Annotated in this window: 52 protein-coding genes and 5 tRNA genes (1 of these 57 only partly in view); 42 read left to right on the plus strand and 15 right to left on the minus strand. The window is 71.8% G+C overall.

Going from position 1 to position 56,976, the window contains the following annotated elements:
- Both ACWD6P_RS14950 and ACWD6P_RS14955 read right to left on the minus strand, forming a co-directional pair.
- Positions 1-276: roadblock/LC7 domain-containing protein (locus ACWD6P_RS14950; RefSeq protein WP_451444578.1), on the minus strand; the 276-nt coding region annotated here is incomplete at its 3' end.
- Positions 277-285: 9 nt separating this feature from the next.
- Complete coding sequence (locus ACWD6P_RS14955; RefSeq protein WP_451444500.1) at positions 286-3,921, minus strand: nitrate- and nitrite sensing domain-containing protein; 3,636 nt, start codon at positions 3,919-3,921, stop codon at positions 286-288.
- 592 nt (positions 3,922-4,513) lie between these two features.
- Here ACWD6P_RS14955 and ACWD6P_RS14960 point away from each other — a divergent pair.
- The 9 genes from ACWD6P_RS14960 to ACWD6P_RS15000 all read left to right on the plus strand — a co-directional run bounded on the left by ACWD6P_RS14960 (position 4,514) and on the right by ACWD6P_RS15000 (position 8,440).
- Complete coding sequence (locus ACWD6P_RS14960; RefSeq protein ID WP_451444501.1) at positions 4,514-4,702, plus strand: hypothetical protein; 189 nt, start codon at positions 4,514-4,516, stop codon at positions 4,700-4,702.
- A 101-nt stretch (positions 4,703-4,803) separates the two neighbouring features.
- On the plus strand, positions 4,804-5,565 hold the full coding sequence (locus ACWD6P_RS14965) for a fumarylacetoacetate hydrolase family protein (RefSeq protein ID WP_451444502.1): 762 nt from the start codon (positions 4,804-4,806) through the stop codon (positions 5,563-5,565).
- Positions 5,558-7,042: a glutamate--tRNA ligase gene (gene gltX, locus ACWD6P_RS14970; RefSeq protein WP_451444503.1), complete on the plus strand. Its 1,485-nt coding sequence runs from the start codon at positions 5,558-5,560 to the stop codon at positions 7,040-7,042. The genes ACWD6P_RS14965 and gltX overlap by 8 nt, the downstream gene beginning before the upstream one ends.
- A gap of 81 nt (positions 7,043-7,123) precedes the next feature.
- Positions 7,124-7,849 carry an HAD family hydrolase gene (locus tag ACWD6P_RS14975; protein ID WP_451444504.1) on the plus strand — a complete coding sequence of 242 codons (726 nt, stop codon included), beginning with the start codon at positions 7,124-7,126 and terminating at the stop codon, positions 7,847-7,849.
- A gap of 88 nt (positions 7,850-7,937) precedes the next feature.
- Positions 7,938-8,009: transfer RNA gene (locus tag ACWD6P_RS14980), tRNA-Gln, on the plus strand.
- Between the two features lie 21 nt (positions 8,010-8,030).
- Positions 8,031-8,103 (plus strand) — tRNA-Glu (locus ACWD6P_RS14985).
- Positions 8,104-8,165: 62 nt separating this feature from the next.
- Positions 8,166-8,238: transfer RNA gene (locus ACWD6P_RS14990), tRNA-Glu, on the plus strand.
- 16 nt (positions 8,239-8,254) lie between these two features.
- Positions 8,255-8,326: transfer RNA gene (locus tag ACWD6P_RS14995), tRNA-Gln, on the plus strand.
- A 41-nt stretch (positions 8,327-8,367) separates the two neighbouring features.
- A tRNA-Glu gene (locus tag ACWD6P_RS15000) sits at positions 8,368-8,440 on the plus strand.
- Positions 8,441-8,484: 44 nt separating this feature from the next.
- On the opposite strand, the gene ACWD6P_RS15005 is transcribed toward ACWD6P_RS15000, so the two are convergent.
- Positions 8,485-9,132, minus strand: a complete 648-nt coding sequence (locus ACWD6P_RS15005; protein ID WP_451444505.1) for a MerR family transcriptional regulator — start codon at positions 9,130-9,132, stop codon at positions 8,485-8,487.
- Between the two features lie 120 nt (positions 9,133-9,252).
- Here ACWD6P_RS15005 and ACWD6P_RS15010 point away from each other — a divergent pair, with 120 nt between their 5' ends.
- Positions 9,253-9,732, plus strand: coding sequence for a DUF4188 domain-containing protein (locus tag ACWD6P_RS15010; RefSeq protein WP_451444506.1), 480 nt, complete (start codon positions 9,253-9,255; stop codon positions 9,730-9,732).
- 91 nt (positions 9,733-9,823) lie between these two features.
- Here the strand turns inward: ACWD6P_RS15010 and ndgR are convergent, their stop codons facing one another.
- Positions 9,824-10,540, minus strand: a complete 717-nt coding sequence (gene ndgR, locus ACWD6P_RS15015; protein WP_030414225.1) for an IclR family transcriptional regulator NdgR — start codon at positions 10,538-10,540, stop codon at positions 9,824-9,826.
- 174 nt (positions 10,541-10,714) lie between these two features.
- Between ndgR and leuC the strand changes: the two genes are divergently transcribed.
- The 5 genes from leuC to ACWD6P_RS15040 all read left to right on the plus strand — a co-directional run bounded on the left by leuC (position 10,715) and on the right by ACWD6P_RS15040 (position 14,204).
- Entirely contained in the window at positions 10,715-12,145 is a 1,431-nt protein-coding gene (gene leuC / locus ACWD6P_RS15020; protein ID WP_451444507.1) for a 3-isopropylmalate dehydratase large subunit, read from the plus strand.
- Between the two features lie 3 nt (positions 12,146-12,148).
- On the plus strand, positions 12,149-12,742 hold the full coding sequence (gene leuD / locus ACWD6P_RS15025; protein ID WP_451444508.1) for a 3-isopropylmalate dehydratase small subunit: 594 nt from the start codon (positions 12,149-12,151) through the stop codon (positions 12,740-12,742).
- Positions 12,743-12,878: 136 nt separating this feature from the next.
- Positions 12,879-13,124, plus strand: a complete 246-nt coding sequence (locus ACWD6P_RS15030; protein WP_358456528.1) for an SCO5555 family protein — start codon at positions 12,879-12,881, stop codon at positions 13,122-13,124.
- A gap of 125 nt (positions 13,125-13,249) precedes the next feature.
- Positions 13,250-13,912, plus strand: a complete 663-nt coding sequence (locus ACWD6P_RS15035) for an HU family DNA-binding protein (protein ID WP_451444509.1) — start codon at positions 13,250-13,252, stop codon at positions 13,910-13,912.
- 88 nt (positions 13,913-14,000) lie between these two features.
- Positions 14,001-14,204, plus strand: coding sequence for a hypothetical protein (locus tag ACWD6P_RS15040; protein WP_451444510.1), 204 nt, complete (start codon positions 14,001-14,003; stop codon positions 14,202-14,204).
- Here the strand turns inward: ACWD6P_RS15040 and cofC are convergent.
- On the minus strand, positions 14,185-14,868 hold the full coding sequence (cofC, locus tag ACWD6P_RS15045) for a 2-phospho-L-lactate guanylyltransferase (protein WP_451444511.1): 684 nt from the start codon (positions 14,866-14,868) through the stop codon (positions 14,185-14,187). The two genes, ACWD6P_RS15040 and cofC, sit on opposite strands and share 20 nt — an antisense overlap.
- A gap of 143 nt (positions 14,869-15,011) precedes the next feature.
- On the opposite strand from cofC, the gene ACWD6P_RS15050 reads away from it, so the two are divergent.
- From ACWD6P_RS15050 to ACWD6P_RS15060, 3 genes are all read left to right on the plus strand, one after another.
- Positions 15,012-15,878: a lysophospholipid acyltransferase family protein gene (locus tag ACWD6P_RS15050; protein WP_451444512.1), complete on the plus strand. Its 867-nt coding sequence runs from the start codon at positions 15,012-15,014 to the stop codon at positions 15,876-15,878.
- Positions 15,875-16,876 (plus strand): NAD(P)H-dependent glycerol-3-phosphate dehydrogenase, encoded by a 1,002-nt coding sequence (locus tag ACWD6P_RS15055; RefSeq protein WP_451444513.1) that lies wholly within the window; start codon positions 15,875-15,877, stop codon positions 16,874-16,876. The genes ACWD6P_RS15050 and ACWD6P_RS15055 overlap by 4 nt, the downstream gene beginning before the upstream one ends.
- Positions 16,877-16,984: 108 nt before the next feature.
- A complete protein-coding gene (locus ACWD6P_RS15060) occupies positions 16,985-18,121 on the plus strand; it encodes a D-alanine--D-alanine ligase family protein (protein WP_451444514.1) in 1,137 nt (378 codons plus the stop codon).
- Here ACWD6P_RS15060 and ACWD6P_RS15065 read toward each other — a convergent pair.
- Both ACWD6P_RS15065 and ACWD6P_RS15070 read right to left on the minus strand, forming a co-directional pair.
- Positions 18,118-18,609 (minus strand): DUF3515 domain-containing protein, encoded by a 492-nt coding sequence (locus ACWD6P_RS15065; protein WP_451444515.1) that lies wholly within the window; start codon positions 18,607-18,609, stop codon positions 18,118-18,120. The genes ACWD6P_RS15060 and ACWD6P_RS15065 overlap by 4 nt on opposite strands.
- A gap of 9 nt (positions 18,610-18,618) precedes the next feature.
- Positions 18,619-18,852 carry an Lrp/AsnC family transcriptional regulator gene (locus ACWD6P_RS15070; protein ID WP_030414214.1) on the minus strand — a complete coding sequence of 78 codons (234 nt, stop codon included), beginning with the start codon at positions 18,850-18,852 and terminating at the stop codon, positions 18,619-18,621.
- Positions 18,853-19,010: 158 nt separating this feature from the next.
- Here ACWD6P_RS15070 and ACWD6P_RS15075 point away from each other — a divergent pair, with 158 nt between their 5' ends.
- Together ACWD6P_RS15075 and thiD are read left to right on the plus strand one after the other, a co-directional pair.
- Positions 19,011-19,979 carry a thiamine-phosphate kinase gene (locus ACWD6P_RS15075; RefSeq protein ID WP_451444516.1) on the plus strand — a complete coding sequence of 323 codons (969 nt, stop codon included), beginning with the start codon at positions 19,011-19,013 and terminating at the stop codon, positions 19,977-19,979.
- 10 nt (positions 19,980-19,989) lie between these two features.
- A complete protein-coding gene (gene thiD, locus ACWD6P_RS15080) occupies positions 19,990-20,820 on the plus strand; it encodes a bifunctional hydroxymethylpyrimidine kinase/phosphomethylpyrimidine kinase (protein ID WP_451444517.1) in 831 nt (276 codons plus the stop codon).
- A 104-nt stretch (positions 20,821-20,924) separates the two neighbouring features.
- Here the strand turns inward: thiD and rpmB are convergent, their stop codons facing one another.
- Positions 20,925-21,110, minus strand: coding sequence for a 50S ribosomal protein L28 (gene rpmB, locus ACWD6P_RS15085; RefSeq protein WP_006602870.1), 186 nt, complete (start codon positions 21,108-21,110; stop codon positions 20,925-20,927).
- Between the two features lie 233 nt (positions 21,111-21,343).
- Here rpmB and ACWD6P_RS15090 point away from each other — a divergent pair, with 233 nt between their 5' ends.
- The 10 genes from ACWD6P_RS15090 (at position 21,344) to ACWD6P_RS15135 (ending at position 31,740) form a co-directional block, all read left to right on the plus strand.
- Complete coding sequence (locus tag ACWD6P_RS15090) at positions 21,344-23,002, plus strand: DAK2 domain-containing protein (protein ID WP_451444518.1); 1,659 nt, start codon at positions 21,344-21,346, stop codon at positions 23,000-23,002.
- 57 nt (positions 23,003-23,059) lie between these two features.
- Positions 23,060-26,038, plus strand: coding sequence for a helicase-related protein (locus ACWD6P_RS15095; protein WP_451444519.1), 2,979 nt, complete (start codon positions 23,060-23,062; stop codon positions 26,036-26,038).
- A gap of 230 nt (positions 26,039-26,268) precedes the next feature.
- Entirely contained in the window at positions 26,269-26,868 is a 600-nt protein-coding gene (gene rsmD / locus ACWD6P_RS15100) for a 16S rRNA (guanine(966)-N(2))-methyltransferase RsmD (RefSeq protein ID WP_451444520.1), read from the plus strand.
- Between the two features lie 26 nt (positions 26,869-26,894).
- A complete protein-coding gene (gene coaD / locus ACWD6P_RS15105) occupies positions 26,895-27,377 on the plus strand; it encodes a pantetheine-phosphate adenylyltransferase (protein ID WP_451444579.1) in 483 nt (160 codons plus the stop codon).
- 128 nt (positions 27,378-27,505) lie between these two features.
- Positions 27,506-28,624 carry an ATP synthase F0 subunit B gene (locus ACWD6P_RS15110; protein WP_451444521.1) on the plus strand — a complete coding sequence of 373 codons (1,119 nt, stop codon included), beginning with the start codon at positions 27,506-27,508 and terminating at the stop codon, positions 28,622-28,624.
- A 134-nt stretch (positions 28,625-28,758) separates the two neighbouring features.
- A complete protein-coding gene (locus ACWD6P_RS15115) occupies positions 28,759-29,421 on the plus strand; it encodes a YceD family protein (protein WP_451444522.1) in 663 nt (220 codons plus the stop codon).
- A 2-nt stretch (positions 29,422-29,423) separates the two neighbouring features.
- Positions 29,424-29,597 (plus strand): 50S ribosomal protein L32, encoded by a 174-nt coding sequence (rpmF, locus tag ACWD6P_RS15120; protein WP_028802425.1) that lies wholly within the window; start codon positions 29,424-29,426, stop codon positions 29,595-29,597.
- Positions 29,598-29,616: 19 nt separating this feature from the next.
- Positions 29,617-30,435, plus strand: a complete 819-nt coding sequence (gene rnc, locus ACWD6P_RS15125; protein ID WP_451444523.1) for a ribonuclease III — start codon at positions 29,617-29,619, stop codon at positions 30,433-30,435.
- A 78-nt stretch (positions 30,436-30,513) separates the two neighbouring features.
- On the plus strand, positions 30,514-31,461 hold the full coding sequence (gene mutM / locus ACWD6P_RS15130; RefSeq protein WP_451444524.1) for a bifunctional DNA-formamidopyrimidine glycosylase/DNA-(apurinic or apyrimidinic site) lyase: 948 nt from the start codon (positions 30,514-30,516) through the stop codon (positions 31,459-31,461).
- Positions 31,462-31,515: 54 nt separating this feature from the next.
- A complete protein-coding gene (locus ACWD6P_RS15135) occupies positions 31,516-31,740 on the plus strand; it encodes a hypothetical protein (protein ID WP_451444525.1) in 225 nt (74 codons plus the stop codon).
- A 122-nt stretch (positions 31,741-31,862) separates the two neighbouring features.
- Here the strand turns inward: ACWD6P_RS15135 and ACWD6P_RS15140 are convergent, their stop codons facing one another.
- Positions 31,863-32,798 carry a CAP domain-containing protein gene (locus ACWD6P_RS15140; protein ID WP_451444526.1) on the minus strand — a complete coding sequence of 312 codons (936 nt, stop codon included), beginning with the start codon at positions 32,796-32,798 and terminating at the stop codon, positions 31,863-31,865.
- 178 nt (positions 32,799-32,976) lie between these two features.
- Between ACWD6P_RS15140 and ACWD6P_RS15145 the strand changes: the two genes are divergently transcribed.
- From ACWD6P_RS15145 to ACWD6P_RS15160, 4 genes are all read left to right on the plus strand, one after another.
- Positions 32,977-33,258, plus strand: coding sequence for an acylphosphatase (locus ACWD6P_RS15145; RefSeq protein ID WP_362922016.1), 282 nt, complete (start codon positions 32,977-32,979; stop codon positions 33,256-33,258).
- Between the two features lie 382 nt (positions 33,259-33,640).
- Entirely contained in the window at positions 33,641-33,844 is a 204-nt protein-coding gene (locus ACWD6P_RS15150; RefSeq protein ID WP_006602857.1) for a hypothetical protein, read from the plus strand.
- Between the two features lie 303 nt (positions 33,845-34,147).
- Positions 34,148-37,909 (plus strand): chromosome segregation SMC family protein, encoded by a 3,762-nt coding sequence (locus ACWD6P_RS15155; protein ID WP_451444527.1) that lies wholly within the window; start codon positions 34,148-34,150, stop codon positions 37,907-37,909.
- 289 nt (positions 37,910-38,198) lie between these two features.
- On the plus strand, positions 38,199-39,617 hold the full coding sequence (locus tag ACWD6P_RS15160; protein WP_451444528.1) for a sugar porter family MFS transporter: 1,419 nt from the start codon (positions 38,199-38,201) through the stop codon (positions 39,615-39,617).
- 85 nt (positions 39,618-39,702) lie between these two features.
- Here the strand turns inward: ACWD6P_RS15160 and ACWD6P_RS15165 are convergent, their stop codons facing one another.
- Positions 39,703-40,722, minus strand: coding sequence for a GlxA family transcriptional regulator (locus tag ACWD6P_RS15165; protein ID WP_451444529.1), 1,020 nt, complete (start codon positions 40,720-40,722; stop codon positions 39,703-39,705).
- Positions 40,723-40,793: 71 nt separating this feature from the next.
- Between ACWD6P_RS15165 and ACWD6P_RS15170 the strand changes: the two genes are divergently transcribed.
- Positions 40,794-41,156, plus strand: coding sequence for a cupin domain-containing protein (locus ACWD6P_RS15170; protein ID WP_451444530.1), 363 nt, complete (start codon positions 40,794-40,796; stop codon positions 41,154-41,156).
- On the opposite strand, the gene ACWD6P_RS15175 is transcribed toward ACWD6P_RS15170, so the two are convergent.
- The 3 genes from ACWD6P_RS15175 to ACWD6P_RS15185 form a co-directional block, all read right to left on the minus strand.
- Positions 41,141-42,175, minus strand: a complete 1,035-nt coding sequence (locus tag ACWD6P_RS15175) for an LLM class flavin-dependent oxidoreductase (RefSeq protein ID WP_451444531.1) — start codon at positions 42,173-42,175, stop codon at positions 41,141-41,143. The two genes, ACWD6P_RS15170 and ACWD6P_RS15175, sit on opposite strands and share 16 nt — an antisense overlap.
- Positions 42,176-42,293: 118 nt before the next feature.
- Positions 42,294-43,775 (minus strand): purine-cytosine permease family protein, encoded by a 1,482-nt coding sequence (locus ACWD6P_RS15180; RefSeq protein ID WP_451444532.1) that lies wholly within the window; start codon positions 43,773-43,775, stop codon positions 42,294-42,296.
- Between the two features lie 223 nt (positions 43,776-43,998).
- Positions 43,999-45,231 carry an NAD(P)/FAD-dependent oxidoreductase gene (locus tag ACWD6P_RS15185; protein WP_451444533.1) on the minus strand — a complete coding sequence of 411 codons (1,233 nt, stop codon included), beginning with the start codon at positions 45,229-45,231 and terminating at the stop codon, positions 43,999-44,001.
- Between the two features lie 146 nt (positions 45,232-45,377).
- Here ACWD6P_RS15185 and ftsY point away from each other — a divergent pair, with 146 nt between their 5' ends.
- Together ftsY and ACWD6P_RS15195 are read left to right on the plus strand one after the other, a co-directional pair.
- Complete coding sequence (gene ftsY / locus ACWD6P_RS15190; protein WP_451444534.1) at positions 45,378-46,607, plus strand: signal recognition particle-docking protein FtsY; 1,230 nt, start codon at positions 45,378-45,380, stop codon at positions 46,605-46,607.
- A gap of 108 nt (positions 46,608-46,715) precedes the next feature.
- Complete coding sequence (locus ACWD6P_RS15195) at positions 46,716-47,642, plus strand: alpha/beta fold hydrolase (protein WP_451444535.1); 927 nt, start codon at positions 46,716-46,718, stop codon at positions 47,640-47,642.
- On the opposite strand, the gene ACWD6P_RS15200 is transcribed toward ACWD6P_RS15195, so the two are convergent.
- Positions 47,615-48,283 carry a bifunctional DNA primase/polymerase gene (locus tag ACWD6P_RS15200; RefSeq protein WP_451444536.1) on the minus strand — a complete coding sequence of 223 codons (669 nt, stop codon included), beginning with the start codon at positions 48,281-48,283 and terminating at the stop codon, positions 47,615-47,617. The two genes, ACWD6P_RS15195 and ACWD6P_RS15200, sit on opposite strands and share 28 nt — an antisense overlap.
- Before the next feature lie 532 nt (positions 48,284-48,815).
- Here ACWD6P_RS15200 and nsdA point away from each other — a divergent pair.
- From nsdA to ffh, 5 genes are all read left to right on the plus strand, one after another.
- Positions 48,816-50,291, plus strand: coding sequence for a transcriptional repressor NsdA (gene nsdA / locus ACWD6P_RS15205; protein WP_451444537.1), 1,476 nt, complete (start codon positions 48,816-48,818; stop codon positions 50,289-50,291).
- Positions 50,292-50,579: 288 nt separating this feature from the next.
- Positions 50,580-51,920 (plus strand): ammonium transporter, encoded by a 1,341-nt coding sequence (locus ACWD6P_RS15210; protein WP_451444538.1) that lies wholly within the window; start codon positions 50,580-50,582, stop codon positions 51,918-51,920.
- Complete coding sequence (locus tag ACWD6P_RS15215; protein ID WP_451444539.1) at positions 51,917-52,255, plus strand: P-II family nitrogen regulator; 339 nt, start codon at positions 51,917-51,919, stop codon at positions 52,253-52,255. Before ACWD6P_RS15210 ends, ACWD6P_RS15215 begins: the two co-directional genes overlap by 4 nt.
- A 465-nt stretch (positions 52,256-52,720) precedes the next feature.
- Entirely contained in the window at positions 52,721-55,117 is a 2,397-nt protein-coding gene (locus tag ACWD6P_RS15220) for a [protein-PII] uridylyltransferase (RefSeq protein WP_451444580.1), read from the plus strand.
- Positions 55,118-55,271: 154 nt separating this feature from the next.
- Positions 55,272-56,822 (plus strand): signal recognition particle protein, encoded by a 1,551-nt coding sequence (gene ffh / locus ACWD6P_RS15225; protein WP_451444540.1) that lies wholly within the window; start codon positions 55,272-55,274, stop codon positions 56,820-56,822.
- 93 nt (positions 56,823-56,915) lie between these two features.
- Here ffh and ACWD6P_RS15230 read toward each other — a convergent pair whose 3' ends face one another.
- Positions 56,916-56,976, minus strand: the 3' end of a protein-coding gene (locus tag ACWD6P_RS15230; RefSeq protein ID WP_451444541.1) for a methyltransferase domain-containing protein. It continues 794 nt past the right edge of the window; the window shows 61 of its 855 coding nt (coding positions 795-855); its start codon lies off the right edge, out of view; it ends in the stop codon at positions 56,916-56,918.

A 56,976-nucleotide genomic window follows, 5' to 3' on the forward strand; every position in this document is an offset into this window, starting at 1 on the left:
TCCGTCCGAGACGGACATGATGAAGAGGAACCCTCGTTCCATCTCCACCACGGTCTGGTTGACGCTCCCGCCCTCGAAGATGCGGGAGGCGCCGGCGGTCAGCGAGGTCAGCCCGGAGGCCACCGCCGCCAGTTGATCGGCACGGTCGCGCGGGAAGCCCTCGGACATGGCGAGGAGCAGCCCGTCCGCGGAGACCACCACCGTGTGCGACACCCCGGGGGTGTTGTCCACGAAGTTGGTGATCAACCAGTTCAGATTCTGCGCCGCCTGGCTCATCGGACTCAACTAACGCTCCTGCTGGTGTGTGGGGTCGACAGTGCCGTGGGTGCCGGTGGTCGACGTCCCGGCCTGCCGGCCCTGCTGGATACCCCGACGGAGGTTGGTCAGCCGGCCCCGCACGTCGCTGGGCGCGCGCGAGACCTGAGGACCGCTCTGGGGAGACTGCTGCTGTTGCGCGGTGCCCGCGACGAGGTTCGCACGCGGGACCCGGCGCGGCAGCCCGGAGGTGGTGACACCGCCCGAGGCGGGCTGGCGGATCTGCTCCGCCTGCCGCCAGGTCTCGTCGTTCGGCGAGGTACGCCACTGGGTGGCGGCGTCGGCCTGCGCTCCGTTGTGCACACCGTTGACCGGCGCGTCGCTGCGGGCACCGCCGTCCTGCGCGGCTTCCTGCGCGGCACCGCGGCGCGGCAGCGGCGGCGCTTCGGCGGCGTCCGTGCCCTGCGGCGGCACACCGGCAGCGGCGGCCGCCGGCGTACCGAACCAGTTGGACTCGATGGTGTCGAAGATCGGCGTACGGCCGTCCCCGGGACCGGCGTCCGCTCCGCCGAGCACATCGGCGTCCGGAGCACCGCGGCCCTGCGGCTGCTGCGCCGGGAACCGGCCGGTGCCCTGCGGCTCGTCGGCGTACGGAGCCGGCTCGGCGTCCGGCTGCCGGAGCTGACGGGCGTCGAGCTGCCCGGTCTCGTACGGGTCGGCCTCGGGCTGCTGGAACTGCCCGGTGTCGTGCTGCCCGGTGTCGTGCCGACCAGTTGCGTACTGACCCGTCTCGAACTGACCCGTCTCGGACGGGCCCGTCTCGAACTGGCCCGTGTCGCTGTCCGGGCGGGCGAACCGGCCGGTGCCGGCGCCGCCGTCGGCGGCCGGCGGCGGGCCGTTGAAGTCGGGGCGGGCGAACGCGGTGGTGTCAGCGGGGCCGCCGCTCGGTGCGGGCCGCTCGAAGCTGCCGGTGCTCTCCGGCTCCTCGTGGCCGCGCGGCTGGTCCGGCACCTCGCGGGACGCCAGCGGCCAGTCGTCGGAGCCGCTGCGCTCACGGCGCGCACCCCAGCTCGTACCACCGGGCTGCTGACCGCCGCGGCCGCTCTGACCGCCCCGGCCGCCCTGACCGCCCTGGCCACCGGCCGGCGAGCCGCCGCCCGTGAGCTCGGCCGCGGGGCCGCGCGGCGGAAGCTGCGGACGCTCCTCGCGGCGGGGCGCGCCGGTCGGCGGCGCCACGGTGGCCGCCGGGCCGCCGTCGGCGCCGCGGGTGGGCAGCGGGCGCGCACCGCCGGGACGGCCGGCGGCCGGACCCGCGGCGTTCGGGGAACCCGCGCCGGGAGCGTTCGTACGGCCGCCGGGCGCCGGCGAGCCGAACCCGCCGCCCGCACCGCCGGGACCGCCACGCGAGGGCAGTGCGGGGCGTGCGCCGGCCGACGGACCCGAACCGACCTGACCGCGCGGCTGGAGCCCCGCGAGCCGGCTGGAGGGCGCACCGCCGACCTCGCCGGCACCGCTCTTGGCGTTGCTGGGCGCCGGCTTCTTGCCGCCCTGGGCGAGGTCGACCGGCAGCATGACCAGCGCGGTGGTGCCGCCGGAGTCGGAGGGCCGCAGCTGGATGCGGATGCCGTGCCGCAGCGACAGCCGGCCGACCACGAACAGACCCATCCGCCGGGACACCGAGACGTCCACGGTCGGCGGGCTGGCCAGCCGCTCGTTGATCGCCGACAGGTCCTCGGGGGACAGGCCGATACCGGTGTCGTGGATCTCGACCAGCACCCGGCCGTCGGGCAGCGCGTGACCGGTGACCTTGACCTTGGTCTGCGGCGAGGAGAACGAGGTGGCGTTCTCCAGCAGCTCGGCGAGCAGGTGCACGAGGTCGTTGACGACCCGGCCGGCCACCTCGGTCTGCGGAACGGCGTTGAGCTCGATCCGCTCGTACTGCTCCACCTCGGAGGCCGCGGCACGCAGCACGTCGACCAGCGGGACCGGCCGCGTCCACCGGCGCCCCGGCTCCTCACCGGCGAGGACCAGGAGGTTCTCACCGTTACGGCGCATGCGGGTGGCGAGGTGGTCGAGCTTGAAGAGCGAGGACAGCTGGTCCGGGTCGGCCTCGCGGGACTCCAGCTCGGAGATCAGCGACAGCTGGCGCTGGATCAGGCCCTGGCTGCGGCGCGAGAGGTTGGTGAACATCGCGTTGACGTTGCCCCGCAGCAGCGCCTGCTCGGAGGCGAGGCGGACCGCCTCGCGGTGCACGTCGTCGAAGGCCGCGGCCACCCGGCCGATCTCGTCCCGGCTGTGCACACCGACCGACTCGACGGAGGTGTCCACGTCCTGCGGGTCGGACTCCGACAGCTGCTTGACCAGCTCGGGCAGCCGGTCCTGGGCGACCTTCTGCGCGGTGTCCTGCAGCCGGCGCAGCGAGCGGACCATGGACCGCGCCACGACGAACGCGCCGACCAGCGAGACGCCGAGGACGAGCAGGATCACCGCACCATTGATGATCGCGTCCTGCGTGGCCTCGTTGCGCAGCTCGCGGGACTTCTGCTCCATCTCGGACAGCAGCGTGGTCTCGATCCGCGACATCTCGTCGATCTTGACGGTGTCGGAGTCGTACCAGTCGAGGTAGCGGTAGTCCTGGCTGCGGATGCCGGAGCCGCTGGCGAAGGCGCGGTGCGCGAAGGCGACCGCGGCCTTGATCTCGTCGTTGTTGCCGTCCAGACCGCGGGTGAGCGCGCCGGCGTTGTTGGCGTAGATCTGCTGGAAGCGGTCGCGCGCCGCCTTCTCGCTGTCCTCCGCGTTACGGCCTGCCAGCCGGTCGTTGGAGGAGAGCTCCGGGCCGCCCTTGTGGGCGAGGCCGGAACTGACCAGGGCGCGCTGGATCGACGCGTACTCCTTGGCCGACGAGAACGCGGCCAGCGCACGGGTCGAGCGGATCATCTCCGGGTTGCTGGTCGCCTGCGCCATGTCCTGGGAGAGCGACAGCAGCGAGTTGATCAGCTGGTTGTAGCTGGTGATGGTCCGCGCGGCGTTGCCCTCGTCCTTGTAGGCGTTGGCCCGGATCTCGTTGAGGGTGTTGAGCTGGCGGGTGATCTCCAGAACGGTCGCCCGGACACCGGCCATCGTGGCGTCCTGGCCCCGGATGTCGTCGGTGGCCTGGTTGAACGACAGCTTGGCGCGGTCGGTCGACTCGCGGGGCGCGACGACGTTCGCGTCGTCCTTGGCGTTGCCGGTGCCGGCCAGCGGACCGGCCGACTTGTCCCGCTCCACCTGCAACGCGTCGGCGAGCTCGGTCGCCTGCCGGGTCATCTCGGTGAGCAGCTGCATCTTGTCCAGCTGGTCGATGTTCTCCAGCTGGGTGCCGATACGCATGCCGCCCAGCGTGGTCGCGGCGACGACGGGCAGCGCGAGCAGGGAGACCAGGCGGGTGCTGATCCGCCAGTTGCGCAGCGCTATTCGCGAGCCGGGCCCGGTGGGGCCGTTCGGGGCCTTGGACCGGCCGCTGTCCGCGGCGTCGCCGCCCGGCGCCTGGCCGCCCCCGTCGGCGGGCAGTGTGCCCCCGGCGGAACCGTTGCTCTGGGCGCGCTGGGGCGAGGAGCCGCGGTCGGTTCCGCCGCGGAGCTCCGGGTCCGCCGCAGCGCTGCCATCCCTCTTGAAACGTCCCTGCACTAGCGTCGCAACCTCTGGACCAGGCGTCCCACCTCAGCAGGACGGTGTCGAGTCGTATGGGAGACCGCTGAGTCCCCCCAATGGCGGTCGTGATGACCGGCGGGCTGCCCCCTCTGGCCGAGAGAGCGGCACCACCGCGCGGCGCCACTTTGCGCCCTGCGCGCCGGCTGAAACGTGCGGCGGTCCGTGGAATTCCAGCACAGTGCCGGATCTCCAACAAGAGCGGTGCCGGCCGCTGTGACATGGATGACGCAATGTAGGGAGTGCGTCACGACTCGTAGAGACTCCTGTGGTAGATAACGGACTTTTGCCCGCGAGTCGTTCGCCTCCGCCGGCTGTCCCAGGTGCGGTGATCGGGAGCGGAACGTTCGCTTCAATCCGCCATTGTCCGATTCGCCCAAGGATGTTGATCAAGGGAAATGCGGCATTTGTCGCACAGTTCGTGAGCAAACTCACAGGAAGATCGTTGAGTTCCCCGCCGCACGGCAGGGAATAGCGCGCATAGCCTGTCGCTTTACACAGTTGCCGGAAACGACAAGATGGGTTTCCGCAACCCCTATTCCGACCTTTGACAATCGCGAGGCATGAAGCAGTGAAGACGACGATGATGTTCCGCAACATAGCCAATCCGCGGCGCACCACCCTGGCCCACCTCACGGACGCCGACGAGCTCGGCGCCGCCCCCGAGGTACCGGAGCACACCGTCGAGCTGCCCCAGCAGACCGCCAACCCCCGCCGCACCGTCCTGATGGACGCGCCCGGGCAGGGTGCCCCGGCGTAATCGCGCCGCGGCCGGGCCATGGCAGGCGGCGCGTCCCGAAACGGGGGCGATAGCCTGGAGTGTCAACTCCGGCCAGTGATCAATGAGGGGCAGCGGCACCCGTGCGCATCGCCAGATTCTCCATCGACGGCAACGTCGGCTTCGGCGTCCTCGAAGGCGACGAACTCGACGTCATCAAGGGGCATCCCTTCGCGGAATTCGAGCGCTCGGGGCAGAAGGTCCCCCTCGCCAAGGTCCGGCTGCTGCCGCCCGTGCTGCCCAACAAGGTCGTGGCCATCGGCCGCAACTACGCCGAGCACGCCGCCGAGCTGGGCAGCGAGGTCCCGGACGTGCCGGTCGCCTTCTTCAAGCCGTCCACCTCGGTGATCGGCCCCGGCGACCCCATCGCGTACCCCTCCTTCTCCCAGGAGGTGCACCACGAAGCGGAGCTCGCCGTGGTCATCGGCCGGATGTGCCGCGAGGTGCCCCGCGAGCGCGTCAAGGACGTCATCCTCGGCTACACCTGCGCCAACGACGTCACCGCGCGCGACGTCCAGCGGCGCGAGGACCAGTGGGCCAGGGCCAAGGGCTTCGACAGCTCCTGCCCGCTCGGCCCCTGGGTCGAGACGGAGCTCGACCCGAGCGATCTGACCATCCAGTGCACGGTCAACGGCGAGCAGCGCCAGCTCGGCCGCACCAGTGACATGGTCCGCCCGATCGAGGACCTGATCGTCCACATCACCGAGGCGATGACGCTGCTCCCCGGCGACGTCGTCCTCACGGGCACCCCGGCCGGGGTCGGCCCCCTCAACGTCGGCGACGAGGTCGCCGTCACCATCGAAGGCATCGGCACTCTCACCAACAAGGTGATCAAGCGTGGCTAACGCGACCCCCGTCCGCGTCCGTTTCTGTCCCTCCCCGACCGGTAACCCCCATGTCGGCCTGATCCGTACCGCCCTGTTCAACTGGGCCTACGCACGCCACAACAAGGGCACCCTGGTCTTCCGCATCGAGGACACCGACGCGGCCCGCGACTCCGAGGAGTCCTACAACCAGCTGCTGGACTCGTTCCACTGGCTCGGCTTCGACTGGGACGAGGGCCCCGAGGTCGGCGGCCCGCACGCGCCGTACCGCCAGTCCCAGCGGATGGACCTCTACAAGGACATCGCCGACAAGCTCCTCGCCGCCGGGTACGCCTACCCCTGCTACTGCACCACCGAGGAGCTCGACGAGCGCCGCGACGCCGCCCGCAAGGCCGGCCGGCCCTCCGGCTACGACGGCAAGTGCCGCGAGGTGAGCGCCGAGCAGAAGGCCGCCTACGAGGCCGAGGGCCGCAGCTCCATCATCCGCTTCCGGATGCCCGACGAGCCGATCACCTTCACCGACCTGGTGCGCGGCGAGCTGACCTTCACCCCGGAGAACGTCCCGGACTACGGCATCGTCCGCGCCAACGGCGCCCCGCTGTACACCCTGGTCAACCCCGTCGACGACGCCCTGATGGGGATCACCCACGTGCTGCGCGGCGAGGACCTGCTCTCCTCCACCCCCCGCCAGATCGCCCTCTACCGGGCGCTGATCGAGCTGGGCGTGGCGAAGGAGATCCCGGCCTTCGGCCACCTCCCGTACGTCATGGGCGAGGGCAACAAGAAGCTCTCCAAGCGCGACCCGCAGGCCTCCCTCAACCTCTACCGCGACCGCGGCTTCCTCCCCGAGGGCCTGCTCAACTACCTTGCGCTGCTCGGCTGGTCCTTCTCGGCCGACCAGGACATCTTCTCGGTCTCCGACCTGATCGAGAAGTTCGACATCGCGGACGTCAACGCCAACCCGGCCCGCTTCGACCTGAAGAAGGCCGAGGCGATCAACGCCGACCACATCCGGCAGCTGGACGTCCAGGACTTCGTCAAGGCCTGCGCGCCCTGGCTGAAGGCCCCCTTCGCCAACTGGGAGCCCGAGGACTTCGACGAGGCCGCCTGGCAGGCCATCGCCCCGCACGCGCAGACCCGCCTCACCGTCCTGTCCGACATCACCGCCAACGTCGACTTCCTCTTCCGCAAGGAGCCGGTCGAGGACGAGGCGTCATGGACGAAGGCGATGGGCAAGGGCGACCCGGTCGCCCTCCTGACCACCGCCCGCGCCAAGCTGGCGGCCGCCGACTGGACCGCGGGCCCCGAGCCCCTCAAGGAGGCCGTCCTGGCCGCCGGCGAGGAGCACGGCCTCAAGCTGGGCAAGGCCCAGGCCCCCGTCCGGGTGGCGGTCACCGGCCGCACGGTCGGCCTGCCCCTCTTCGAGTCCCTCGAGGTCCTCGGCAAGGAGCGCACGCTCGCCCGCATCGACGCGGCGCTGGCCAAGCTGGCCGGCTGACCCGTACGCGCCCCACGGGCCCGGACGCCGCACGGCGTCCGGGCCCGTGGCGCACCCGGACCGCTCCGCTAGATTGCCGCCATGCCCATCCGCGCCGTCCTGTGGGACATCGACGACACCCTCTTCGACTACACCGGGTCCGACCGCACCGGCGCGCTGCGCCACCTGAGGGCGGAGGGGCTGCTGGCCGCGTACGGCGGCGAGGAGGCGGCGCTGGCCCGCTGGCGCGACGCCATGGAGACCGAGTTCGCCCGCTTCCTCGCGGGCGAGGTGGGGTTTCTCGACCACCGCAGGGGACGCGCCCGGACGTTTCTGGGCACCGAGCTGACCGACGACGAGGCAGACGCCTGGTTCGCCCGGTACAGAGCGCACTACGAAGCGTCCTGGGTGCTCTTCCCGGACTCGGCGCCCGCCCTGGAGGCGCTGGCGCCGCTGGTCCGCCAGGCGGTGCTGTCCAATTCCTCCACCGCCAACCAGGAGCGCAAGCTGGCCGCGCTGGGCATCCGCGAACGCTTCGAGGCGGTGCTGTGCGCCGACGAGCTGGGGCACGCCAAGCCCGCCCCGGAGGCGTTCACGGGCGCCTGCGAGGTGCTCGGCCTCCCGCCCGGCGAGGTCGTCTACGTCGGCGACCGGCTCGACATCGACGCACTGGGCGCCCGGGACGCCGGGCTGACCGCCGTATGGCTGGACCGTACGGGCACCGGAGAGGGGCTGCCACCGGGCGTGCGGCGCATCGCGAGCCTGGCGGAGCTCCCCGAGCTGTTGCGCGGAGTTATCGGTTTTGGAGCCCCGTCCACGATCGGGTAATGTTCTTCCTGCGCCGCCCGAGAGGGCCGAAAGGTCCGGCCGGAAGGCGCGGATCAAATCAAGCCCCCCGCGGGGGGTTGCGCTTTGATGGCCTATGGTGTAATTGGCAGCACGACTGATTCTGGTTCAGTTAGTCTAGGTTCGAGTCCTGGTAGGCCAGCTCGCAGAGCTCATCTGCAAAGCCCCCGTTGTGTAGCGGCCTAGCACGCTGCCCTCTCAAGGCAGTAGCGCCGGTTCGAATCCGGTCGGGGGTACAGATCCTTCCCAGGGAGACAGTCCGGGTCGCACCCGCTGCCTCTCATGCAGGATCGCTAGGGCCCCCGTTGTGTAGCGGCCTAGCACGCCGCCCTCTCAAGGCGGTAGCGCCGGTTCGAATCCGGTCGGGGGTACTGGTCTAAACCACCATGGGCTATGGTGTAATTGGCAGCACGAGTGATTCTGGTTCATTTAGTCTAGGTTCGAGTCCTGGTAGCCCAGCGCAGCGTGTCCTCGTGACAAGCTCAACTGCAGGAAAACTTGCCCCCGTTGTGTAGCGGCCTAGCACGCCGCCCTCTCAAGGCGGTAGCGCCGGTTCGAATCCGGTCGGGGGTACAGAGAAGAAGGCCCCCCGCGTCGAGCGGGGGGCCTTCTCGCGTTCAACCGCCGGTGCCGAAGCGCCGGTTGGACTCCTCCGCCTCCGCCAGGCGGCGCAGGCTCAGCAGCACGGGCTCGTACAGCACCGTCAAGGCCACGGCCGCCTCCACCTGCTCCTCCGGCGTCGGGAACTCCTCGACCAGATCCAGGTCGAAGACGGCCAGCTGCTCCGCCTGGCGGGCGTACGGCAGCAGATGCGCGGTGTCGCAGGCGTAGCCGAGGCGGTGCAGCGCCGCGATGGCGGTGACGAGCATGCCGAAGGGGCGGGAGGCGTCCGTGACGTCGCGGCTGAAGCGCCAGTCGAGGAGTTTCAGCAGCTCGGTGGCGGTGCGCCGGGCGGCGGCGGTCGCGGGGTCCGCCTCGTCCGCCTCCGGGCCGTGGGGGAGTGCCTGGACGGCCGCGCCGAGCCGGTGGTGGTGATTGAGCGAGTCGTCCTCGATGGCGGTCAGCACGTCGCGGGCGGTGGTCACCGGGATCCGGCCGACCTGGATCAGGGCCCGTACCAGCCGCAGCCGGCGCAGATGCTCCTCGCCGTACTCGGACTGGGTGGCGGTGATCCGGCGGCCCGGCGGCAGCAGCCCCTCGCGCAGGTAGTACTTGATCGTGGGGGTGGAGACCCCGCTGCGTTCGCTCAGCTCCGCCAGTCGCACCGCGCTTGCGCCCTTCCTCGTCGGTTTCCCGTGTTCCGGGTTCCCCTTGCGCCCCATGTTGGAGAGTGGCACTATCCAAGCATGGATAGTGAGGCTATCCAACGTGTCCAGGGGGTTGTCATGAGCGGTAAGCCGGTACAGGGACGGATGACGGCGGACGGCGACGGGGAGGTGGTGGTCTTCCTCATCGGGATGCGGGTCAACAGCTGGTGGGCGGTGCGCAGTTGGCTGCCGGTGTTCCTGGCGATGCCGCGGATGCTCAAGGAGCTGCAGAAGGAGAAGGGGCGGGGGCTGCTCGGGATCCGGCCCCTGCCGGGCCTGCGGTGCTTCGGCATGCTGCAGTACTGGGAGTCGACGGAGAAGCTGCTGGCCTACGCCGGTGACCAGGGCGGTGAGCACCGGCCGGCCTGGGCGGCGTACAACCGGCGGGCGCGGGCGGGCCGCGACAGGGTCGGCATCTGGCACGAGACCTATGCCGTCCCGGCGGGCTCGTACGAGAGCATCTACGCCAACATGCCGCCCGTCGGCCTGGGGGCGGTCCGCGGAGTGGTGCCGGTCGGGCGCCGCGGGGAGCGGGCGGCGGCGCGGCTGGCGGCCTGACCTGCGGGGAGCAGGCCCCGCGCAGTGATTCCGGCCTGCGAAGACGCCCCGGCCCCGTACGGACGATCCGTACGGGGCCGGGGTGCCGCCGTCAGCCGTTGCGCCGCAGGCCCTCGGAGAGGCGGGCGGCGGCGTCGATGACCGCCTGGGCGTGCATCCGGCCCGGGTGGCGGGTCAGCCGCTCGATCGGTCCGGAGACCGAGACGGCGGCCACCACGCGGTTGGAGGGGCCGCGTACGGGGGCGGAGACGGACGCCACGCCCGGCTCGCGCTCGCCGATCGACTGGGCCCAGCCGCGGCGCCGTACGCCGGACAGGGCGGTGGCCGTGAAGCGGGCGCCCTGCAGGCCGCGGTGCAGCCGCTCGGGCTCCTCCCAGGCCATCAGGATCTGGGCGGCCGAGCCCGCCTTCATGGGGAGTGTGGAACCGACCGGGACGGTGTCCCGCAGTCCGGACAGCCGTTCCGCCGCCGCCACGCAGATACGCATATCGCCCTGCCGGCGATAGAGCTGGGCGCTCTCGCCCGTCACATCGCGCAGGTGGGTGAGCACCGGTCCGGCCGTGGCCAGCAGGCGGTCCTCGCCGGCCGCCGCGGCCAGCTCGGAGAGCCGCGGGCCCAGGATGAACCGGCCCTGCATGTCCCTCGCCACCATCCGGTGGTGTTCCAGAGCCACGGCCAGCCGGTGGGCCGTGGGTCGTGCAAGCCCTGTCGCCGCGACCAGCCCGGCGAGGGTGGCCGGACCGGACTCCAGGGCACTCAAAACCAGAGCTGCCTTGTCGAGAACGCCGACGCCGCTAGAGTTGTCCATGCAACGATACTTGCGTCTCACACTGTGAAACGCAAGTTCAATTTTCCAGGGAAGTCGTCAGGCTGTAGGTGTGGCCCTCGACCAGGGCCCGGCGTCGCGCCCGCCAAGGGGATTTCCGTGGGCACCGCGCATGGACGAGCAAGGCCGGCACAGCGGCCGGCCGGAGGGAAAGCGATGGGACGGACACTCGCGGAGAAGGTCTGGGACGACCATGTCGTCCGGCGCGCGGAAGGCGAGCCCGACCTCCTCTTCATCGATCTGCACCTGCTGCACGAGGTCACCAGCCCGCAGGCGTTCGACGGCCTCCGCAAGGCCGGCCGCCAGGTGCGCCGCACGGACCTGACCATCGCCACCGAGGACCACAACACTCCGACCCTCGACATCGACAAGCCGATCGCCGACCCGGTCTCGCGCACCCAGCTGGAGACGCTGCGCAAGAACTGCGCCGAGTTCGGTGTCCGGCTGCACCCGCTGGGCGACGTCGAGCAGGGTGTTGTCCACGTCGTGGGACCGCAGTTGGGACTGACCCAGCCCGGCACCACCGTGGTCTGCGGTGACAGCCACACCTCCACCCACGGAGCCTTCGGCGCCCTGGCGTTCGGCATCGGCACCAGCCAGGTCGAGCACGTCCTGGCCACCCAGACGCTGCCGCTGGCCCCCTTCAAGACCATGGCGATCACCGTCGACGGCGAGCTGCCCGAGGGCGTCACCGCCAAGGACCTGATCCTGGCGATCATCGCCAAGATCGGCACCGGCGGCGGTCAGGGCTACGTCCTGGAGTACCGCGGCTCGGCCATCGAGAAGCTGTCGATGGAAGCCCGGATGACCATCTGCAACATGTCGATCGAGGCGGGTGCGCGGGCGGGCATGATCGCCCCCGACCAGACCACCTTCGACTACCTCCAGGGCCGTGATCACGCCCCCGAGGGCGGGGACTGGGACGCCGCGGTCGCGTACTGGAAGACCCTGCGCACCGACGACGACGCGGTCTTCGACGCCGAGGTGCGCATCGACGCCGCCGAGCTGTCGCCGTTCGTCACCTGGGGCACCAACCCCGGCCAGGGCGCGCCGCTTTCGGCGAGCGTCCCCGACCCGGCTTCGTACGAGGACGCCTCGGAGCGGTTCGCCGCCGAAAAGGCCCTGGAATACATGGGGTTGACGGCGGGTCAGCCGCTGCGCGAGATCACCGTGGACACCGTCTTCGTAGGTTCGTGCACCAACGGCCGCATCGAGGACCTGCGCTCCGCGGCCGCGATCCTGGACGGCCGCAAGGTCGCCGACGGGGTGCGGATGCTGATCGTTCCCGGCTCGGTCCGGGTCTCCCTGGAGGCCGTCGCCGAGGGGCTGGACAAGGTGTTCACCGCGGCGGGCGCCGAATGGCGGCACGCGGGCTGCTCGATGTGTCTGGGCATGAACCCCGACCAGCTGGCGCCCGGTGAGCGCTCCGCGTCCACCTCCAACCGCAACTTCGAGGGCCGCCAGGGCAAGGGCGGTCGTACGCACCTGGTCTCGCCGCAGGTCGCCGCCGCGACGGCGGTTCTCGGCCATCTGGCCTCACCGGCCGACCTGTCCGACGCCGACGTCGCCACGCCCGCGGGAGTCTGAACCATGGAAGCTTTCACCACCCACACCGGCCGGGCCGTCCCGCTGCGCCGCAGCAACGTCGACACCGACCAGATCATCCCGGCCCACTGGCTGAAGAAGGTCACCCGTGACGGGTTCGAGGACGGGCTGTTCGAGGCCTGGCGCAAGGACCCGGAGTTCGTCCTCAACCAGCCGCAGTACAAGGGCGCCACGGTGCTGGTCGCCGGGCCCGACTTCGGCACCGGATCCTCGCGTGAGCACGCCGTCTGGGCGCTGCAGAACTACGGCTTCAAGGCCGTCATCTCCTCGCGCTTCGCGGACATCTTCCGCGGCAACTCCCTCAAGAACGGCCTGCTGACGGTGGTCCTTCCGCAGGAGACCGTGGACCGGCTGCAGACGCTGCTGGAGGCCGACCCGGCCGCCGAGGTGACCGTCGACCTGGTGGACCGGCAGGTCCGCGCGGAGGGTGTCACCGCCGACTTCGAGCTGGACGAGAACGCTCGTTGGCGTCTGCTGGAGGGGCTGGACGACATCAGCCTCACCCTTCGGGAGGAGTCGTCCATCGTGGCGTACGAGGCGAACCGGCCGTCGTTCAAGCCGCGTACGATGGAGGTCTGACCTCGGGTTTTATGGCTCAAAGCCATATTGCGTACGATGCGCCCCCTGTGCAGTTGGCAGGGGGCGCATCTGCTTGTCCAGGCGGCCGTTGAGGCCCCGTGAAGCGACAACTCGCCGCAGATGGCACAATTAGCGCATGGAACGCGACGACCAACTCAAGCTCTACGGTCTCGTCGCCGACCGGCTCAAGGACGCACACGCAAGAGTGCGGACACTGCAAGTCCCGGAGGGCGTACGGATGGCGCTGACCCGGAAGCTGCTCGTCATCACGGCCGCGGCTAAACACGATCTTGCGGACGCGGCAAGGCGTCTGGAGTGGTTCATGGAAGACCTCGACGAAGGTCGTTATCCCGAAGATGTGCACGCCGACGGAAGTCCGTGAAGGTCGAGTTCGTTGCGGCACAAGGGTGATTAGCCCGTTTCGTGTTTGATTTGCGGTATATATCTGCCTAACGTGCGAAAAAGCTTGGAAACTTTCGTTCCAGCAATGTCTCCGAAGGGGAAGACGTGAACAAGGCGCAGCTCGTAGAAGCCATTGCCGACAAGCTCGGCGGCCGCCAGAACGCCGCGGACGCCGTCGACGCAGTTCTGGACGCAATCGTCCGTGCAGTTGTCTCCGGCGACCGAGTTTCGGTCACCGGATTCGGCTCGTTCGAGAAGGTCGACCGTCCGGCCCGCTACGCCCGTAACCCGCAGACGGGTGAGCGCGTCCGGGTCAAGAAGACCTCGGTTCCGCGATTCCGCGCCGGTCAGGGCTTCAAGGACCTGGTGAGCGGCTCGAAGAAGCTCCCCAAGGGCGGCGAGGTCGCCGTCAAGAAGGCCCCCAAGGGCAGCCTGACCGGCGGTGCGGCCATCAAGAAGGCCGCCGCGAAGAAGGCCACCGCCAAGAAGGCCGCCGCGAAGAAGGCGACCACCGCCAAGAAGGCCGCGGCGAAGAAGACCACCACGGCGAAGAAGGTCACCGCCAAGAAGACGACGGCGAAGAAGACCACCGCCAAGAAGGCCGCCACCGCCAAGAAGGCGGCCCCGGCCAAGAAGGCCACCACCGCCAAGAAGGCCACGGCGAAGAAGACCGCCCCCGCCAAGAAGGCGACGGCGAAGAAGGCGCCCGCCAAGAAGACCACCGCCCGCAAGACCACGGCGAAGAAGACCACCGCCCGCAAGCGGTGAGCAGCAGCGGCGACGCCATGCGTCGGGCCGGTCTCCCTCCGGGGAGCCCGGCCCGCGCTGCGTTCGGGCGCCGTCTAGGCTCTCTGCCATGCAGGCCACCGCGTATACGTACGACTCCGAGACCCGTTCCGGCAGTGTGCTGCTGGACGACGGCACCCCGCTGCCCTTCGACGCGGCGGCCTTCGACGCCGGCGGGCTGCTGCTGCTGCGGCCCGGTCAGCGGGTCCGGATCGAGGTCAGCGGGGAAGGCGACGCCCGGCACATCGACCTGATCACGCTCCAGACGCTCTGACCCGCGGCTCGGCGCGCGGTGCCTGGAGCGCCGTGTGCGGGCCCACGCCCAGCGCCAGCGCGGCCAGCAGATCCTCTGCGGTGTCCACGTCCCGGCGTACCGAAGGCACGTCCGGCACGACGATCTCCCGCGCCCCGGATGCCAGGTGACGGGCCCGCGACGCACCGCCGAATGCCGGCTCCAATTCCACTCCGGAAGTCGCCGTCAGAAGTGTTGTCCCGATATCCGACGCATCCGCGAGAAATGCACGGGGAAATAGCGAAGCGGAATGGAGCACCAGTTCCAGCTCGGCCGCGCGCAGTGCCGGAAGGTCGGCGTTCAGCGCGGCGACCGCCGCACCCGGGCGACGCGCCCGGACCACGCTCGCTCCATGGGCCAGCGCCGCGTTGAGGCCGCGCGCCGGTGTGTCGGGCACGATCCGCGCCCCCAGGGCCGCCAGGCGCTCCCCGGCCACCGGATCGTCCGTGACAACCGCCACATCCCGCACGTACCCGCAGGCCAGCGCCGCTGCCACGGTGTCCAGGGCGAACGCGAGGGCGAGGCGGGGCCGGACTTCCTCACCGGCCGCCCCCGAGAGCCTGCTCTTGGCCCGCACCAGCGGTTTCAGCGGTACGACCAGGCTCCAGGCCGCCTCTGCTGCGCCATCTGCTCCGTCTCTTCGCATCGGCGCCATTCTCACCTGCTGCCGCCGCTCTCCGGGAGCGCCGGGGTTACGGTGTCCTCGACAGAGCGGGTACCTGGGGCGACACTTGTGCGGCTGCCGGCCGCCCGCAGCAGCTTCGCAGGTCCCACAAGGAGGGTGTCCCAGTGTCCCGCCGCAGAATCGGCTTCTGGTACCGCTTGGCCGCGGTCATCTGCAAACCGCCGCTCTTGGTTCTGTTCAAGCGGGACTGGCGGGGAATGGAGCACATTCCGGCCGACGGCGGTTTTATCACCGCGGTCAACCACAACTCGTATCTTGATCCGCTCTCGTATGCGCACTATCAGTACAACACCGGGCGGGTCCCCCGATTCCTCGCCAAGGCCGGACTCTTCAAGAGCGGCTTTGTCGGCCTGATGATGCGCGGCACCGGACAGATCCCCGTCTACCGGGAAACCACCGACGCGGCCACCGCGTTCCGCGCCGCCGTCACCGCCATCCACAAGGGCGAATGCGTCGCCTTCTACCCCGAGGGCACCCTCACCCGCGACCCGGAGCTGTGGCCCATGCAGGGCAAGACCGGTGCGGCGCGGGTGGCGTTGCTGACGAAGGCGCCGGTCATCCCCGTCGCGCAGTGGGGCGCCAACGACGCGATGCCGCCCTACGCCAAGGAGAAGAAGGTCCAGCTCTTCCCGCGCAAGACCCTGCGGGTCAAGGCCGGACCGCCGGTCGACCTGAGCGCGTACTACGACCAGGAGCCGACCGCCGAGGTGCTGCGCGCCGTCACCGACCGCATCATGTCCGCGATCACCGAGCAGCTCGCCGAGCTCCGCGGCGAGGCGGCGCCGGCCGAACCGTACGACTGGCGCAAGGCGATCGCCCAGGAGCGCCGCGCCGCCCGGGAAGCCGCCAAGGCCGACCGGGCCGCCGCGGCCGCCCGCACCGCCGCCGAGCCGGCCGTCGCCACCGAAGGCGCCGTCGCCCCGCAGCAGGCCCGAAGCACCCAGCAGGCACAGGAGGATGAAGGCAAGTGACGCGCTGCGCCGTCTACGGCACGGGGTCCTGGGGCACCGCATTCGCGATGGTGCTGGCCGACGCGGGATGCGAGGTGACCCTGTGGGGGCGCCGCGCCGCCCTGGTCGACGCCATCAACAGCGGCCGCACCAACCCCGACTACCTGCCGGGGGTCGAGCTCCCCGCGTCCGTACGGGCCACCACCGACCCCGCACAGGCGGCACACGACGCGGAGTTCACCGTGCTGGCCGTCCCGTCCCAGACGCTGCGCGGCAATCTCGCCGAATGGGCGCCCCTGCTGCCCGCCGACACGATCCTCGTCTCCCTGATGAAGGGCGTCGAACTGGGTACGGCCAAGCGCATGAGCGAGGTCATCGAGGAGGTCGCCAAGGCCCCCGCGGAGCGCGTCGCCGTGCTGACCGGTCCCAACCTCGCCAAGGAGGTCGCGGCGCGGCAGCCCGCCGCCGCGGTCATCGCCTGCACCGACGAGTCGGTCGCCCGGCGTCTGCAGACCGCCTGCCACACCTCGTACTTCCGCCCGTACACCAACACCGACGTGGTGGGCTGCGAACTGGGCGGCGCGGTCAAGAACGTCATCGCGCTGGCCGTCGGCATCGCCACCGGCATGGGCCTGGGCGACAACGCCAAGGCGTCCCTGATCACCCGCGGACTCGCCGAGACCACCCGGCTCGGCCTGGCCATGGGCGCCGACGCGCACACCTTCGCGGGCCTGGCCGGCATGGGCGACCTCGTCGCCACCTGCTCCTCGCCGCTGTCGCGCAACAACACCTTCGGCACCAACCTCGGCCGCGGGATGACGCTTCAGGAGACCATCGCGGTCACCAAGCAGACCGCCGAGGGCGTCAAGTCCTGCGAATCCGTACTGGATCTGGCCCGCCGGCACGGCGTCGACATGCCGCTCACCGAGACGGTCGTGGACATCGTCCACGAGGGCAAGCCCCCGATGGTGGCCCTCAAGGAACTGATGTCACGCAGCGCGAAGTCCGAGCGCCACTAGCACCCCGAGGCGTGGTGGGCCAAGGTGGGGGCCGTTGCCGGTTGCGGCGGTACTACCCGGCGCCGCAACACTGACGCACGCTCTACCAGCAGGTACCCTCAACGCGATATGAGCAGCCAGACCTCCTCCCACAAGCCCCGCGTCGCCGTCGTGTTCGGCGGCCGCAGCTCCGAGCACGCCATCTCCGTACTCACCGCCGGAGCCGTGCTGCGCGCCATCGACCGCGAGAAGTACGACGTGCTGCCCATCGGCATCACCACCGACGGCCGCTGGGCGCTGACCGCCGACGACCCCGACCGGATGGCCATCACGGACCAGCGGCTGCCCAGCGTGGCCGAGCTCGCCGGGTCGGCCGAGGGCGCGGTGCAGCTGTCCGTCGACCCGACCAACCGCGAGGTCGTCTACAGCGAGCCGGGCTCGGTGCCCAAGGCGCTCGGCGAGGTCGACGTGGTCTTCCCCGTCCTGCACGGCCCCTACGGCGAGGACGGCACCCTGCAGGGCCTCCTGGAGCTCTCCGGTGTGCCCTACGTCGGCTCGGGCGTGCTCGCCTCCGCCGTCGGCCAGGACAAGGACTACATGAAGCGGGTGTTCACCTCCTTCGGGCTGCCGGTCGGCCCGTACGAGGTCATCCGCCCGCGGGAGTGGGACAACGACCCCGCGGCGGCCCGCAAGAAGATCGTGGACTTCGCCGCCGAGCACGGCTGGCCGCTCTTCGTGAAGCCCGCCCGGGCCGGCTCGTCCATGGGCATCAGCAAGGTCGACGACCTCGCCGGCCTGGACGAGGCGATCGAGGAGGCCCGCCGGCACGACCCCAAGATCCTGGTGGAGTCGCTGCTGCGCGGCCGGGAGATCGAATGCGGGGTGCTGGAGTTCGAGGACGGCCCGCGGGCCAGCGTCCCGGCCGAGATCCCGCCGGTCACCGCGCACGACTTCTACGACTTCGAGGCCAAGTACATCGACTCGGCCACCGGGATCGTGCCCGCCCCGCTGACCGCCGAGGAGACCGCCAAGGTCCGGGAACTGGCCGTCGCGGCCTTCGAGGCGGCCTCCTGCGAGGGCCTGGTGCGCGCGGACTTCTTCCTGCAGGAGAACGGCGAGTTCGTGATCAACGAGATCAACACGCTCCCCGGGTTCACGCCCATCTCCATGTACCCGCGGATGTGGCAGGAGAGCGGCGTGAGCTACCCGGAGCTGATCGACCGGCTCCTCCAGGCCGCGCTGCAGCGCTCGACGGGGCTGCGCTAGACGCCCTTCGGGACGGTCTTGCGCACGGCGCCCGCGAGGTCGGTGAGGACATCGACCTCGGGGGCGTACTTCCCCGGGACGGTCACCTCGACATAGGCCTTGCGCAGCACGGTCGTGAAGCGGTAGCCGTCGTCCTGCTTCTCGAAGAGCCATTCGACGCCGTTGACTTCCGCCGCGTCGGCCTGGGGGTTGTAATGTTCACTCCCGTACGTCAGGACGTCGGGCTTCGGCACCCCGCAGCGCAGTTTCACGGCAGGATCGCCCCATATGGCAGTGAAGTCGGAGACGGGCTCGGCGCCACGCCGCTTCAGCCCGTCCAGGGTCCGCGGCAGTTCCCTGTGGAGCGCCCGGCAGTGCCGCGCCGCCTCACCCTGGGGTGAGGGGGCGGCCACGTCCCCGGAGGACGAACAGCCCACCGCGGCGAACAGCACGGTGAGCAGCGGCGGGGCCAGGTACCGGCGACGTGCACAGATCACCCGGCCGAGCATACGGGGGAGCTACAGATGAACGACCGGACAGGTGAGGGTGCGGGTGATGCCCTCCACTTGCTGGACCTTCGCGACCACCATCCGTCCCAGCTCGTCGACGGTGTCGGCCTGGGCGCGCACGATGACGTCGTAGGGACCGGTCACGTCCTCGGCCTGCAGCACACCAGGGATCTTCGAGATCACTTCCGCTACCGCCGAGGCCTTGCCGACCTCGGTCTGGATCAGGATGTAGGCCTGTACCACGGAACCTCCAGGGCGGCTACGAGGATCATGTGGGAAGAAGGGACGCCACGGTACCGCGTCACCGTGCGGAGCGGGGAGACCCGCGCGGTGAACATGGGAAGTGGGGCGCAGCCGTCAGCCACGTACGGACCGTCCGTACACATGGGAAGGGCAACAGCATGAAGGGCACCGTGGGTGAGCTGGGGGAGTTCGGGCTGATCAGGGAGCTCACCTCCCGGCTCACCTCCACTCCGGCGGTACGGATCGGGCCGGGTGACGACGCCGCGGTGGTCACCGCGCCGGACCGGAGGGTGGTCGCCAGCACCGACATCCTCCTGGAGGGCCGGCACTTCAGGCGCGACTGGTCCACGGCCTACGACGTCGGCCGCAAGGCCGCCGCCCAGAACCTCGCCGACATCGCGGCGATGGGCGCGGTGCCCACCGCGATCCTGCTCGGCCTGGTCGTCCCCGCCGAGCTCCCCGCGACCTGGCCGACCGAGCTGATGGACGGGCTGCGCGACGAGTGCCAGGTGGCCGGCGCCGCGGTCGTCGGCGGGGACGTCGTACGCGGCGACACCATCACCGTCGCCATCACCGCGCTCGGCGACCTGCGCAACCAGGAGCCGGTCACCCGGGCCGGCGCCCAGCCCGGCGACGTGGTCGCGGTGACCGGCTGGCTGGGCTGGTCCGCCGCCGGGCACGCCGTCCTGACCCGCGGCTTCCGCTCGCCGCGCGCCTTCGTGGAGGCGCACCGCCGCCCCGAGCCGCCGTACCACGCGGGCCCGGCGGCCGCCGGACTCGGCGCCACCGCCATGACCGACGTCAGCGACGGGCTCGTCGCCGACCTGGGGCACATCGCCGAGGCCAGCAAGGTCCGGATCGATCTGCGGTCCGCCGCCATCGACATCCCCTCGCAGATGTCCGACATCGGCACGGCGGTCGGCGTGGACCCGATGCAGTGGGTGCTCAACGGCGGTGAGGACCACGCGATCGTGGCCACCTTCCCGCCGGACGTGAAGCTGCCCGCCCGGTGGAAGGTCATCGGCGAGGTGCTCAACCCGTCCGCGCTGCCGCAGGTGACGGTGGACGGCGCCCCCTGGGCGAAGGCCGGCTGGGACCACTTCGGGGACAACGGGCACGCCGAGTAGATTCGGCGGTATGCGCACACCTCCACGCGTCCTGACCGTCGCCGGGTCCGACTCCGGCGGCGGCGCGGGTATCCAGGCCGACCTGAAGACGATGCTGGCGCTCGGCACCCACGGCATGAGCGTGCTGACCGCCGTCACCGCCCAGAACTCCCTGGGCGTGCAGGGGGCGTGGGAGCTGCCCGCCGAGGCCGTGCGGGCCCAGTTCCGCAGCGTCGTCGACGACATCGGCGTCCAGGCGGTCAAGACCGGCATGCTCTCCTCGGCGGAGCTCGTCGAGACCGTCGCCGAGCTGCTCGCCGGACTGCCCGTCCCGGTCGTCGTCGACCCCGTGGGGGTCTCCAAACACGGCGACGCGCTGCTCGCCGCCTCCGCACTGGACGCGGTGCGCACCAAGCTGCTGCCGACGGCCACCGTCGCCACCCCCAACCTGGACGAGGTCGCCCAGCTCACCGGCGTACAGGTCCGGGAGGAGGCCGATATGCGCCGGGCGGCCGCCGCCGTCCTGGACTTCGGGCCGCGCTGGGCGCTCATCAAGGGCGGCCACCTGCCCGCCGCGCGCGGCCGCGGGGCCGGCGGCGCCGGGGACGAGGCCGTCGACCTGCTCACCGACGGGACCGAGGAGCACTGGCTGCGCGCCCCGCGCCACGACAACCGGCACACGCACGGCACCGGCTGCACCCTCGCCAGCGCCCTCGCCGCACAGCTCGCCAAGGGGGACACCGTCCCGCAGGCCGCCGCGGCCGCCAAGGAGTACGTCACCGGGGCCCTCGCGGCCGGCTTCCGGCTGGGCGCGGGCATCGGCCCCGTCGACCACGGCTGGCGGCTGCGCGGGGAGCACTGACCGCGCTCCGGACCGACCGCGCTCCGGGAAAGGCGAAAGCCGGTCCACCACCAGGGTGGACCGGCTTCCCAAGCAACCGGTTGGGCTGCGCTACGGCTAAGGCGTCAGCGCGAGACCTTGCCGGCCTTGATGCACGAGGTGCAGGCGTTCAGCTTCTTCGGCGTGCGCCCGATCACTGCACGCACCGTCTGGATGTTGGGGTTCCAACGACGGTTGGTACGGCGATGCGAGTGCGAGACACTCTTGCCGAAGCCCGGCCCCTTGCCGCAGACGTCGCAGTTGGCAGCCACGGGTCACTCCAAAGACTTCAGATGCACTTACGGTGAAATCCCGACGAGCCGAGTGCATTGCCCGACCGGCACCGTCAGGAGAGGAAATGGCCCGATTCGCATCGGGCAACCGGAGCAGCATACAACGACCGCTCCCGTAGAACGAAACTATCACGCACCCCCGGGCCCCCGCCCCGGCCTCCCCACCCGAGCGCGGCTACTGTGCGGTGCATCCCGCGACCCAGGAGGACGACGTGCCCTACCCGCTCGACGCCGCCGCGGTCCGCTCCTGGTGCGGGCTGGCCCTGGAGGCGCTCGGCCGGGAGCGCGAGCGGATCGACGCGATCAACGTCTACCCGGTGGCCGACGGCGACACCGGCACCAATCTCTATCTGACGCTCGAATCGGCCGCCCGCGCGGTCGAGGCCGCCTTCGACGGGCACGCCTCGGCCGGTACCGCCCCCGCACTCGCCGACGCCATCGGTGCCATGGCGCACGGCGCCCTCATAGGGGCGCGCGGGAACTCCGGCACGATCGTGGCGCAGCTGCTGCGCGGGATGACCGAGGTGCTGGCGGCCGCGGGCGGCGGCCCCGACGGCTCCGCCGACGCGCTGCGGCGGGCCCTGCGCCGGGCCGCCGCATCGACGTACGAGGCCGTCGCGCACCCCGTGGAGGGCACTGTGCTGACCGTCGCGACCGCGGCGGCCGACGCCGCGGAGCGGGCCGCGGGCGAGGCGGGCGGTGCGGCCGAGGTCGCCCGCGCCGCCCACGAGGGCGCCCGCAGCGCCCTGCGGGCGACCCCGGGGCAGCTCGCGGTCCTCGGCCGGGCGGGCGTCGTGGACGCCGGCGGCTGCGGACTCGTCGCACTGCTGGGCGCGCTCGCCGACGCGCTGGGCGGGAAGGTCTCGGCGGCCCCGGTCGCCGTACGGGCCGACGCCCCGCTCCCCGAGGCCGCCGGCTGCGAGGCCGCGGTCCGCACGGCCGCGGAGGGCTGCGGGGAACCGGACGGACCGGCCTTCGAGGTGATCTACCTGCTGGAGGCCGGCGACGCCGCCGTGGCGCGGCTGCGGACCCGGCTCGACGGCCTCGGGGACTCCCTGGTGGTGGTCGGCGGGGACGGCCTGTGGAACGTCCACGTCCATGTCGACGACGCGGGCGCCGCGGTGGAGGCCGGCATCGAGGCGGGCCGCCCGTACCGGATCCGCATCACCCACTTCGGCGCCGGCACCCGCGCCAAGGAGCCGGCGATCGCGGCCCGTGCCGTGGTCGCCGTGGTGCCGGGCGCCGGGCTCGCCGGACTGTGCGCGGAAGCCGGGGCCACGCCGGTGTCCGTACGCCCCGGGGAGCCGCCGGCCAGCGGCGAGCTGGTGCAGGCGATCCGGCAGGCGCACGCCCGCGAGGTGATGCTGCTGCCCAACGACCCCGAACTGCGGCACACCGCGGCCGCCGCCGCCGAACAGGCCCGCACCGAAGGCGTACGGGTCGCGCTGATCCCCACCCGCTCCGCGGTCCAGGGCCTGGCGGCGCTGGCCGTGCACGAGCCGGGCCGCAGCTTCGACGAGGACGTGGTCGCGATGACCTCGGCCGCGGGCGCCACCCGCTACGCCGAGCTGGCCCTCGCCGAGCGGCAGTCGTGGACGATGGCAGGGGTCTGCCAGGCCGGGGACGTCCTGGGACTGATCGACGGCGATGTCGCCGTGATCGGCTCGGACCTGACCCGCACCGCGATGACGGTCCTGGACCGCATGCTGTCGGCGGGCGGAGAGCTGGTGACCCTGGTCCTCGGCGCCACGGCGCCCGGCTCCCTCGGCGAGCGGCTGGAGCGGCACGTCCGCGAGAAGCACCTCGCCGTGGACACCGTCGTCTACGAGGGCGGCCAGCACGCCGCGCCGCTGCTCATCGGCGTGGAGTGAGCGCCCCGTGCCGGTGGGTGAACCGCGATTGTCAGTGGCGTGGTGTGCAATAGACGCGTGGCTGCGCTCGACGAACCCCTGAAGAAAATCCTCGGCGGTACCACCGCGAAGGTGCTGGCCGAGCATCTCGACCTGCACACGGTCGGCGATCTGCTGCACCACTATCCGCGCCGTTACGCCGAGCGCGGCGAGCTGACCCGCCTCGCGGACCTCCCGCTGGACGAACATGTCACGGTCGTCGCGCAGGTCGCGGATTCCCGGGTGCTGAAATTCAACGCCGGCCGGGGACAGCGGCTCGAAGTGACGCTCACGGACGGCAGCGGCCGGCTCCAGCTGGTCTTCTTCGGAAAGGGCATCCACAAGCCGCACAAGGAGCTGGTGCCGGGCCGCCGGGCGATGTTCGCCGGCAAGGTCTCCGTCTTCAACCGCAAACTGCAGCTCGCCCACCCCGAATACGAGCTCCTCGACCGCGCCGACGGCGACGGGTCCGACGCGGTCAGCGCCTTCGCCAGCCAGCTGATGCCGATCTATCCGGCCTGCCAGCAGATGGCGTCCTGGAAGATCGCCAAGGCGGTCGACGCGGTGCTGCCCAGTGCCCCGGACGCCGTCGACCCGCTGCCCGAGGCGCTGCGCGAGGGCCGTTCGCTGGTCCCCCTCACCGAGGCGCTGCTCAAGATCCACCGCCCCGGGAGCAAGGCCGACATCGCCGCTGCGCGGGACCGGCTGAAGTGGGACGAGGCGTTCGTGATGCAGGTCGCGCTCGCCCGGCGCCGCCTCGCCGACACCCAACTCCCCGCCGTGGCCAGGAAGTCGGTCAAGGACGGCATCCTCGACGCCTTCGACGCCAAGCTGCCCTTCACGCTCACCGACGGCCAGCAGAAGGTCAGCCGGGAGATCTTCGACGACCTGGCGACCGAACACCCCATGCACCGCCTCCTCCAGGGCGAGGTGGGCTCCGGCAAGGCACAGCCGCTGGACGCCCTGGTGCTCACCCCGCGCGGCTTTCGCCCCATGGGGGAGATGGCCGTCGGCACGGAGGTGGTGGTGCCCAGCGGCGAGCTCGCCGTCGTGGACGGCGTCTTCCCCCAGGGGGAGCGCGAGGTGTGGCGGCTGGTGCTGTCGGACGGCAGCGCCGTCGAGTGCGATGACGAGCATCTGTGGATCGTCGCCGCCCGCGGGACGGGGGAGCGGGTGCTGACGACGCGCGAGCTGCGCGGCGATCTGCTGGGCGCCGACGGGCGCCCCAAGTGGTCCGTCCCGGGGATCGTGCCGGTGGATCTGGAGGGCGGCGGGCAGCGGCCGCTGGATCCGTACGAGCTGGGGAAGGCGCTGGCGGACAACGGGGGCCGGGTTCCGGACGCCTATCGCCACGCGCCGCTCAAGGACCGGCTGGCCGTGGTGCAGGGGCTGAGGGACGCCGGGGGTGCGTCCGCGGGTGGCGCGCAGGTGTTCCGTGCGGCGCCCGGCCCGCTGGCGGGCGATCTGGCGTGGCTGGTGCGCTCGCTGGGCGGCCGTGCCCAGCTCCTTCCCGTACGGGACGGTGCGTACGACGTCCACATGGCGCTCCCGGACGCGGCGTCCGGCGGCGGGGTGGGCCTGCGCCGCACCATCCACGCCATCGAGCACATCGGCCGCAAACCCGTCCAGTGCATCAGCGTCGCGCACCCCGACCACGCCTATGTGACCGACCACTTCACCGTCACGCACAACACCATGGTCGCGCTGCGCGCCATGCTCGGCGTGGTCGACAGCGGCGGCCAGGCCGCGATGCTCGCGCCGACCGAGGTGCTCGCCCAGCAGCACCACCGCTCGATCACCGAGATGATGGGCGAGCTGGCCGAGGGCGGGATGCTGGGCGGGGCCGAACAGGGCACCAAGGTGGTGCTGCTGACCGGCTCCATGGGGGCCGCGGCCCGCCGCCAGGCGCTGCTCGACCTGGTCACCGGCGAGGCCGGGATCGTCGTCGGCACCCATGCCCTGATCGAGGACAAGGTGCAGTTCCACGACCTGGGGCTGGTGGTCGTCGACGAACAGCACCGCTTCGGTGTCGAGCAGCGCGACGCGCTGCGCGGCAAGGGCAAACAGCCGCCGCACCTCCTGGTCATGACCGCGACGCCCATTCCGCGCACGGTCGCCATGACGGTCTTCGGCGATCTGGAGACCTCCGTCCTGGACCAACTCCCCGCCGGGCGCTCGCCGATCGCCAGCCATGTGGTGCCCGCCAAGGACAAGCCGCACTTCCTGGCGCGCGCCTGGGAGCGGGTCCGCGAGGAGGTGGCCGCCGGGCACCAGGGCTATGTGGTGTGCCCGCGGATCGGCGACGACGAGGACGAGACGGCGCCCAAGGGGGCCAAGAAGGGCGCGTCCGGCTCCAAGGGGACGGCGGCAAAGGCGAGTTCACCGGAGGACGTGGCGGAGAAGCGCCCGCCGCTCGCGGTCCTCGACATCGCCGACCAGCTCACGAAGGGCCCGCTCGCCGGCCTGCGGGTGGCGGTGCTGCACGGCCGGATGGCGCCGGACGACAAGGACGAGGTGATGCGGTCCTTCGCGGCCGGCGAGCTGGACGTCCTGGTCGCCACGACGGTCATCGAGGTGGGGGTGAACGTCCCGAACGCCACCGCCATGGTGATCATGGATGCGGACCGCTTCGGCGTCTCCCAGCTGCACCAGCTGCGCGGCCGGGTCGGCCGGGGATCGGCGCCCGGCCTGTGTCTGCTGGTCAGCGAGATGCCCGAGGCGAGCCCCGCCCGCGCCCGGCTCGCCGCCGTGGCCGGCACCCTCGACGGCTTCGAGCTCTCCCGTATCGACCTGGAGCAGCGGCGCGAGGGCGACGTCCTCGGGCAGGCGCAGTCCGGCGTCCGCTCCTCGCTGCGGATGCTCACGGTCATCGACGACGAGGAGATCATCGCGGCCGCCCGTGAGGAGGCCACGACGCTGGTCACCGCCGATCCGGAGCTGGCCGGCTATCCGGAGCTGAGGATCGCGCTGTCCGCCCTGCTGGACGAGGAGCGGGAGCAGTATCTGGACAAGGGCTGAGGGCCCAGGGGGCGGGGGAGCACGGGACGGCTGGGCAGGCGGCGGGCCCGTCGCCGGGCGGGGGAGGCCGCCCGCGCGCAGCCCGGGCGTGGGGGAGATCACTGGCGCGGGCGCCTGCCGGGCCCTTCCGCCGGGCGCCCGCCGCCGGCCGACGGAATATCGTGGAGGGCGGAGCCCGACGGGCTCCCCCTTCACCCACACCGACCACGCACCACGTAAGGACGGGGCCCATGACCCGCGTGATCGCCGGTACGGCCGGCGGCCGCCGCCTGGCCGTGCCACCGGGCAACGGCACCCGCCCGACGTCCGACCGGGCGCGCGAGGGCATGTTCTCCACCTGGGAGTCGCTCGACGGGCCGCTGGACGGCGCCCGGGTGCTCGATCTCTACGGCGGTTCCGGGGCGGTCGGCCTGGAGGCCCTCTCCCGCGGCGCCGCGCACGTCCTGCTGGTCGAGGCCGACGCCCGCGCCGTACGCACCATCCGCGACAACGTCCGCACGGTGGGCCTGCCCGGCGCCGAGGTCCGCGCCGGAAAGGCCGAGCAGACCGCCGCCGCACCGGCCCCGGGCGACCCGTACGACATCGTCTTCCTGGACCCGCCCTACGCGGTGACCGACCAGGACCTGTGCGAGATCCTGCTCACACTCCGTGGTCAGGGGTGGCTGACGGACGACGCACTCGTCACCGTGGAACGGAGCACCAGAGGCGGCACGTTCCCATGGCCGGACGGTTTTGAAGCGATCAGGGCCCGTCGCTACGGCGAGGGGACGCTTTGGTACGGTCGCGCCGCTTCGACGTCCGCCGAATCGACGTCAGCAAGCGTGTCATGACCGGATCGGAGAGCGAGGAACCCGAGTTGCGCCGCGCCGTCTGTCCGGGGTCGTTCGACCCCATCACCAACGGGCACCTGGACATCATCGCCCGTGCCTCCAAGCTGTACGACGTCGTCCACGTCGCCGTCATGATCAACCAGTCCAAGAAGGGGCTGTTCACGGTCGACGAGCGGATCGACCTGATCCGCCGGGCCACCGCCGAGTACGGCAACGTCGAGGTCGAGTCCTTCCACGGCCTGCTCGTCGACTTCTGCAAGCAGCGCGACATCCCCGCGATCGTCAAGGGCCTGCGCGCCGTCAGCGACTTCGACTACGAGCTGCAGATGGCCCAGATGAACAACGGCCTCTCGGGCGTGGAGACGCTCTTCGTCCCCACCAACCCCACCTACAGCTTCCTGTCCTCCAGCCTGGTCAAGGAGGTCGCCGCCTGGGGCGGCGACGTCTCCCACCTCGTCCCGCCGTTCGTCCTCGAAGCCCTCACCGACCGGCTGCGCAAGAAGGACTGACCCCGGTCCCCGGCGCACCGGCCGGGACGTCGACTGACGGAGCGTCAGTTGGTGTCGGGCCGCGGGCCCGTGGACGTACAGTCGACCCGTTCCGTCGTTCCAACCCCTCAGAGAGTGGCGAGTCCAAGGTGGACGTGCAGAAGAAGCTCGACGACATCGTCGCGACCGTCGGCGGCGCCCGGTCCATGCCCATGTCGGCATCGTGCGTGGTCAACCGCGCCGAGCTGCTCGCCATGCTGGAGGAGGTACGCGCGGCGCTGCCCGGCTCCCTCGCACAGGCGCAGGAGCTGCTCGGCGGGCGCGAGCAGATGGTCGAGGAGGCGCGCGCCGAGGCGGAGCGGATCATCGAGTCCGCACACGCCCAGCGCGGTTCGCTGATCTCCGACACCGAGGTCGCCCGGCAGTCCCAGGACGAGGCGGACCGGATCCTCGCGGAGGCCCGCCGGGAGGCGGAGGAGATCCGCGCCGAGGCCGACGACTACGTCGACAGCAAGCTCGCCAACTTCGAGGTCGTGCTCACCAAGACCATCGGATCCGTCGACCGCGGCCGCGAGAAGCTGCTCGGCCTCGGCTCCGGCCTCGACGACCAGGGGTACCCCGACGAGGACGGCACTGAGGCGCCCGAGCGCAGCGCCGACCCGGAGACCCTCAAGCAGCGCGCCGACATGTATGTGGACGCCAAGTTCGGGGCGTTCCAGGCCGTGCTGACCAAGACGCTGGAGGCGGTCGGCCGGGGCCGCGACAAGCTCCAGGGCGCGCGGGCGATCGACGAGCTGGGCGTGCATCTGGCGGCCCAGGGCGACGACCCGCACGCCGCCCGGCCGCAGGCCGACGCCGAGTACCTGGCCGGTCTGGCGGGCATCGGCGCCGACCAGGACCCGCAGACGCCCCAGATGCCACAGGTCCAGCCCCAGCAGCCCCAGGAGCACCAGCAGCCGCTCCAGCCCCAGCAGGGCTACTACGCGGACCCGGCGGCCTACCAGCAGCAGGACGTCTACGGCTATCAGCAGCCGCAGCAGGACCCGTACGCCCAGCAGCACCAGGACCCGTACGGCTACGACTGGCAGCAGCAGGCCCAGCAGCAGGGCTACGACCCGAACGCCTACCTCCAGCAGCAGGTGCCCCAGCAGGCGCAGCACGGCCAGCACGGCCACGCACAGGCCGGCGCGCTGGACGAGACCAGCCTCTTCGACACCAGCATGATCAACCTCGATCAGCTGCGGCAGTACGAGGAGGGCCGCCAGTAGGCGGCCCCGCAGCCGGGACCGGAGCGACCGGGAGCGGATTGGGCCTATCGGGGCCCGTCCAGTATCCTGGCTCTTCGGTCGCGCGTATGATCCGCGATCTCGGCTGCCCGGATTTCACCAAGGGAATTCGGGCGGTGCAAAAACCCCGGAGAAAGCAGGAAGCCATCAACGCCCGCCTCGACCACCGCTCCCCTCTCGTGTTCGACACACGTGAGCTGGGCCGGCGTCCCGGTGCGCTCAAGAGGGTCTCCCGCTCCGTCGAGGCCCCCCGGGACCTCGGCAACGAGGTGATCGGCGTGCCCGAGGGCGCACCGGTCGAGCTTGAGCTCCGCCTGGAGTCGGTCATGGACGGGGTGCTTGTCACAGGTACCGCCCGTGCAACCGTCGCGGGGGAGTGCGTAAGGTGTCTGGAGCCGCTGGAGCGAGAGCTCGACAGCGACTTCCAGGAGATGTTCGCCTACCCCGACGCCGACGCCAGGGTCCATGACAAGGACGCCGGCGACGACGCCGAGGACGAGGAGGACACCCTCTTCCTCGAGGACGACCTGTTCGACCTCGAACCCGTGCTGCGTGACGCGGTGGTGCTTGCACTGCCGATGCAGCCGGTGTGCCAGGACGACTGCCCGGGCCTGTGCTCCGATTGCGGAGCGCGGCTGGCGGACGACCCGGACCACCACCACGACGCCGTCGACATCCGTTGGGCGGCACTGCAGGGACTCGCCGGGACCGTCAAGGACGGCGAGAAGGACAACATGGGCGGCGCCGAAGCGGGCGTCGACGAGAAGCAGGAGAAGTAGCCGTGGCTGTTCCGAAGCGGAAGATGTCGCGCAGCAACACGCGCCACCGCCGGTCGCAGTGGAAGGCTGCGGTCCCCACCCTGGTGGCGTGCGAGCGCTGCCACGAGCCGAAGCAGCAGCACATCGCGTGCCCCGCTTGCGGCACCTACAACAAGCGCCAGGTCCTCGAGGTCTGAGCGGCTGGTGACAGGCTCTATGTCAGACGCCAACTCGACTTCCCGCACTCGCGGGGATGAACCGACTCCGGCGGACACGGCCTCGTCCCACACGCTTCTGGAAGGGCGGCTCGGGTACAAGCTCGAGTCCGCCCTTCTGGTGCGTGCGCTGACGCACCGCTCGTACGCATACGAGAACGGCGGTCTGCCCACCAACGAGCGGCTCGAATTCCTCGGGGATTCGGTGCTCGGCCTGGTGGTCACCGACACGCTGTACCGCATCCACCCCGACCTGCCCGAGGGCCAGCTGGCCAAGCTGCGGGCCGCGGTGGTCAACTCGCGTGCGCTCGCCGAGGTGGGCCGCGGCCTCGACCTCGGCGCCTTCATCCGCCTCGGACGGGGCGAAGAGGGCACGGGCGGCCGGGACAAGGCATCCATTCTCGCCGACACCCTCGAAGCGGTGATCGGCGCGGTCTATCTCGACCAGGGCCTCGACGCGGCCGGCGAGCTGGTGCACCGGCTCTTCGACCCGCTCATCGAGAAGTCCTCCAGCCTGGGCGCGGGCCTGGACTGGAAGACCAGCCTCCAGGAACTCACCGCGACCGAAGGCCTCGGAGTCCCGGAGTACCTGGTCACCGAGACCGGTCCGGACCACGAGAAGACCTTTACTGCTGCCGCCCGCGTCGGTGGTGTCTCGTACGGCACCGGCACCGGCCGCAGCAAGAAGGAGGCCGAGCAGCAGGCGGCCGAGTCCGCATGGCGCGCGATCCGCGCCGCGGCGGACGAGGCGGCAAAGGCGGCTTCGGCCGCCGAGAGCTCGGCTCCGGCCGCCGGCGACGCCTCGTCGTCGGCACACTGAATCACCGTTTCTGACCCCGTCCGCGGCGACCGCACGTCGCCCCGGACGGGGTCAGAAGTCTTTCGCGAGGAGTGCTCCGTGCCCGAGCTGCCCGAGGTCGAGGTCGTCCGCCGTGGACTGGAGCGCTGGGTCACCGGGCGCACGATCGACGCCGTCGAGGTGCGCCACCCGCGCGCGATCCGCCGGCACACGGCCGGTGCCGCCGACTTCGCGGCCCGGCTCACCGGACTGCGCATAGGCACGGCCCGGCGGCGCGGAAAGTACCTGTGGCTGCCGGTGACCGGAGGCGGCCCGGCCGCGCAGAGTGCCGCCGAGGGCATCGCCCCCCTCGTCACGCCGTCCGTCACCCACGGCCTGGCGATCCTCGCCCACCTCGGCATGAGCGGCCAGCTGCTGGTCCAGCCGCAGGGCGCCCCCGACGAGAAGCACCTGCGCATCCGCATCCGCTTCGACGACGCCCTCGGCACCGAGCTCCGCTTCGTCGACCAGCGCACCTTCGGCGGCCTGTCGCTGCACGACACCGTCCCCGGCGACGCCGAGCACCTCCCCGACGTCATCGCCCACATCGCCCGCGACCCGCTCGACCCGGCCTTCGACGACGCCGCCTTCCACGACGCGCTGCGCCGCCGCCGGACCACCATCAAGCGAGCCCTGCTCGACCAGACGCTGATCAGCGGCGTCGGCAACATCTACGCCGACGAGGCGCTGTGGCGCAGCAGGCTCCACTACGAGCGGCCGACCGCCGGCTTCACCCGCCCGCGCACCGCCGAGCTGCTCGGCCACGTACGGGACGTGATGAACGCCGCGCTCGCCGTCGGCGGCACCAGCTTCGACAGCCTCTATGTGAACGTCAACGGCGAGTCCGGCTACTTCGACCGCTCCCTGGACGCCTACGGCCGGGAGGACGAGCCCTGCCGCCGCTGCGGCACCCCCATCCGCCGCCGCCCCTGGATGAACCGTTCCAGCTACTTCTGCCCCCGCTGCCAGCGACCGCCGCGGCCGCGCCCGAACGTAGCAGTCGGATAACTCCTGCCCGCCGCGGATGTACCGCGGCGGACACCGCAGGTAAGTTCAGCGCCCATGACAGAGGACGCCGCGAGCATCGACCGGCAGCAGCTCATGGAAGAGGCGCTTGAGGAGTTCGCGTCGCGCAGCGACGAACAGCTGGACTGGATCCTCGGGATCGTCAGGCACCGCCTCGGCGCCGCCCGGCGGATGGGCGTGACCGTACCGGAGGAGCTGGCCGGCAGGGTCGCCCGGCTCTCCGCGAAGCGCGGCTGGCCGGTCGACCAGACGCAGCCCTGAGCCGGAGAGACACGGATGACCGGGCCGCCGCCCCTGTCCTTACCCCGCCCCGCGGGGACGGCCGTTCGAGGGACGCTCCGGACGGGCAGCTGAGGAAGCCGGCGGTCCGGGGCGAAGCCACCTCAGAAGCCGAAGTCCTGGGTCCACCACGGGCCGCCCGGCCCGAAGTGGGCGCCGACGCCGAGGGTCTTGTACTCGCAGTTGAGGATGTTGGCGCGGTGCCCGGGGCTGTCCATCCAGGAGTCCATGACGGACTGGGCGTTGGCCTGGCCGCGGGCTATGTTCTCGCCGCCGAGGTTGGTGACGCCCTTGTCGCGGGCGCGGTCCCAGGGCGTGTCGCCGTCCGGGTCGGTGTGGTCGAAGAAACCGCGCGCGGCCATGTCGTCACTGAATTCCTGTGCGAGACCGGCCAGTTCCCTGTCCGCGGTCACGGGGGAGCAGCCGGCCTGGGCGCGCTCCTGGTTGACCAGGGCCAGGACCTGGGCCTCCGCGGACGACGGGGCGTCCGGAGTCTTCGACGGGGTCGCGGTGCGCTCGGGCGCGGCCGAGGACGGCCGGACGCTGGGCTCGGCGGGGCGGTGCGAACCGGTCTCTTCGGCGGGGGACTTGCTGGGCCGCTGGGGCGAGGGGGACGTGGAGGGCGTCATGGGGGAGGAGGGGCGGTCGGTGCGCGGGACGGCGGGGCGGCTGCCGCCGCGGCTCGCCTGGTCCTCGGCGCGGTCGGACGGGTCCGCCGAGAGCCCGCCCATCGGCGTGGTGGCCTCCGGCAGGGCGTCGGCCCGGACCCGCTCGCCCCGACCGTCACCCGCATCGCCGTCGAACTGGCCGCCGCCGGGGATCAGTCCGGAGGCGACCGCCACGGCTCCCATCGCCACCGCCGCGGAGGCCCCGAGCAGTCCGGTGCGCACCGGCACCGGGCCGCGGCCGCGCGCCGCGCGGTGCGAACGGTGCCGTGCCGTCGCGGCGGGCGCGCCGGGCCGTGCGGCTGGCGGTGCGTCAACAGGCCCCGCACCGGGGGCTTCGGGCGCGTGGGGAGCAGAGCGTCGATGGCGGCCCATCCGCTGTCTTCCTTCCCCGGTGCAAGCACCGGCTCCACTGGAGCGGCTACCGCCGCACAGCCTTCCTCGGCGTCAAGATGACTCACCCGAACGGGTGAGCCTCGCTGTCGGGGGACTGTACGCCATGGCACAAGGGGCCGACGCGCCCGTTGAGCAATTGGCCGGTTAACGTGCACACATGAACGAGGATGTCCGTGTGACCGCGTGGGTGCGTGGTCAGGTCCAAGGCGTCGGGTTCCGCTGGTTCACCCGTGCGAACGCCCTTCGCATCGGTGAACTCGCCGGATTCGCGGTGAATCTCGGCGACGGCCGCGTCCAGGTGGTCGCGGAGGGGCCGAAGGACCGGTGCGACCAGTTGCTGGAGTGGCTGCGGACCGGAGACACGCCCGGGCGGGTCGACGGAGTCACTGAGATCTGGGCCACGCCGCGGGGCGGTTACGACGGCTTCGAGATCCGCTGACCGGGCCCTCGGGCCCCTCCGGAACGGCCCTCGCGGGCGATCTTTCCGGTGCGTCTTTGTCAGCTGCTTACGGGAGATAAGGCCTGGTGGTTGCCAACTCGGCCGACCCGTGCAAGGCTGCCGCTGTACGGATGATCTCTACGCCCCCGCGGGACCTTTCTGGGGAGTCGGCGCAGCGCCCTCGCGGCCGCGCACTCTCAGGTGCCCGAGGATACGGGGCGTGATCGTGTTGACCGTCAAACCGTTTGGTGAGACTCTGGAATCCCCGCGCACCTTAGCTGTTTGGCATTGAGTACACCAGAGAATGACAAGCACCGCGGGTGCGAATCCCTCACGACCCACACCGCTTCGGTCGGTCACTCATTGTGGAGGACCATCCATCATGGCAAAGGCGCTTCTCGGTTACGTCGGCGGCTCCGACCCCCGAGTCCTCTCCGAGATGCGACGGCTTCAGCAGCGCGTCCAAGACCTTGAATCCGAGCTTATCCGGATGCAGGCCGAAAACGACATGCTGTCCGCTGCCGCACGTCGCGACGACTCGATGCTCGACATCGACGTACCCCAGGCGGAGCCCGCGCTCACCTGACCCCAACCCCAGGGCCGGCAGGGCTGCTCGCCAGCCGCTTGAGGCACCGCTCTCTTCAAGATCTGCAAGGGACGCTTCGGCGTCCCTTCGTCGTTTCCCGGCTCGTCTTTTCCGGTATGAAATGCGAAACCGCGCGGCCACTTCAGCCGTGCCGCCGCTTCCTTACCGCATGATGTGCCCTGCGCTTTCCTCGATGAAACCGAAAATGAACGGCGCGGTATACCCGGGGGCCGTACGCGACCGGGGGCCGGACCCGGAATGTTGGGGCGGCCCGCCGAGGGGCGGCCGGTAGAGTCCAACGGCGTGCATCTCAAGAGTCTGACCCTGCGAGGCTTCAAGTCCTTCGCCTCCGCCACGACACTCCGGTTCGAGCCGGGTATCACCTGTGTCGTGGGTCCCAATGGTTCCGGCAAGTCCAATGTCGTGGACGCGCTGTCCTGGGTCATGGGCGAGCAGGGAGCCAAGTCGCTGCGCGGCGGGAAGATGGAGGACGTCATCTTCGCCGGGACGACCGGGCGCCCGCCGCTCGGCCGCGCCGAGGTCTCGCTGACCATCGACAACTCCGACGGTGCACTGCCGATCGAGTACGCCGAAGTCACCATCACCCGGATCATGTTCCGCAATGGCGGAAGCGAGTACCAGATCAACGGGGATACCTGCCGGCTGCTCGATATCCAGGAATTGCTCTCCGATTCCGGTATCGGCCGGGAGATGCACGTCATCGTCGGACAGGGGCAGCTCGACTCCGTACTGCACGCCGATCCGATGGGCCGCCGGGCGTTCATCGAGGAGGCGGCCGGCGTGCTCAAGCACCGCAAGCGCAAGGAGAAGGCGCTGCGGAAACTGGAGGCGATGAAGGCCAACCTCGCCCGTGTCCAGGACCTGACCGATGAGCTGCGCCGCCAGCTCAAGCCGTTGGGCCGGCAGGCCGCGGTGGCCCGGCGCGCCGCCGTCATCCAGGCCGATCTGCGCGACGCCCGGCTGCGGCTGCTCGCCGACGACCTCGTCACCCTGCGCGCGGCGCTGCGGGCCGAGATCGCGGACGAGGCGGCCCTCAAGGAGCGCAAGCAGGCCGCCGAGGAGCGGCTGCGCACCGCCCAGCAGCGGGAGGCGGCGCTGGAGGAGGAGGTGCGTACGCTCACCCCGCGGGTGCAGCGGGCCCAGCAGACCTGGTACGAGCTGTCGCAGCTCGCGGAGCGGGTGCGCGGCACGATCTCGCTGGCCGAGGCGCGGGTCAAGAGCGCCACGGCGGCCCCGCCGGAGGAGCGGCGCGGGCGCGACCCCGAGGACATGGAGCGCGAGGCGGCCCGGATCCGCGAGCAGGAGGCGGAGTTGACCGCCGCGCTGGACGCCGCGAGCCGGGCGCTGGAGGACACCGTCGAGCACCGCGCCGGGCTGGAGCGGCAGTTGGCGGACGAGGAGCGGCGGCTGCGGGACGTGGCGCGGGCCATCGCCGACCGGCGCGAGGGGCTGGCCCGGCTGAGCGGGCAGGTGACCGCCGCCCGCGGGCGGGCCGCCTCCGCGCAGGCCGAGATCGGGCGGCTCGCCGAGGCCCGGGACGGCGCCCGGGAGCGGGCGGCCGCCGCCCAGGAGGAGTACGAGCAGCTCAAGGCCGAGGTCGACGGGCTGGACGCGGACGACGAGGAGAGCGCGGCGGCACATGACGCGGCCCGCCGGGAGCTGGCCGAGGCGGAGGCCGCGCTGAGCGCCGCCAGGGAGGCGCTGACCGCGGCCGAGCGCAGGCGCGCCGCGACCGCCGCCCGGCATGACGCGCTCGCCCTCGGGCTGCGCCGCAAGGACGGTACGGGGGCCCTGCTGGCCGCGGCCGAGCAGCTCGGCGGGCTGCTCGGCCCGGCGGCGGAGCTGCTGACCGTCACCCCCGGCTTCGAGGTCCCGGTCGCGGCCGCCCTCGGCGCGGCCGCGGACGCCGTCGCCGTCACCGGCCCGGCCACCGCGGCCGAAGCCATCCGGCTGCTGCGCAAGCAGGACGCGGGGCGGGCGGCGATGGTGCTGGCGGACGGCGGCAGCCCGAGCGGGACGGCCCAGGGGCTGGTTCCCGGGCCCGCGCGGGCCGTGGAGGAGGGAGCGAGCGCGCAAGCCGTCGAGCCGGTGGGGGTCTCGGTGGGAGGCGGGGCCGAAAGGGCCGATGAGCCGCGTGGCGCCGGTGGTGCTGGTGGTGCCAGCGGTGGCGGTGGTGCCAGTGGTGCCGGTGGTGCCTCCGAGGTCGCCGTACACCGCGTCCCCGGACCGCGCTCCGCGCCCGTACCGGCCGGTGAACTGGTCCGGGGGCCGGCGGAGTTGACCGCCGCGGTCGCCCGGCTGCTGCGGGACGTCGTGGTGGTCGGGACGCTGGAGGACGCCGAGGATCTGGTGGCCGCGCGGCCGGAGCTGACGGCCGTGACCGGCGAGGGCGATCTGCTCGGGGCGCACTTCGCGCAGGGCGGTTCCGCCGGCGCGCCGAGTCTGCTGGAGGTGCAGGCGTCGGTCGACGAGGCGGCGGCGGAGCTGGAGGAGCTGGCGGCGCGCTGCGCGGAGCTGGCCGAGGCGCAGCGGGCGGCGGCGGAGCGCCGTACGGGGTGTGCCGCGCTGGTCGAGGAGCTGGCGGAGCGGCGGCGGGCGGCGGACCGGGAGAAGTCGAAGGTCGCCGGGGACCTGGGGCGGCTCGGCGGGCAGGCGCGGGCGGCCGCGGGCGAGGCCGAGCGCTCCGCGGCGGCGGCCGCCAGGGCCGAGGAGGCGCTGGCGCGGGCCACCGAGGAGGCCGAGGAGCTCGCCGAGCGGCTCGCGGTGGCCCAGGAGGAGCCGGGGGTCGGCGACGAGGAGCCCGACACCTCCGTACGCGACCGGCTCGCGGCCGACGGGGCCAATGCGCGGCAGACCGAGATGGAGGCCCGGCTCCAGGCCCGTACGCACGAGGAGCGGGTCAAGGCGCTGGCCGGACGGGCCGATGCGCTGGACCGGGGGGCGCGGGCCGAGCGCGAGGCGCGGGCGCGGGCCGAACGGCGGCGCGCCCGGCTGCGCCATGAGGCGGAGGTGGCCGGGGCGGTCGCCTCCGGGGCCCGGCAGCTGCTGGCGCATGTCGAGGTGTCGGTCGTGCGCGCCGAGGAGGAGCGGGGGGCCGCGGAGCGGGCCAAGGCCGAGCGGGAGCAGACGCTGGTGGCCGAGCGCAAGGTGGCCCGGGAGCTCAAGTCCGAGCTGGACAAGCTGACCGACTCGGTGCACCGCGGCGAGGTGCTGGGCGCGGAGAAGCGGCTGCGGATCGAGCAGCTGGAGACCAGGGCGCTGGAGGAGCTGGGGGTGGAGCCGGCCGCGCTGACGGCGGAGTACGGCCCCGATCAGCCCGTACCGCCGTCGCCGCCGGCGGAGGGCGAGACCCTGCCGGACGATCCGGAGCACCCCCGCAACCAGCCGGTGGCCTACGTACGGGCCGAGCAGGAGAAGCGGCTCAGGGCGGCCGAGCGGGCGTATCAGCAGCTCGGGAAGGTGAACCCGCTGGCGCTGGAGGAGTTCGCGGCCCTGGAGGAACGGCATCAGTTCCTGAGCGAACAGCTTGAAGACTTGAAGAAGACCCGGGCCGATCTGCTGCAGGTGATCAAGGAGGTCGACGAGCGGGTGGAGCAGGTCTTCACCGAGGCGTACCACGACACCGCGCGGGAGTTCGAGGGCGTCTTCTCCCGGCTCTTCCCGGGCGGTGAGGGGCGGCTGGTGCTGACCGATCCGGACGACATGCTGGCGACCGGGGTGGACGTCGAGGCGCGCCCGCCGGGCAAGAAGGTCAAGCGGCTGTCGCTGCTGTCGGGCGGTGAGCGGTCGCTGACGGCGGTGGCGCTGCTGGTGTCGATCTTTAAGGCCCGGCCCAGCCCGTTCTATGTGATGGACGAGGTCGAGGCGGCGCTGGACGACACCAATCTGCAGCGGCTGATCCGGATCATGGAGGAGCTGCAGGAGAGTTCCCAGCTGATCGTGATCACGCATCAGAAGCGGACGATGGAGGTCGCGGACGCGCTCTACGGGGTATCGATGCAAGGGGACGGCGTGTCGAAGGTGATCAGCCAGCGGCTGCACTGACCGCAGGAGATCGCTCCGCTATGTCCGTATTGGTCGCGTTTTATTCCGGCCGTCGGCACCGGAATTGATCGCGCGGAGTGTCCGACGCCGCGTCAGTTCACAACTTGAACGAACGCCCACTCGGCAACCCGCGAAACAAATTTATTACGCGGTATTGACTTCGAAACTTGAAGGCATAGTCTCTGCAACGTTGCTTTTACCTTCAAGTGGTGGCTGCCCCCAAGCTATGCACCACTGGAAGGGCCAGCCCCCTACGCCCGGCAGCGCAGCCGGGCCACTGGAGTTCACGTTGACCAGCACCGCGCAGCCGACGGTCCCGGAAGGCCGCAAGGCCCACCCGGACCACCTCGGCCATGTCATCTTCATCACCGCGGCTGCCGCGATGGGCGGCTTTCTCTTCGGCTACGACAGTTCCGTCATCAACGGCGCCGTCGAGGCGATCCGCAGCCGCTACGACGTCGGGTCCGCCGTCCTCGCCCAGGTGATCGCCATCGCGCTGATCGGCTGCGCCATCGGTGCCGCCACCGCCGGCCGGATCGCGGACCGGATCGGCCGCATCCGTGTGATGCAGATCGCCGCGGTGCTCTTCACCGTCAGCGCCGTCGGTTCGGCGCTGCCCTTCTCCCTCTGGGACCTGGCCTTCTGGCGGGTCATCGGCGGCTTCGCGATCGGTATGGCCTCGGTCATCGGCCCGGCCTACATCGCCGAGGTCTCCCCGTCCGCCTACCGCGGCCGGCTCGGCTCCTTCCAGCAGGCCGCGATCGTCATCGGCATCGCCATCTCCCAGCTCGTCAACTGGGGCATCCTCAACCTCGCCGACGGTGACCAGCGCGGCACGATCGCCGGTCTCGAGGCCTGGCAGTGGATGCTCGGCGTGATGGTCGTCCCGGCGGTTCTCTACGGTCTGCTCTCCTTCGCGATCCCCGAGTCGCCGCGCTACCTGATCTCCGTCGGCAAGGTCGAGCGCGCCAAGGAGGTGCTCGCCGAGGTCGAGGGCCACACGGTGAACCTCGACACCCGGGTCGCCGAGATCGACGAGGCGATGCGCCGCGAGCACAAGTCGACGTTCAAGGACCTGCTCGGCCGCAAGATGGGCTTCCTGCCGATCGTCTGGGTCGGCATCGGACTCTCGGTCTTCCAGCAGCTGGTCGGCATCAACGTCGCGTTCTACTACTCCTCGACGCTGTGGCAGTCCGTGGGCGTCAACCCCGAGAGCTCGTTCTTCTACAGCTTCACCACGTCGATCATCAACATCATCGGCACCGTCATCGCGATGGTCTTCGTCGACAGGATCGGCCGCCGCCCGCTGGCGCTGATCGGCTCGGCCGGTATGGCCGTCTCGCTCGCCCTGGAGGCCTGGGCCTTCTCCGCCAAGACCGCGGCCGGCACCCTGCCGTCCACCGAAGGCACCGTGGCCCTGATCGCCGCCCACGTCTTCGTGCTCTTCTTCGCGCTCTCCTGGGGCGTCGTGGTCTGGGTCTTCCTCGGTGAGATGTTCCCGAACAAGATCCGTGCCGCCGCGCTCGGCGTCGCCGCCTCCGCACAGTGGATCGCCAACTGGGCCATCACGGCCAGCTTCCCGAGCCTGGCGGACTGGAACCTCTCGGGTACGTACGTGATCTACACGATCTTCGCCCTGCTCTCGATCCCCTTCGTGCTCAAGTACGTCAAGGAGACGAAGGGCAAGGCGTTGGAGGAGATGGGCTAACCCCCCGCCAGTCCGTCTCCTCAGTACTGGCTGCTGCCCCGGGTCACAAGGCGACCCGGGGCAGCAGTCTTTGTGCCGGGGGCCGTCAGGGCCGGCCGGTCGTACGGAACGCCCTGCGGTACGCCGCCGGCGTGGTGTGCAGGGCCTGCTGGAAGCGGCGGCGCAGGTTGGTAGCCGAGGACAGGCCGACCCGCACGGCGATCGCCTCGACGGGCAGATCGGTCTCCTCCAGCAGCGTGCGGGCCGCGTTGATCCGGCGGCCCAGCAGCCACTGCCCGGGGCTGGTGCCGAGCTGCTCGGTGAACCGGCGGGCCAGGGTCCGCGAGGAGACCCGCAGATGACCGGCCATGTCCTCGACCGAGAGCGGCTCGGGCAGCCGGCCGGCCACCCACTCCAGCAGCGGGGCCAGCGACCGGTCCATGGCGCGCGCCGGATCGATCAGGTCGCCCGGGGAAGGGGCCGCGTACTGGGCCTGGCCGCCCTCGCGGTGCGGCGGCATGACCATGTGCCGGGCGATCCGTGCGGCATGGGCGGCCCCGTGATCGCTGCGTACGAGATGCAGACACAGGTCGACGCCGGCCGCGGCACCGGCGCTGGTGGCCACGTCGCCGTGGTCGATGTACAGCACCCCCGGGTCGACCTGCACCCGCGGGAAGCGGGCCGCCAGCGCGGCCGCGCGCGCCCAGTGCGTGGTCGCCCGGCGGCCGTCGAGCAGACCGGTCTGGGCCAGGGCGAAGACACCGGAGCAGATGGTGATCAGACGGGCGCCGTTGCGCCGCGCGCCGAGCAGGGCCTCGTGCACGGCGGGCGTCAGCGGCTCGTCCTGCGGTATCCAGCCCGGGATGACGACCGTGTCGGCCGTCTCCAGGGCGGAGAGCCCCTCGGTGACGAGCATGTCGTAGCCGGCCGTCGTCCGCACCGGACCGGGTGACTCCGTACACACCGTGAAGTCGTAGTGGACGGGCAGACCGGGGCGGCGGGTGCCGAAGACCTCGGCGGCGCAGCCGAGTTCGAAGGGGCCCTGGGGCGCGTGGGCCAGGACCACCACCCGGTGCAGCGGTGTGCCGTCGGCCTCCGGGGCATCGGCGGGGCGATCATGGGGCATGGCAGGAAAGTACCCGAGGACGTCTTTTCTGACACTGGGGGACCGGGGGCCCGGCACGCGAGGCTGACGGCATGACACAGCACAGCACGCAGCACGGCAATGCGATCAGCGGTCAGGAGATGGCCGGATATGTGTGGTCGGCGGTGGCCGACGCACCGGTGGAGGAGCTGTTCCCGGGGGTCCGGATCCGTCCCCTGTGGACGGGGGACAACGGGGCCAAGGCCCAGGTACTGGAGATCGATCCGGGGGCCGCCTGGGAGCGGATCGATGTGCACGAGCCGGGGCCGGAGGAGGTCTTCGTCGTCTCGGGCACGTTCAACGACGGCTTCGGCGACCACCAGGCGGGGTCGTTCCTCCACGCGCCCGCGGGCTCCTGGCACATTCCGCGCTCGGAGACCGGCTGCACGATCTTCGTCTTCTACCCCGAGGGCTGAGAACCGCCTGCCCCGCCTGACTGGAGGCGGGGCAGCACCTGCTCGGCGAACAGGTGCAGTGAGCGCCAGCCCTCGTCGACGGGCATCCCGCCGCACAGCGGATGCAGGATCAACGAGCCCCGGGCGCCCGCCTTCTGGGCGAGCCGCACACAGTCGCCGGGGGTCAGGACCCGGTAGACGCCCTCCTGGCGCAGCGCCGCGACGTCCCGTGCGGCCGAGCGCACCGCGGAGCGGATGCCCGCGGACTGCCAGGAGGCGTACGTCCGTGCCTCGTGCAGCAGATGGCCGCCGTACTCGGCCCACGTCCGGTCCGGGTCCTCGGAAACATGGAGGAGCGCGGTCTGCCGGGGCGGCTGGAGCACCCGGCCCTCGGTGCCGAAGGCGGCGCACTGCTCGTGGTAGTAGGCCTCCAGTCCGGGGAGGTGGGCGCTGGGGAAGAGGGGGAGGCCCAGGCGGGCGGCGCGCCGGGCCGCGGGGCGCGAGCTGCCGCCGATCAGCAGCGGCGGATGCGGGCGGGTGTACGGGCGCGGGGTGACCTGGACCGTACGCCCCTGATAGGTGAACGGTTCGCCGGTCCAGGCGGACAGCAGCGTCGCGAGCACCTCGTCCTGGAGCGCGCCCCGGCCCGGCCAGTCCTTGCCGTGCGCCGCGTACTCCTCGGGCCGGTAGCCGAGGCCGGCGACGGTGACCAGCCGGCCGCCGCTGAGCAGGTCGAGCGAGGCGAGGTCCTCGGCCAGCCGCAGCGGGTCGTACAGCGGGGTGATCAGCGCCGAGACGGTGACGCCGATGCGGCGGGTGGCGCCGAAGACGGCGCCGGCGAAGGTGAGCGGGGAGGGCATCCAGCCGTTGGCGGTGGCGTGGTGCTCCTCGGTCTGGATCATGGTCAGCCCGCGGTCGTCGGCGAAGGCCGCCATCTCGACGGCGGCCCGGTAGCGCGCGCGGAGCGAGGCGGGCGCGGGCGCGGGGTCGACGAGGTTGAAGCGGACGACCGTGACGGGCAGGGAGGGCAGGGCAGACATGACAAACGTCCCCTTCGCCAAGGAGATTGGCGAAGGGGACGTTAGCTGACGCGGCGTCAGATCACTAGGGGGTGTGATCCGGGCGCCGCGTCGGCCGGGGCCGGGCGGCTGCGGACGGTCAGCCCACCTCGACCGGCCGGCGGTCCTCGGAGTGCGCCGCGTCCGCGGCCGACGGGACCGACTCCCTGGGCGTCGGCAGTACGGCGAAGACCAGTGCGGCGATGGCGATCGTGGCCGCCCAGCCCAGGCCGTTCTCGCCGATCCAGGTGGTGGCCAGCGGGCCGGTGAACCACTGGACCTTGGTGAAGCACAGGCCCGCGGCCAGCGCGACCGACCAGGCGGTCATGGCCTGCCAGCAGAAGCCGCCGACGTACCAGTAGCGGCTGGTGCGGCCGGTGTCCATCAGGCCCTCGGGGTCATAGCGCACCGCCAGCTTGCGCCGCCGCGCCATGTCGATGCCGTAGACGCCGATCCAGGCGGAGAAGGAGACCGCGAGCAGGGTCAGGAAGGCGATGAACTGGCCGATGAAGTCCTTGGCCACCAGCATCATGAACAGGCCGCCGACCAGGCTGATGACGGCGTTGACGCTGACCGCCAGGGCGCGCGGCAGCTTGACCCCCATGGTCTGGGCGGTGAAGCCCGCGGAGTACATCGACAGGCTGTTGATCAACATCATGCCGATCAGCGCGGTGATCAGGTACGGAATCGCGATCCAGGTCGGCAGGACCTGGCCGAGGAAGGACATCGGGTCGGTGTTCTGGTTGGCCAGCGACGGGTTGCCGACGGCCATCACACCACCCATGATCACCATCGGGATCAGCACCAGGGCCGCACCGGAGATGGTGGTGCCGACGATCTTCTTGCCGGAGGCGGAGTGCGGCAGGTAGCGCGCGAAGTCCGGGCCCGTGGGGACCCAGCTGATGCCGCCGGCGGCGATGGTGCCGATGCCCGCGATCATCAGGGTGGCGCTGCCCGGCGACTTGGCGAGGATGTCGCTCCACGGCATCTTGACGATCAGATGCACCAGGACGACCACGCTGATCGCGCTGAACAGGTACGTGGAGTACTTGTTGCACACGTTCAGCGCCTTGCGGCCCAGTCCGCTCACCAGGAAGGTGCAGGCGACGAAGCCGAGCAGCGTGACGACGATCAGCACGTTGTTGGGCTTGATGCCGAAGACCAGGTTCAGCACGGTCAGGATGGCGTACGCGCCGGTGACCGCGTTGATCGTCTCCCAGCCGAAGCGGGCGACCCACAGGATGGCGCCCGGGAAGTAGTTGCCCCGCACGCCGAAGGCGGCGCGGGAGAGCATCGCGCCCGGTGCGCCGCCCCACTTACCGGAGACCGACAGCAGGCCGACCATGCCGAAGGAGACGGCGGAGGCGATGGCGGCCACCACCAGGACCTGCCAGAAGTTCAGGCCGTTGTTGATCACGAGGGAGGCGCCCATGGTGAGCAACAACACGCTGATGTTGGCGGCGACCCAGGTGGGGAAGAGCTCGCGGACGCGGCCCCGGCGCTCGTTGTCGGGAACGGGCTCGATGCCGCGGGTCTCGACTGCGCCTTCGGTTTCGGGAGCGGACGTGGTGCTGGTGCCCATAGGTGCAGGTATCTCCGTGCGGGGATCTGGGGCACCCCCGGGGAGGAGGTGCAGGCAGCGGCTGTGATGCCTGGCCAGAATTTGGTTGCCAGGACTCTACGCGCGTTGCGCGGCCGTCCACCATCGTACTTTGATCCAACTTATGCCGCTGTGCGCCGTTGGATCCCTCGACGAGGACGAGTGTCACCCACCTTCGTCGAAGGGTCCAGCCAGGCCTCTTCGATCAGGCAGGAGACGGGCCGGCCGGCCGCTGCCCGACCCGGTGGTCGGCCCGCCGCAGCAGCTCCTGCGGATCGTCGACCGGCGGGGAGATCCAGGTCTCGTTGATGGCGCGCTTGAGGTCCTTGGCGAAGCCCTCGGGGCCGGTGCGCAGCGTGCGGTCCCAGCCGGCGGTGGCCACCGCCCCCGCCTCGCCCAGATCGAGACAGGTCGCATACGGGTCGGGGGCGAAGTCCACCGGCTCCAGGCCGAGCAGCTCCGCGGCGGCGTTGTGGCCGGCCACCTTGCCGAGCGGGGTGGCGTGCTGGCAGCTCTGCGGGACGGGGTGGCCGTCCTGGTCGGCGGCCGCCGCGGTGTCCCCGGCCGCGTAGACCCCGGCGACGCCGCGCACCCGCAGCCGGCCGTCCACGGCGAGCCGTCCCAGCGCGTCCCGGGCCGCGGGGATCTGCGCGGTCAGCGCGCTCGCCCGCATCCCCGCCGTCCACACGGCCGTACGGGCCGCCACGGTGCTGCCGTCCGAGAGGGCGACCGAGCGCTCGTCCAGGCCGGTCACCGTCGTGCCCGGGCGGCGCTCGACGCCCAGCGCGTCCAGCGCCGCCGTGATCACCGGGCGGGCCGCGGCGCCCAGCCCCTCGCCGATCACCGCGGCCCGCTCGACCAGCACCACCCGCACCTCGTGCGCCGCGCCGAGCGGAGCCGCCCGGGCGCGCAGCCGGCCGACGAGCTCGGCGGCCAGCTCCAGCCCGGTGAAGCCGGCGCCGGCCACGACCGCGGTCCAGCGGCCCGGCCCGTCGGGCGCCTGGGGCAGCGCCCGCAGATGCTCCTCCAGCCGCACGGCCGCCGGGAGGGTGTCGATGTCGTGCAGCAGCGCGGCGCCGGGCAGCTGGGGCCGTACGAGCGCGCTGCCGGTGGCCAGGACGAGGCGCCGGTAGCCCACCTCGGTGCGGCTGCCGTCCGCCGAGACGGTGGTGACCCGGCGGCGGGCGGTGTCGATCGCGGTGGCGGTGGCGGCGATCCGCCGTACCCCGACGGGGCCCAGCACCCGGTCGAGCGGCACCCGCATCCGGTCCGGGGCGGCCTGGTAGAGGCGCGGCCGCAGGACCAGATCCGGGCCCGGGGTGAGCAGCGCCACGCTGTGCGCCGCGGAGCCGGCGTCGTGGGCGCGCAGCAGCCGGGTCGCCGCGGCGGCGCTCCACAGCCCGGCGAAGCCGCCGCCCACAACCAGGACATCAAACATCCGGATTCCCCTCCCGATGCTCCCCGGGCGGTCCGGGGAGTGAGTGAATCAGGATGCTACACATCCAGATTCAATCCGGATACGGGGGATCCAGATTCGGCGCGTGCGGTCCCCTTCGGCGGGGTGTGGCTGATACTGGAGGGGTTATGGAATTCGTCATCCTTGCTGTAGTCATCGCCGTGGTCGTGCTCGGCGCGATCAGCGGGCTCGTCGTCAGCGGCCGCAAGAAGAAGCAGCTGCCGCCGCCCCCGCCGGCTGCCCCCAAGCCCTCCGTCACCGCGCCCCCCGCCGAACCGCACGTCGGCGAGGAGGCCGAGACCCCCCGCGACGAAGAACGTCGCACCATCGAAGAAGTCGTCCTGCCCACCGCCGAGGCCCCCGCGGCCGAGGCACCGGCCGCCGAGCCCGAGGCGCCCGCCGCGCCCGCCATCGAGGTCCCCGAACCCACCGCGGGACGCCTGGTCCGGCTCCGCGCCCGGCTCTCCCGCTCCCAGAACACCCTGGGCAAGGGCCTGCTGACCCTGCTCTCCCGCGAACACCTCGACGAGGAGACCTGGGAGGAGATCGAGGACACCCTGCTGACCGCCGACGTCGGCGTCGCCCCCACCCAGGAGCTGGTCGACCGGCTGCGCGAGCGGGTCAAGGTCCTCGGCACCCGCACCCCCGAGGAACTGCGCACCCTGCTGCGCGAGGAGCTGCTGACCCTCATCGGCCCCGACTTCGACCGCACCGTGCACACCGCCAACGGCATCGGCAACGGCGGCGGCGAGATCCCCGGCGTCGTCCTGGTCGTCGGCGTCAACGGCACCGGCAAGACCACCACCACCGGCAAGCTCGCCCGCGTCCTGGTCGCCGACGGCAAGTCCGTCGTGCTCGGCGCCGCCGACACCTTCCGTGCCGCGGCCGCCGACCAGCTGCAGACCTGGGGCGAGCGGGTCGGCGCCCGCACGGTGCGCGGACCCGAGGGCGGCGACCCCGCCTCGATCGCCTTCGACGCCGTGAAGGAAGGCATCGCCGAGTCCGCCGATGTCGTCCTGATCGACACCGCCGGGCGGCTGCACACCAAGACCGGCCTGATGGACGAGCTCGGCAAGGTCAAGCGCGTCGTCGAGAAGCACGGCCCGGTCGGCGAGGTACTCCTCGTCCTGGACGCCACCACCGGCCAGAACGGCCTGGTGCAGGCGCGGGTCTTCGCCGAGGTCGTGGACATCACCGGTGTGGTGCTCACCAAGCTCGACGGCACCGCCAAGGGCGGCATCATCATCGCCGTCCAGCGCGAACTGGGCGTACCGGTCAAGCTCGTCGGACTGGGCGAGGGCGCGGACGACCTGGCGCCGTTCGAGCCGAAGGCGTTCGTTGACGCCCTTATCGACTGACCCCGCGCAGGGAGCGCCACGCCCCGGCTGCCTCGGCCCCCGGCCCCGCACACGGCGGGAACCGGGGGCCGATGCCTTTTCGCCGGACGGGCCCGGCATTCTTGGATCATGACGTTACGCATCGCCGCCCCGGCCCGCACCGGCACCGAACGACTCCCCGACGGACGGCAGCTGGGCTGGGCGGAATGGGGCCCGGCGGACGGCACACCGGTCCTGCTCTCCCCGGGCGCAGCCACCAGCCGACGGCTCGGCTTCGGCCCCACGGCCGTCGAGACGCTCGGAGTCCGGCTGATCAGCCTGGACCGGCCCGGCCTGGGAGTCTCCACCCCGGCACCCGCGCGCGGCTTCACCGCCTTCGCCGCGGACATACGGGAGTTCGCCGCCCGGCGCCGCCTGGGCCGGCCCGCCATGGTCGGCAACTCGCAGGGAGCGCCGTTCGCCCTCGCCTGCGCCGCGCAGGACGCGATCGGCGCGCTGGCGGTGGTCTCCGGCGCAGACGAGATCGCCGAGCCCCGGTTCGCCGAGGCGCTCCCGGCCGAGCTGCGCCGGCTCGTCGGCCTGGCGGTCACCGACCCGGCCGCCGCGGAGCGGGCCCTCGCCGGATTCACCCCGCAGGCCATGTGGGAGATGGTGCTGGCCAACAGCCCCGACTGCGACCGCGCGGTCTACGAGGAGCCCGCATTCGCCGCCGCCTACCGGGAGGCGCTGGAAGAGGCCTTCGCACCCGGGCCCGGAGGGTACGCGCGGGACACCGCGCTGGCCATGGGGCGGTGGGGCATCGACCTCTCCGCGATCACGATCCCGGTGGACCTGTGGTACGGCGCCGAGGACACCGGCCACTCACCCGACCAGGGCGCCGGGCTGGCCCGCAGGATCCCCGGAGCCGTCCGGCACCTCGTCCCGGGCATCGGCGGCGCGGTGCTGTGGACCCACGCCGAGGACGTACTCCACACGCTCCTGGAACGCGCCGGGCGCCCGCCCGGCCCGGCGGGAGCGGCGGCGCCAGGTCAGCCGCACAGCCGCGCGCACACGTAGGCCAGCGTGCCCAGAAGGAGCCGGGCCTGCGGCGGACGGCCCGCCGTGTCCAGGGCCGGCGGCCGCAGCCAGCGCATCGGGCCCCGGCCGCCGTGGTCGGACGGGGGCGCGGTGATGTGGTCGCCGGGGCCCAGCGGGCGCAGGTCGAGCGACGCGTCGTCCCAGCCCGTCCGGTAGAGCAGATCGGGGAGTGCGGCGGCCGCGCCCGGGGCCACGAAGAACAGCGCACGGCCGGTCGGGGCCGCGGCGACCGGGCCGAGCGGCAGCCCCATCCGCTCCAGGCGCGCCAGCGCGACGCGGCCCGCGGCCTCCGGTACGTCGAGGATGTCGAACGAGCGGCCCACCGGGAGGAGGACCGCGGCGCCCGGTGTCTCCGCCCACACCGCGGCGGCCTTCTCCAGAGTGGCGCCCGCGGCCAGCTCCTCTCCTAAGGCCAGCGGATGGGTGCCGGGCGCGGGGCAGTCGGCGGCTCCGCACGAACAGTCCGTACGGCCGCTGCCGGTGCGCACCGCACGGGCACCGGGGGCGACGTCCCAGCCCCACAGGCCGGTGTACTCCGCCACCGCCGTGATCTCGGTCGAGCGGACGCGGCGCCGGGAGGCGGAACGAATCTCCCGGATGCCGCCGATCGTGAAGCCCATGCCCCCTCCAACGGGTGGTGCGTGTCAGTGGTTACGAGTCGGCGGGTTGACGACGGGGCGCCGTTCACGCTCCGTCGGCGGCCCGCGGTGGCGGTAGTGCGACGTGGTGTGCCGGGTGGTGCGGCGCGCGCCGCGAGCCGTCGCGTGCTCCGTTCCGCCCGGCCGTACTCGACCTGTGTCAAGTCAATCGCGGGAGCCGGGCGGGGAGTTCATTCGAAGGGGTGGCGAATGGTGGCGTTTCCCCAATCGCCCTCGCGGGGGGCGTGATCGTAGGATTACTTTCGGTGCACGAACCCCGAAGGGGCATCGTTCGCACGGGTATGCCGGTGGCAACGCACCGGTCGAGCACAGGCCAAAAGGTGTGGCCGGAATCCGTGATCGGGTAGATGTACCCCGGACAGGCGTCGCAACAGGCGGCGGCCTGCGGGCGGTTCGCAGTGCGCACCAGGCACGCAGGCACAGAGCACACCAGGCATCGAGCACCAAGGCACCAGGCACCAGGCACCAAGGCAGCTATCGGGAGGGGCTTCCAGTGGGCGGCAACGGCGGCACGGGCGGCACCGACGCCGTCAAACAGCCCAACGCGCAGTTGGGTTCGTGGTTCATGCGCAGCGGCTGGTCCAAGGGCGAGCTGGCACGACAGGTCAACCGCCGGGCGCGCCAGATGGGCGCCCACCACATCAGCACCGACACCTCCCGGGTGCGGCGCTGGCTCGACGGCGAGCAGCCGCGCGAGCCCATCCCCCGGATCCTGTCCGAGCTGTTCTCCGAACGCTTCGGCTGCGTGGTCGGCATCGAGGAGCTGGGGCTGCGCTCCGCGCACCAGTCCCCGTCCGTCTCCGGCGTGGACCTGCCCTGGGCCGGCGCCCAAACGGTCAGCCTCATCAGCGAGTTCTCCCGCAGCGACCTGATGCTGGCGCGCCGCGGCTTCCTGGGCACGTCCCTCGCGCTCGCCGCCGGCCCCAGCCTCATCGAGCCGATGCAGCGCTGGCTGGTGCCCGTCCCCGCGGCCCAGGGCGGCACGGAGGAGCCCGACCGGGCCAGGCGGCCCGCGCGGCTGTCCAAGCCGGAGCTGGACCTGCTGGAGTCGACCACCGCGATGTTCCGCCAGTGGGACGCGCAGTGCGGCGGCGGGCTGCGGCGCAAGGCGGTCGTCGGCCAGCTTCACGAGGTCACCGACCTCCTCCAGGAGCCGCAGCCGGCGCCGGTCGCCAAGCGGCTCTTCAAGGTCGCCGCCGAGCTCGCCGAGCTGGCCGGCTGGATGAGTTACGACATCGGACTCCAGCCGACCGCACAGAAGTACTTCGTGCTGGCCCTGCACGCTTCCAAGGAGGCCGGCGACCGCCCCCTCGGCTCATACATCCTCTCCAGCATGAGCCGGCAGATGATCCACCTCGGCCGGCCGGACGACGCGCTGGAGCTGATCCACCTCGCCCAGTACGGCAGCCGGGAGACGGCCACCCCGCGCACCCAGGCGATGTTGTATGCGATGGAGGCCCGCGCCTACGCCGGCATGGGCCAGCCCAGCAAGGTCAAGCGGGCCGTGCGGATGGCCGAGGACACCTTCTCCGACGTCCTGCCCGGCGAGCCCGAGCCGGACTGGATCCGCTTCTTCTCCGAGGCCGAGCTGAACGCCGAGAACGCCCACTCCTACCGCGATCTGGCCTATGTGGCCGGCCGCAGCCCCACCTACGCCTCGCTCGCCGAGCCCGTCATGGAGCGGGCCGTCGACCTGTTCGGCAAGGACCCCGAGCACCAGCGGTCCTACGCGCTCAACCTGATCGGAATGGCCACCGTACGGCTGCTGCAGAAGGAGCCGGAGGCCTGCGCCGAGATGGCGCACAAGGCCATCCCGTTCGCCCGGCAGGTCCGCTCCGAGCGCGTCAACACCCGGCTGCGCAAGACCATCGACACCGCCGCCCGGGAGTTCGGCGGCGTCGCCGAGGTCATCCAGCTCACCGACGAGCTCGCCCGCCAGCTGCCGGAGACCGCGGAGGCCGTCGGCTGACAGCCTCCCCCCAGACCCCCGGCCACGGCCGCCGTCCCGTACAACCCGACTCGGCTCCCCCCTGCCAGGTCATGCGGACGGCGCCGTGGCCGGGTCGTTTTCTGCCGGGTGAACGGGTGAATCCCAGCTGATCACGGAGTTCATCGCGGCGTAACACAGCGGCCTCCTTCGTCACTGCGGCGAAACACCGGCAAGGTTTGGCCGAAACCACCCTGCGACAACCTCATCGCGAAGTCGGCCCACCAGAAACACGCCCGCACGGGCCGCATCGACGACGAGGAGACGCCGATGCCCCCAGGCATCCTGACGATCGCGGCAGAAAAGGTGACACTCAGCCCGGCCAACACCGGGTTCATGCTGATCTGCTCCGCACTGGTGATGATCATGACCCCCGGTCTCGCCTTCTTCTACGGGGGGATGGTCCGGGTCAAGAGCGTGCTCAACATGCTGATGATGAGCTTCATCAGCCTGGGCATCGTCACGATCCTGTGGGTCCTGTACGGCTTCGGACTCGCCTTCGGCACCGACAAGGGCGGCTTCATCGGCTGGGACAGCCACTTCGCCGGCCTGAGCGACATCGGACTGACCGAGCTGTGGGGAACCTCCACCATCCCGGTCTATGTCTTCGCCGTCTTCCAGCTGATGTTCGCGATCATCACGCCCGCACTGATCAGCGGCGCGCTCGCGGACCGGGTGAAGTTCACCGCCTGGGCGCTCTTCATCGCCCTGTGGGTCACCCTCGTCTACTTCCCCGTCGCCCACTGGGTGTGGGGCGAGGGCGGCTGGCTGTACGAGCTGGAGGTCATCGACTTCGCCGGCGGCACGGCCGTGCACATCAACGCCGGTGCCGCCGCGCTCGCCGCGCTCCTGGTCGTCGGCAAGCGCATCGGCTTCAAGAAGGACCCGATGCGGCCGCACAGCCTGCCCCTGGTGATGCTCGGTGCCGGCCTGCTGTGGTTCGGCTGGTTCGGCTTCAACGCCGGCTCCTGGCTCGGCAACGACGACGGCATCGGTGCGGTCGCCTTCGTCAACACCCAGGTCGCCACCGCCGCCGCGATGCTCGGCTGGCTGGCGTACGAGAAGCTCCGGCACGGCTCGTTCACCACGCTCGGCGCGGCCTCCGGCGCCGTCGCCGGACTCGTCGCGATCACCCCGGCGTGCGGCTCGGTCAGCCCGCTCGGTGCCATCGCCATCGGCGTGATCGCCGGTGTGCTGTGCGCCATGGCCGTCAACCTGAAGTACAAGCTCGGCTACGACGACTCCCTCGACGTGATCGGTGTCCACCTGGTCGGCGGCGTCGCCGGATCGCTCCTGATCGGCCTGTTCGCCACCGGCGGCGTGCAGAGCGAGGCCAAGGGCCTGTTCTACGGGGGCGGCTTCGAACAGCTCGGCAAGCAGGCCATCGGAGTGGTCAGCGTGCTGCTGTACTCCCTGGTCGTCAGCTACGTCCTTGCCAAGGTCATCGACCTGGTGATGGGCTTCCGGGTCGGCGAGGACGAGGAGATCGCCGGCGTCGACCAGGCCGAGCACGCCGAGACGGCGTACGACTTCGCCGGCGCGGGCGGCGGCTCCGCGCCCCGCACGGGACCCGCACTGGGCCAGGCACTGAACAAGAAGGTGGACGCGTGAAGCTCATCACGGCAGTAATCAAGCCGCACCGGCTCGACGAGGTGAAGAACGCCCTGCAGGCCTTCGGCGTGCACGGTCTGACCGTCACGGAGGCCAGCGGCTACGGCCGGCAGCACGGGCACACGGAGGTGTACCGCGGCGCCGAGTACACCGTCGACCTGGTGCCGAAGATCCGCATCGAGGTGCTGGTCGAGGACGCGGACGCCGAGGAGCTGGTGGACATCGTCGTCAAGGCGGCCCGCACCGGCAAGATCGGCGACGGCAAGGTGTGGAGCGTCCCGGTGGACGACGCGGTCCGGGTGCGCACCGGTGAACGAGGGCCGGACGCGCTGTAACGGGCCCACGGTCCGGCACCGGCCCCGCGGCGGCGACCGCCGCCGGAGGCCGGAGCCGGACCCCGCGCGGCGGATGGCCTCGACGCCGGGCATCGGACCAGACTGGCCGTGCGAGAAACCCCCTCCCCGAGAAGTAACAGAATACTTGGAACTGACTACTCTCCGTAATCGTTGCCTGAATAATGAAGGAGGCGGCACGAGGCAGGGGGAGGCGGCACGAGGCAGGGAGAGGCGGCACGAGGCAGGGGGAGGCGGCACGAGGCAGGGAGAGGCGGCACGAGGCAGGGGGAGGCGGCACGACGGGGAGGCGCCGCGCCGGACGGATCCAGGGGCGCCACTGACCGCGGGGGACAACACGACCAAGGAGCGCGGGAGTTGACGGAGAGCGTCGAGAAGACGGCAGGACCGGCCGAGGCGCGCCGGGGGACCGGGCCCACCGCCGAAGGCGGCTACCCCGCGGCCAGACTGCGGCTCCTCCAGGACAAGGAGCCCACCGGCCCCGAGCGCCGCGCCGCCCTCGCCCGGCTGACCGACGACTGGCTGGCCGGCCTGCTGACCCGGCACGCCGGAGCCCCCGGCCTGTCCGGTACCGCCCTGGTCGCCGTCGGCGGCTACGGGCGCGGCGAGCTCTCCCCGCGCAGCGACCTGGACCTGCTTCTGCTGCACGACGGACGCGCCGACCCCGCCGCCCTCGCCGCGCTCGCCGACCACCTCTGGTACCCCGTCTGGGACCTCGGCCTCGCCCTCGACCACTCCGTACGCACCCCCGCCGAGGCCCGCAAGGCCGCCCGCGAGGACCTCAAGGTGCAGCTGGGCCTGCTCGACGCCCGCCATCTGGCCGGCGACCCGGAACTGAGCGCCGCCCTGCGCACCGCGGCGTACGCCGACTGGCGCGAGAGCGCCCCCAAGCGGTTGCCGGAGCTGCACGCCCTGTGCCAGGAGCGCGCCGAGCGGCAGGGCGAACTGCAGTACCTCCTCGAACCCGACCTCAAGGAGGCCCGGGGCGGGCTGCGGGACGCCACCGCGCTGCGTGCGGTCGCCGCCTCCTGGCTCGCCGACGCCCCGCGCGGCGGCCTGGAAGCCGCCCGCACCCGCCTGCTCGACACCCGCGACGCGCTGCACCTGATCACCGGCCGGGCCACCGACCGGCTCTCCCTCCAGGAGCACGACCAGGTCGCCGAGGCCCTCGGCATGCTGGACGCGGACGCCCTGCTGCGGCAGACCTACGAATCCGCCCGGACCATCTCCTACGCCGCCGACGTCACCTGGCGCGAGGTCGGCCGGGTGCTGCGCGCCCGTTCCGTCAAACCTGTGCTGCGCGGCCTGCTGACCGGCCGGACCGCGGGCAAGGGAGAGCGCTCGCCGCTCGCCGAGGGCGTGGTCGAGCTGGACGGCGAGGCGGTGCTGGCCCGCACCGCGCGCCCCGAGCGCGACCCGGTGCTGGTGCTGCGCGCCGCGGCCGCGGCCGCCCAGGCCGGGCTGCCGCTGGCCACCCACGCCATCCGCCGCTGCGCCACGGCGACCGCCGCCCGCCCGCTGCCCGTACCGTGGCCCGCCGAGGCCCGCGAGCAGCTGGTCACCCTCCTGGGCGCCGGCCCGTACACCGTGCCCGTATGGGAGGCACTGGAGGCCGAGGGCATCGTCACCCGGCTGCTGCCGGACTGGGAGCGGGTCCGCTGCCGCCCGCAGCGCAACCCCGTCCACACCTGGACCGTGGACCGCCATCTGGTCGAGACCGCCGTACGGGCCTCCGCGCTGACCCGCCGGGTGCACCGGCCCGACCTGCTGCTGATCGCCGCGCTGCTGCACGACATCGGCAAGGGCTGGCCCGGCGACCACTCGGTGGCCGGTGAGACCATCGCCCGCGACGTGGCCGCCCGGCTCGGCTTCGGCGCGCGCGACACCGCGGTGATCGCCACCCTCGTCCGGCACCATCTGCTGCTCGTCGAGACCGCCACCCGGCGCGATCTGGACGACCCGGAGACCGTCGGCGCGGTCGCCGACGCGGTCGGCAGCACCGGGACCCTGGAGCTGCTGCACGCCCTGACCGAGGCCGACGCGCTGGCCACCGGGCCCGCAGCCTGGAGCGCCTGGCGCGCCGGACTCGTCGCCGACCTGGTCAAACGGGTCGCGGCGCGGCTCGCGGGGGAACCCGAGCCGGAGGTACGCGCGGACGGGCCGACCGCGGAGCAGGAGCGGCTGGCGATCGAGGCCGGACGCTCCGGCGGCCCCGTCCTGGCCCTGCACACCCGCGCCGAGGCGCCCGCCGCGGCCCCGGACGGGCCGCCCGACCAGCAGCCGGTCGGCGTCGAGCTGCTGATGGCCGTCCCCGACCAGCCGGGCGTACTGCCCGCCGCGGCCGGCGTACTGGCCCTGCACCGGCTCACCGTGCGCGCCGCCGACCTGCTCTTCCTCGACCCCATCGGCCAGGGCCCGGTCCTGCTGCTGAGCTGGCGGGTGGCCGCCGAATTCGGGTCGCTGCCGGAGGCCGACCGGCTCCGCGCCGACCTGGCCCGCGCCCTGGAGGGCTCACTCGACATCCCCGCGCGCCTCGCCGAGCGGGAACGCGCCTACGCCCGCCGCTCCCGCCCCGTGCCCGCCCCGCCGCCCCGGGTCGCCGTCGCCACCGGCAGCTCCCGTACCGCCACCGTCATCGAGGTCCGCGCCCAGGACGCACACGGCCTGCTGCACCGCATCGGCCGCGCCCTGGAGACCGCCGGCGTCGCGGTCCGCAGCGCGCACATCAGCACGCTGGGGGCGAACGCGGTGGACGCGTTCTATGTCACGGGGACGGACGGGGCGCCGCTGACGGACGGCGCGGCCCAGAAGGTCGCCTCGGCCGTGGAGGCCGCGCTCCAGTAGCCGTACGGGCACGGGGACAGCCGTACGGGCACGGGGAGGGCCGCGGCACCGCCCGTGCCCGTGCGGGAACAGGCCAGGACCGGTTCGCTTGCCAGGCCGGATACCCTAGAACCCGACTGGACCCCGCCCCCGACCCCGAGGATCGACGACCGCCGTGTTCGATACGCTTTCCGACCGCTTGGCGAGTACTTTCAAAAACCTCCGGGGCAAGGGCCGCCTGAGCGAGGCGGACATCGACGCCACGGCGCGCGAGATCCGCATCGCGCTGCTCGAGGCCGATGTCGCCCTCCCCGTCGTCCGGGCCTTCATCAAGCAGGTCAAGGAGCGCGCGACCGGCGTCGAGGTCTCCCAGGCGCTGAACCCCGCCCAGCAGGTCATCAAGATCGTCAACGAGGAGCTCATCGGCATCCTCGGCGGCGAGACCCGCCGGCTGCGCTTCGCCAAGCAGCCGCCGACCGTGATCATGCTGGCGGGTCTCCAGGGTGCTGGTAAGACCACCCTGGCCGGAAAGCTCGGCCGCTGGCTCAAGGCGCAGGGCCACGCCCCGCTGCTGGTCGCCTGCGACCTCCAGCGCCCCAACGCCGTCAACCAGCTCCAGGTCGTCTCCGAGCGCGCGGGCGTCGCCTTCTACGGTCCCCAGCCGGGCAACGGCGTCGGCGACCCGGTCCAGGTGGCCAAGGACTCGATCGAGCACGCGCGGACCAAGCAGTACGACGTCGTCATCGTCGACACCGCCGGCCGCCTCGGCATCGACGCCGAGATGATGCAGCAGGCCGCGGACATCCGTGACGCGGTCAGCCCCGACGAGGTCCTCTTCGTCGTCGACGCGATGATCGGTCAGGACGCGGTCAACACCGCCGAGGCCTTCCGCGACGGCGTCGGCTTCGACGGAGTCGTGCTGTCCAAGCTGGACGGCGACGCCCGGGGCGGTGCCGCGCTCTCCATCGCGCACGTCACCGGCAAGCAGATCATGTTCGCCTCCAACGGCGAGAAGCTGGACGACTTCGACGCGTTCCACCCGGACCGCATGGCGTCCCGCATCCTCGGCATGGGCGACATGCTCAGCCTGATCGAGAAGGCCGAGCAGACCTTCAGCCAGGCCGAGGCCGAGAAGATGGCGGCCAAGCTGGCGAAGGGCCCCAAGGAGTTCACCCTCGACGACTTCCTGGCCCAGATGGAGCAGGTCCGCAAGATGGGCTCCATCTCCAAGCTGCTCGGCATGCTGCCCGGCATGGGCCAGATGAAGGACCAGATCAACAACCTCGACGAGCGCGAGGTCGACCGCACCGCCGCCATCATCAAGTCGATGACCCCGGCCGAGCGCCAGGAACCGACGATCATCAACGGCTCGCGCCGGGCACGTATCGCCAAGGGTTCCGGCGTCGACGTCAGCACGGTCAAGAACCTCGTCGAGCGGTTCTTCGACGCGCGCAAGATGATGTCGAAGATGGCCCAGGGCGGCGGCATGCCGGGGATGCCGGGGATGCCGGGCATGGGCGGTGGCGCCGCCCGGAAGAAGAAGCAGGTCAAGCAGGCCAAGGGCAAGCGCAAGAGCGGCAACCCGATGAAGCGCAAGGCCGAGGAGCAGGCCGCGGCCGCCCGCCGCGAGGCCGCCCAGTCCGACAACCCCCTGGGCCTGCCGCAGGACGGCCAGAGCCCGCAGAACTTCGAACTCCCCGAGGAATTCAAGAAGTTCATGGGCTGAGCCGGACCGGCACAGCCGACTCACGAGCCCCTGGCCACGGACACGGCCGGGGGCTCGCGCGCGCACCGGCCCGGGGCGGCCGCCGCCCCGCCGCTACCGGGTCCGTGCGATCAGGTACCGGAACACGTTCGCCATCCAGACCGTGCCGTCCTCC

This window comes from Streptomyces sp. NPDC002446, assembly GCF_053595675.1.

Excerpts from the sequence above, each read along its gene's own strand:
- ACWD6P_RS14975 (WP_451444504.1), top strand. The coding sequence starts at position 7,124 with ATGCCCATCCGCGCCGTCCTGTGGGACATCGACGACACCCTCTTCGAC.
- ACWD6P_RS15010 (WP_451444506.1), top strand. The coding sequence starts at position 9,253 with ATGAGCGGTAAGCCGGTACAGGGACGGATGACGGCGGACGGCGACGGG.
- ndgR (WP_030414225.1), bottom strand. The coding sequence starts at position 10,540 with ATGGACAACTCTAGCGGCGTCGGCGTTCTCGACAAGGCAGCTCTGGTT.
- leuC (WP_451444507.1), top strand. The coding sequence starts at position 10,715 with ATGGGACGGACACTCGCGGAGAAGGTCTGGGACGACCATGTCGTCCGG.
- leuD (WP_451444508.1), top strand. The coding sequence starts at position 12,149 with ATGGAAGCTTTCACCACCCACACCGGCCGGGCCGTCCCGCTGCGCCGC.
- ACWD6P_RS15030 (WP_358456528.1), top strand. The coding sequence starts at position 12,879 with ATGGAACGCGACGACCAACTCAAGCTCTACGGTCTCGTCGCCGACCGG.
- ACWD6P_RS15040 (WP_451444510.1), top strand. The coding sequence starts at position 14,001 with ATGCAGGCCACCGCGTATACGTACGACTCCGAGACCCGTTCCGGCAGT.
- cofC (WP_451444511.1), bottom strand. The coding sequence starts at position 14,868 with ATGCGAAGAGACGGAGCAGATGGCGCAGCAGAGGCGGCCTGGAGCCTG.
- ACWD6P_RS15060 (WP_451444514.1), top strand. The coding sequence starts at position 16,985 with ATGAGCAGCCAGACCTCCTCCCACAAGCCCCGCGTCGCCGTCGTGTTC.
- ACWD6P_RS15065 (WP_451444515.1), bottom strand. The coding sequence starts at position 18,609 with ATGCTCGGCCGGGTGATCTGTGCACGTCGCCGGTACCTGGCCCCGCCG.
- ACWD6P_RS15075 (WP_451444516.1), top strand. The coding sequence starts at position 19,011 with ATGAAGGGCACCGTGGGTGAGCTGGGGGAGTTCGGGCTGATCAGGGAG.
- thiD (WP_451444517.1), top strand. The coding sequence starts at position 19,990 with ATGCGCACACCTCCACGCGTCCTGACCGTCGCCGGGTCCGACTCCGGC.
- rsmD (WP_451444520.1), top strand. The coding sequence starts at position 26,269 with ATGACCCGCGTGATCGCCGGTACGGCCGGCGGCCGCCGCCTGGCCGTG.
- rnc (WP_451444523.1), top strand. The coding sequence starts at position 29,617 with ATGTCAGACGCCAACTCGACTTCCCGCACTCGCGGGGATGAACCGACT.
- ACWD6P_RS15135 (WP_451444525.1), top strand. The coding sequence starts at position 31,516 with ATGACAGAGGACGCCGCGAGCATCGACCGGCAGCAGCTCATGGAAGAG.
- ACWD6P_RS15140 (WP_451444526.1), bottom strand. The coding sequence starts at position 32,798 with ATGGGCCGCCATCGACGCTCTGCTCCCCACGCGCCCGAAGCCCCCGGT.
- ACWD6P_RS15145 (WP_362922016.1), top strand. The coding sequence starts at position 32,977 with ATGAACGAGGATGTCCGTGTGACCGCGTGGGTGCGTGGTCAGGTCCAA.
- ACWD6P_RS15150 (WP_006602857.1), top strand. The coding sequence starts at position 33,641 with ATGGCAAAGGCGCTTCTCGGTTACGTCGGCGGCTCCGACCCCCGAGTC.
- ACWD6P_RS15165 (WP_451444529.1), bottom strand. The coding sequence starts at position 40,722 with ATGCCCCATGATCGCCCCGCCGATGCCCCGGAGGCCGACGGCACACCG.
- ACWD6P_RS15170 (WP_451444530.1), top strand. The coding sequence starts at position 40,794 with ATGACACAGCACAGCACGCAGCACGGCAATGCGATCAGCGGTCAGGAG.
- ACWD6P_RS15175 (WP_451444531.1), bottom strand. The coding sequence starts at position 42,175 with ATGTCTGCCCTGCCCTCCCTGCCCGTCACGGTCGTCCGCTTCAACCTC.
- ACWD6P_RS15180 (WP_451444532.1), bottom strand. The coding sequence starts at position 43,775 with ATGGGCACCAGCACCACGTCCGCTCCCGAAACCGAAGGCGCAGTCGAG.
- ACWD6P_RS15185 (WP_451444533.1), bottom strand. The coding sequence starts at position 45,231 with ATGTTTGATGTCCTGGTTGTGGGCGGCGGCTTCGCCGGGCTGTGGAGC.
- ftsY (WP_451444534.1), top strand. The coding sequence starts at position 45,378 with ATGGAATTCGTCATCCTTGCTGTAGTCATCGCCGTGGTCGTGCTCGGC.
- ACWD6P_RS15195 (WP_451444535.1), top strand. The coding sequence starts at position 46,716 with ATGACGTTACGCATCGCCGCCCCGGCCCGCACCGGCACCGAACGACTC.
- ACWD6P_RS15200 (WP_451444536.1), bottom strand. The coding sequence starts at position 48,283 with ATGGGCTTCACGATCGGCGGCATCCGGGAGATTCGTTCCGCCTCCCGG.
- ACWD6P_RS15210 (WP_451444538.1), top strand. The coding sequence starts at position 50,580 with ATGCCCCCAGGCATCCTGACGATCGCGGCAGAAAAGGTGACACTCAGC.